We start from the raw sequence: 53,549 nt of genomic DNA, 5'->3' as shown, positions 1-53,549 counted from the left end.
TCGTGCGCTTTAAAAAGCGTGATTTCTTTATCAAACACCAAATGATACTCAACGAAAATAAATCCCCCGCTTTGGCGCGTTTTAAAGTCGTGAAAACTTGAAATGCACGAATTTTTGCCTAAAATCGCCAAAATTTCATCTTGCAAACTCTCATCCACCGCCCTATCAAGCAAAATGAAAAATCCATCTTTTGCGATTTTGTAGCTTTGAGCGCAAATATAAATCCCCAAAATCCCGCCGATAATCGCATCAAACGCATAAATCTGCGTCACAAAAACAAGCATTAGCGAAAAAATCACCGCTAGATTGCTTAATAAATCCACTTTGTAGTGCAAAATTTCAGACTTTAAAATAATGCTTTTGTCACTACGCGCGATAAATTTTAGAAAGCAAATAATGCCAAGCGTGGCAAAAATTGAGATTAGCATAATGAAAATGCTGTGCGTTAGTGCCGAAATCTCGCTTTTTGCGATGAACTTTTGAAGCGATTGATAGATGATATACGCGCCAGAAGCGCAAATCAGCGCACCTTCAAAAAGTGCCGCCACCCCCTCTAACTTGCCAAATCCATAGTTGAAATGCGCTGTGGAGGTTGAACGCGCCTTTTTGTAGGTGAAATAGTTGAAAAGCGAGACAAACATATCAAGTAGCGAATCAATCGCACTTGCCATAATCGCCACGCTACCGCTGAAAATCGCAACGATGAGTTTTAGGCACATTAGGCAAAATGCGCAAAATCCTACGATTAGAAGCGCGTTTTTGTGGATTAGGCGGTTCATTTTAGTGCTTTGTCGCAGAATCTGTGGATTTTTGTGATGGATTCTGTGGATTTTGCGTGAATCGTAGAATCTGCGATTTGTCGCCCCTCCCTTAATGAGAGTCTATTCAAAAATTCCCCCTCCCTTGCGGAGGGGGCTAGGGGGTGGGTAAAGTCGCTATTTGAAAATTTCGCGCTACTATTATTTTGTGAATCTACCCACCCCCTTAATCCCCCTCCGCAAGGGAGGGGGAGAGATTGTGCGAATCCCCGCGCATTTGGGAGGGGGAGAATATTTTTGTCATTCTGAGCGAAGTGCGAAGTGCGAAGCGAAGAATCTCTTTTTTTGAAATTATGAGATTTTTCGCTTCGCTCAAAATGACAATTTAGGGTAGATTCTGCGAATGCAAAATCTAAATAATTATTTTGTGGATTGCCACGATTCTGCTTCGCAGAATCTCGCAATGACGGCAATTTACCCATAAACAATTCTAGTATTTTGCGGTGGAAGTTTTGTATTTGTAAAAATTTTAGGGTGTGAGACTAGACTAGCGGTCTGCGAACGCCCTAAAATTTTTACAAGTGCGAAAGATGCACCCAAAGACGAATTGCCAAAAACGCTATACTCTCGCATTTATCGCCTTTATAATCGTCACAAACACCACCGCTTCAATCATCGCAGACAACACAAACGCATAATAATCGCCCTTTTCTAATGCACCAATATTTAGCCCCAAAGTCGCAGTTGCCACTAAAAAAGTCAGTGGCATCGCACTACCAAGCACAAAAAGCAAAATATGCCGAAAATCCTTCAAATCCCTATAAAACGCCACCAAACTCGCTACAATTCGCACCGCAATCATCGCTATGCAAATATAAATCGCGCGTTTCAACACTTCAAAATCAATCAGCGAAAAGTCCAAAGTCGAGCCAATATACACGAAAAATAATGGGATTAAAAAGCCAAATCCAATGTCATTTAGGCGGTGGTGAAGCGATTTATGCGTCTTAAAAAAGTTTGAGATAATCACACCTGAGACAAACGCTCCAAGCGCAACTTCGATATTTAGCAAATGCACGATTGTAATCATCAAAAAAAACAGCATCATCGCGTAGCGGATATCTTCATTTTTCTCGCAGTGCGCGGGGATTAGGACATTTCGTAAATTTGGCAGCCACCAAAAAATCACATCGCTAATCTTAAAGATAACCCCCACCACAACGCTAAAAATAAACAAAATCAAAATCGAAAAATACAGCTCAAATCCAATCCCAAATGAATGATATCCATTCAAAAGCACAAGCATCGAAATGCTGATGATTTCGCCGATTATACCAATTTTTAGCGCGAGATTGAGCCAAAATTTATCTTTATCGACTTCTTGCATCAAAATCACAATCATTCCAATACTCATCACGGGGAACGCCACAGCATAGATTAGTGGCAAGTCAAACGCAAGGACGATTATCCCGCTACTGGCATAAAGGGCGATAAAATAAAATGTCACTTTTCGTAAAAAGCTCACCCCCAAATTCAAAAAACTTTTTATATCAACTTCAATCCCCGCCAAAAACATCAAAAATAAAAATCCAATGTGTGCGACTTCTTTAAACACCGCGATTTCGCCGATGATACCGACATTTAGCACGAGTGCTCCAAGCAAAATCTCAACCACCACAAGCGATAATTTTGTGATTTTATGAATGAGTGGGGCGATGAAAATTAGCATCGCAACGATGGCAAAAATCCCCAATTCTTGCATTTAAAATCCCTTTAAAATCCCAATGTTTGAAGTGTTTGAAGTGCTTTGATGATTGCCTTTGGGTAGAGTTCGTGCTCTAATGCGTGGATTCGCGCTTCAAAAGATTCAAAGCTCTCGCCATCAATTTTTTGGATAATATCTTGCGCGATGAGTGCGCCACCATCTAATTCATCATTCACAAAATGCACACTCACACCTGCGATTTTCATATCGCTTTGGTAAGATTCAGCGATTGCGTGTGCGCCCTTAAAAAGTGGCAAGATTGAAGGGTGGATATTTATGGCGCGAAATTTGGCGGTAAATTTTGGGGGCAAAATTTTCATAAATCCCGCCAAAATCACCAAGTTGATATTGTGCGATTCAAGCGTTGCGATGATTTTCTCAAAAAAATCGCCTTTGTTTGCTTTGTAGTCGATGACTTCGCATTTTAGCCCTAAATTTTTGCACCGCGTAATGCCAAAGGCGGATTTGTTGCTAGAAATGGCAAGAGAGAAATTTAGTTGTAGCGCGGAGTCTTGCGCACAATTTGGTTTAGATTCCGCGATTGTTTTGTCATTCTGATCGAGTGAAACGAGCGAAGAATCTCTTTTCTTTTGAGATATTTCGCTACGCTCAATATGACAAAGTTCATCAGATTCTGCGTTTTCTTTTGAATCAATTCTAGTATTGGTTGCTTCGCTTCGCTCGCAAATTCTGCGAATTGCGGTAGTGCTTGTGGAGTTTTTGCAAAATTTTGGGGCTGAGACTAGACTAGCGGTCTGCGATGCCCCGAAATTTTGCAAATCTACGCAATGATTACCCAAAGACGAATTGCAAATCAATCCTTGCATTTTTTTGTAAATATTTTCTAAATTGCTCCCATTTCCGCTAAACAAAATTGCCAAATTTATCGTTTTCATTTAAATAGCTCCGCCAAAAAGTTCTGTGTGGCTTTGCTTCATCTTTAAAATAATCTCACACACGCTTTTATAATCATAGGGCGCGTCATCATCGCATTTATCAAACTCCGATTCATAAATATCTAGCGCGGTTTTCATCTTGTCATCTCTCACACCAGCAAGGCTCAAAGCCGCACTTAGCAAAATCACAATCTCATCAAGCAATTCATTATAATCGTTGCCAATCGTCATCATCGTCCTCCACGCTATTGCCAATCCTTGCCTCTAACTGCGCTCTTGCTTCATCGTATAAAAATGTCCCTTTAAATTCCTCGATTTTGCCACCAGCGGCGTTTTTGTGTCCGCCTCCGTTGAAATATTTTTTTGCCACCGCGCTTACATCGCAGTTGCCATTCGCCCGAAAGCTCACGGTTCCGCCACTTCCTATGTCTAAAAAGAAATCAAACTCGCTATTTTGCGTCAAAAATAGATTCGCCAAAATCGAAATATTGCCAATGCCATAAGTCAAAATCCCGCGCTTTTTGTCGCCATTTGCATCATTCAAAAAAATGGTATATTTTTCTTTTTGTGAGTGCAAAATATCGGTTTGTTTTTGTGATAAAATCTGCTCCATTGTCTGCCTCTCCAAATCCCCGCCAAGTGCCTTTTTTTTGTCTAAAAAGATATTGTTATCTAACGCTACATTTGCGTTAGGGCAGGGATTGTTTTGCGAATCTAGCAAATAATTTTTCGCCACTTCCAACATTTTGAACTTAAAATCCCTATCAAAATCATCAAACATATAGCGACTAAATTCCCTGCTTTGCGCAATCATTCCTAATGCAACCTTGCCAAATTCAAAGCCAAATCCATCCTCTTTCCAAGTATCCGCCGAATCAATCATATCAATAAATTTTTGCATACCTTCGCGCTTGTGCGAATCGCGTAAAATCGCGCAAGATTCGGCTGATTTAGTGCAGAGATTTGCGATATTTTCGCTTAAAAAATTTAGCGTAATTTTTGAAGCACAAATGCTTGAATCCAAATGATACCACTCATAAACTTGCGCACATTCTTTGCCTGTAATGTGGTGGTCTAACAATAAAAGTTGCGTTTTTTTGCCTTGTGCGTTTAAAAGTGCGACTTCGCTTTGCAAAAATTTTGCTTCATTTAGCGTGAGATTTAAATCTGTGATTAAGATTAAAAAACTTGTATTTTTCGCGCTTTTGATATTGCCTAACATATCGCGCAATCGCACCTCCACTTCTCTGCCATAATTTGCATTATAAAACACAATATTTTTGAAAAACTCCCTTGCCACAAACTGCGCACCATAGCCGTCTAAATCGATATGTGATAGATGATGAATCTCTGTCATTTTTATTCCTTTCTTTAAGATAGATTTGCAAAAATTTAGTTAAATTTTAGCTCAATATTACCCAAAAACTCAATCTTTGCATTTGTGCTAATTTCGGCGTTGCCTAGCACTTTAAGCGGGACATTATTTTTCTCTGCGAGTTTGGATAATGGGGAGCGGAGATTAGTCTCGCAAAGCAAAATCGGGGTGATTTGCAGCTCTTGTGCCTTATTTACGATACTAATAAAGGCATCGATGACTTTTTGCATCTCTGCGATACTTAAAATAAAATGCCGTCCATATTGATTATCCTGCATTTTTTGAAGCAAATAACTCTCAGATTCTGCGGGTAGATTGAAAAACTTCACAGCACCATCATCGCTTTTAAAGAGATTTGTAATCACGCGAGAAAGCGCGGCGCGGACATAATCGATGATTATTGTGGTGTTATTTTGCACTTTTGGGGCAACATCGATGATTGTCTCTAAAATCGTAATCATATCTTTAATAGGAATCCCATCGTGAAGCAAATCGCGCAATACCTTATGTATCACGCCAAGCGGGATTGTTTGCGTATCGCTGACTAAATTTGGAAAGTCATTTTGCAGTTTATTTATAAGATTTTTCACATCCTCTCTTGTTAAAATCTCTTCTGCATATTGTCTAATCAACTCGCTAATATGCGTGCTAATCACAGTCGCAGAATCTACGGCAATATATCCGCGCGTTAATGCCTCATCCTTGCTATCCACGCCATCCACCCAAAGGGCATCGCCATTACTAACAGGGTCTTTTGTAGGAATGCCATCAAGTCCGCTAATTTCCTCGCCTGTGGGATTTAGCACCAAAAATTTATTTACCTCAACCTGCCCACCGCCGATTTTCACGCCTTTTAGGAAAAATTCATAGGTATTTGATGGTAAATCAGGATAGAGCGATGAAATGGAGATTTTAGGGATGACAAATCCATATTGCGAAGCGAAATTCACGCGAATCGCGCGGATTTTCTCCATTAAAGGACTTTCTGGGCTATTTGCGATTTTGACTAATTCAAGTCCGACATTTAGCAGTAGCACATTTTGCCTCAAACGATTATCTATCATATCTTCGTGCTGTTGATTTATCCACCGCTCTTTTGCCTCCATATCGCTTTTGCTTAAAACTTCATTTTTTGCTTCTAATGGCTTTTGCTTGATTATGGGGGCGGTTTGTGGGGATTTTTTAAGTGGCAATATTGCAAAGATTTTATCGCTACCATAGCTCAAAAGATAGCTCATTAGCAAAAATACAAATCCCACAAATCCTAGCGACAAAGTCGGCAGTCCCGGGATTAGCGCGAAAAATACCAAAATCGTCCCCACGATTGCCAAAATCTTGCTATTGCCTAAAAGCTGATTTACTACTCTTTTGGGGAAACTTTGCTCATCGCTTTTTGTGGCGCGTGTGATTACGATACCTGTGGCAGTTGAGACGATAAGTGCGGGGATTTGGCTTACCAAACCATCGCCGATTGTTAAAATCGTAAAAGTCGCCGCACTCTCTGCCAACCCCATACCACGCATAAAAAAGCCGATTAAAAATCCGCCGATGATATTTACAAAAGTTATGATGATTCCAGCAATCGCATCGCCTTTGACAAATTTACTCGCACCATCCATTGAGCCATAAAAATCCGCTTCTTGCGTGAGTGCTTCTCTGCGTCTTTGCGCTTCGTCTTTTTCGATAAGCCCTGAATTTAAATCCGCGTCAATTGCCATTTGTTTGCCCGGCATTGCTTCTAACATAAATCGCGCTTGGACTTCTGCCACGCGGGTTGCGCCATTTGTGATTACCAAATAATTCACAATCACCAAAATGCTAAAAACAATAATGCCGATGACATAATTCCCGCCGACAACGAAATTTCCAAACGCGCTAATTATCTCACTCACATTTTCCGCGCCCAAATGCCCGTTGCTTAAAATCATTCGCGTAGTGGCGACATTTAGCGCAAGACGAAAGAGCGTAACCATAAGCAGTAGCGTAGGAAACGCCGAAAAATCCGTAGGTTTGGCGATATAAAGCCCGATTAAAATGATAAGCACGGATAGTGCGATAGAAATCGTTAGAAAAAAGTCCAATAATGGCGCAGGTAAAGGCACGATAATGATGGCTAAAATCGCCATTATAAAAAAGACGACAATCAAATCTTTGGAGCGAAAAATACTGCCTACAAGCGATTTTACTGCGAATTGATTTTGCGGTGAATTTTGCGCCAAAGCGTCCCCTTAAATTTGTATTGTGAATCTAAAAACGCGGATTTTAGCGAAATTTTGCTTTTATTTTTAAAAAATTTATGAAGTTAATCCCAAATCGCTATGCGAGCCAATATCAAGCAAAATCAAAATAAGCAAATTATCGATTTTTTGATAAATAAGGCAAAGATTTGGGCGGATATGGCACTCTCTAAATGCGCTGTATGCGCCTTTCAGCTTGTGGTCTTTGTGCTTTGCGTCTAAAATCTCGTCATTTGCGAGTTTTTCTACGATACATTTAACATCTTGCAAGGTTTCATCGTCAAATTTTTTAATGGCTTTTTTGTATTTTTTGCCATAGTGAATCGTGTATTTAGTCGCCATTTAAAATATCTTTGTGCATTTGCTCTACATCCGTGTAGCCCTTTATTTTCCCAGCTTTATAATCTCGCACAATCGCGCTAACCTCATCTTCCCACTCTTTTAATATATCCTTATCGCTTTTTTTGACTTTTACCTTTGCGTCCATCGCTCTAAAAAGTGCTTTAAGCGCGGGTAAAAACTCAGCTTTTACATTTTCGGCAACTATTGTCATTTGTGGATTCCTTATATTTTAAAATGCGTGGATTTTACTATAAATTTATTAAATATTTTGCAAAATCTAAGCAAAATTAAAGGATTTTATAGTAAGATTCGCGCTTTTAATTTTATACCAAATTTTAATTATACCAATCACGGAGGTTTGAAATGGCTTTGGATTCGGCGAAAAAGAGTGAGATTATCTCAAAATTTGCGCGAGGTGGCAATGATACAGGCTCTAGCGAAGTGCAAATCGCACTTTTGACAGAGCGAATCACTAGCCTAACAGAGCATTTACGCGCAAACAAAAAAGACCACGCAAGTCGTTTGGGAATGCTAAAATTAGTCGGGCAAAGGCGCAGTCTGCTAAAATATCTCAAAAATACCGATTATGACAAATACGCACAGGTTATCAAAGAGCTAAATTTAAAAGATAAAATCTAAAAATACGCGTAGATTACGGGCAGATTCTGCGTTTTTGCAGAATCTAGCGCAGAATCTAATTAAGATTTGAAGTGCAGAATCTAGCACAATTTTTGCAAATTCGCAGAATCTGCGCTAGATTCTGCGATAAAGATTTTATAAAATTTAGCGTTCGTTAAATTTTAAAAGGTGGATTTGGCGTAAATTTTGAACTGATTTTTATTGTCAAAATAGCAAAAAATATAGTATAATCCGCATTTTTATTGCAAAGGATTTTGATGAGTGGTTATTATGTGCGATTGCCAAAGCTTACCGATTTAACACACCAACAACGCATTGCTGTAAATGATATAAAACCGATTTTTATTAGCGGACTAGCTGGGAGTGGCAAATCTGTGTGTTTGATATATCGCTATATAAATCGCCTAAAAAGTAGCAATGGCGATTCCCCCCCCCCCCCCATTTGCCTATATCACTTATACAAAAACATTAAAAGAATACACAAAGAGCGTTGTTAGGGGAGAAAATTTAAATACAAATGAGATTCATTGTGCTATAAGTTTTTGTGACAAAAATAAGCAAAATTACAAAGAAATCATCATTGATGAAGCGCAAGATTTAGAAATAGATTGGCTTACAACAATCAAAAATAAAGCAGAATCTTTAAGCGTAGGTGCGGATTTTAAACAACAAATCTACAAAAACAGAACCGAAAAAAAACGAACTTGAAAATTTACTCCAAACAAATAATCAATATGAACTTGAAGTTATTTTTAGAAGCACTTTTAATATTTTAAATTTTATCGTTAAAAATTGGCATCCAACGCTTTATACACCAGAGGAGCTTGAATCTTTAAAGCAAAGAAAGATGGGTAGCAAACCTACGCTTTGCATTGGCGTGGATTTTATCTTTGATATTATCAACGATAATGCAAATTCTACAAGCCATAATATTGCTATTTTATGTTATAGTCGAGCAAATGTTGAAAAATATCATAGGATTTTAAAGCAAAAGGATATAAAGCATTCTTATTACTATGCTTTGCTTGTTGATAATAATGGCAAATATGTTAATCCACAATTAAGCTCACTTCATATCACCACTTTTCATTCGGCAAAGGGTTTGGAATTTGATACTGTGATAATCCCAGACTTTGAAAACTATGAAAAATGCTTTGATAAGAAATATAAAAGCGAAACCTTAACACAACGAAAAGCCCTATATGTCGCTATGACAAGAGCAAAGGAAAATTTATATTTGGTTGCAAATACCAAGATAGATTTTTTAAAAGACAGCAATACTTATAAGATTGAAACTAGGCAAAATCCCATAATAGATATTGATGATGAAATCCCATTTTAAAGGATAGAGTATGCAAAAATTTTACTTTTCGATAAAGTCGGTGAATGTGGCGGATTATCTAAACAAAGCAATCATTGAAAACATTATCTTACGCAAAAAACCATTTTGCTTTGATAGCGACAATGTGTGTATAGGCGTTGCATTGAGCGAATCTGAAAAAGATAGCCTAAAATCACTAGAAAATGACTTTTTCTTATACGAATCTCCCTTGCCTTTATCGCGCACAGGGGCGATTATATTTGAAAACAAAGAGCAATTAGAGCAAACGATAGGCACGATAGAATTGCAAACGGCATTTGTTTTAAGAGATATGTGTGCAGTTAAAACATTAGAGAAATTTCATAATTTAGATATTAAAGCGCGCGAATCTAATATGGATAAATTAAAAGAATTTGATAGATATTTGGGTGCGATGGCATTTTTGCGCTATAAAGCAAATGGCGATGAAAATCTGCCCTGCGTTTTTGAATATTTGGATTATTTTTTGGGTAAATCGCAAATGCCTTTTAGAGAGTTTGAGAAAATCAAACCATTTTTAGAAGGCAAAATGCTAATAGATGATGTGCGACATTATGCAGATGAAAATAATCTTAAATATAAAGCGGACTTATTGGGGATGCCACTTAAACAAGATGATGAGTTGATGGATATTTTGGCACAGATTTCATATTATTGTGGCGATGAAGCAAGTAAAAAATTAAGCGATTTATTGCAAGTTGAGCCATATAGATTGCCTAGTGAAAATAAATTTTATTTCGCGCTTGGGTATTTTGTGGGATATAGCAACTTTGCCAAACAAGAATTAAATAAAAAAATCAAATTTGAATTTAATAAATTTGATTTGAGAATCATTGAAAACATATATAGCTTTGTTTGGACGCAGAATCCAAAAACGCAGAATCTGAATAAAGAAATTATTGATTTTATAAAAGATAGTAGTAGGGTTTTTAGTGAGCATCCTAATAATTTATCTATCTATTTACACGACAAAATAAGCGATTCGCAAAGCAAATACAAAGAACAATTAGAAAAGTTAAGCAATGAAATAAACGCCAAAATAGATTCGAATCACTTGCATTTGCAAGAAAAAAATAAAGAGTTAGATTTGAAAATCGATTCAAATCACTTGCAATTACAGGGCGAAATAAATGATTTGCAAAGCAAAGCAGAGAAATTGCAAATCGAAAATGAAAACCTTAAAAAAGAAATAGATTTAAATCATTTGCATTTGCAAGAGCAAAATAAAGAATTAGATTCGAAAATAGATTCGAAATATTTGCAATTACAAAATGAAAATAAAGCATTAAAAGAAACGCTGAAATTAGAAAACGAAACATTAAAAATTGAATTTACAGAAAAAACAGAAAATCTTAAAAAAGAATTAGATTCGAAGCATTCACAATCACAAAGCGAAATCAATAATTTACAAGAGAAAAATAAAGAGTTAGATTCTAAAATAGATTCAAACAACTTGCAATTATTAGACAAAATAAGCAAACTACAAGTTGAAAATACAAACCTTAAAAAAGAATTAGATTCAAATTACTTGCAATTACAAAATGACATAAAATTAAAATCCATTTTAAAAAGAGCATTTAAAGACTTAATCGAATCTATTAAAAGAGCATTCAAAAACTTAATTAAATACACCAAAAGAGCATTTAAAAATTCAATCGAATCTATCAAAAAAGCAATTAAAAAGCTAAAAAATGACTAAAATTTTAAGCGTCCTAAACGCCACTGCTACGCATAATTTGCAAGAATGCTACGAAGAGTTTGAAATTACAAGCAAAGTAGATTTAATGCAAAATAGAGAATCTTTAAGCAAATCTTTTGAAAATCTGCATAAAAATTTGGATTCTTTATACCGCAACGATGCGCATTTGATAGAACTTTTTGCGCGAATCTATTATGAAGTAAATTGCAAGTTTGAATTTAAGTGCATTTATGATTTTTTAAGACGACAAAATCACACAAACAAATGGTTAGATTTTGCTAAAAATGTCATCGACAATCCAAGCGAGTTTCGGGCGCATTTTGAAAATCTTGCAAATCTTTATGATGGGCAAAATATCAGTGATATAAACGAAGAATTTATCTATCTTTATCTAAAATATTTTGAAAAGTCCAATAATCAATCTTTATTGCAATCGTTGTGGCAAAATTGCGATGAAAAGTCGCATTTGGCGACTTATTTGGTGGAGATTTTGCAGAATCTACCAAATGATTATATCACCGCAAGAAATGCGCTATTACAAGCATTTGATAGCGAATCTAAAATCATCGCGCAAAATATCAAAATCACAATCGAATCTAGCGATTATGCGACTTCTTTAAGGCAGATTCGCCATATAAATTTTGATAAAATTTTAGATTATTGCAAGAAAAATAAAACTAAATGCGATTTGGGGCGTGGCAAAAAAATTTTGCAAAATCCAAATGAGCTAATTTGCTATTTAGGCATTTTTGGACTAATGCACCAAATAAAACTAAATGCAAGTTTTAAAACTCTATGCAATGCTGTGAATCTAAATGATAAAAATATCAATATCATCGATTATGGTTGCGGACAGGCTTTGGGTAGTTGCGTGTTTTTAGATTTTATAAACAATCACAATCTAAATGCCAAAATAAATCACATAATTCTCATAGAGCCTTCAAGTGTGGCGTTATCAAGGGGGATTTTACATTTAAATCTACTTGGCATTAGCGAAAATCAAATAAGGGCGTTTAATAAAGGCTTAGATGATATAAAAATAAGAGATTTAGAACTGATTGGGCAAAATATAACTTTACATATTTTTTCTAATGTGTTGGATTTGACGAATTTTAGGCTAGATAGAGCGTTTTATGATAAGATTTCAAGCGCAAATAAGGGGCAAAATATATTTATTTGCGTAAGTCCGCCTTATAATAATACGCAAGTAAGGTTAGATTTATTCTATCAACATTTCAAAGAAAACTACAATGCAGAGCTAATTTCGCACAATAAAAACGATATATTTGATAACAAATATCATCGCGCTATTAAGCGATATGAATATATATTTCAATGTAATTTATAAGGGAGAAAAATATGAGCGATAAACCTACTGAACCTATAATCATTTCAGCTTCACGCGCAACGGATATTGCAGGATTTTTTGGCGATTGGTTTGTGGATAAATGGCAAAAGGGCGAATGTAAATGGAAAAATCCATTTAAAGGCACTAATAGTGAGCGTGATACAATCTCTCTTAAAAAAGCTCGTGCGGTGGTGTTTTGGAGCAAGTATCCGCAAAACTTTTTCAAACATTTGGATTTTGTCAAAGAAAATATACCCATTTTTTATTTTCAATATACGCTAAATGATTATGATAAAAATATCGAGCAGAATCTGCCAAATCTAAATAAGCGTATAGAATGCTTTAAAAATTTAAGTGAGCAAATCGGCAAAGATAGGATTATTTGGCGTTTTGACCCGCTAATTTTAAGCGATGAAATATCGTTGCAAAATTTGCTTGAAAAGATAGAATTTATCGGCGATGAGCTAAAAAATCACACGGAAAAATTTGTATTTTCTTTTTTGGATATTTATGGTAAAACGGGGCGAAATATGCACAAAGCAGGTATAAAATACATAGAATGGAATGCTGAATCGATGAATGAATTTGCACAAAAATTAAGCGAACTTAAAAGTAAAAAAGGCTGGAATTTTACGATTAGCACTTGCGCTGAAAAGATAGATTTGGCTAAACATAACATTACTCACAATAAATGTATAGACGATGATTTGATTTTAAAGTTACTTAAACAAAAAATAGAAAAGCAAGGCGATTTTGTAAAAGATTGTGATAAAGAGCTTTTAGATTATCTTGGGTGGGAATATGATACGAATCCTAACAATCAAAAAGAGCAGAGTTTTCCTGAATTTCAAAATCAAGACGAAAAATTTAAGAAAATCTCCAAAAAAAATACAAAAGACAAAGGGCAACGCAAAGAATGCGGGTGCATTGCAAGCAAAGACATAGGCGCGTATAACACTTGCCCCTTTGGGTGCGTGTATTGCTATGCAAATGATAATTTAGAGACACCAAAGGCAAATTTTAAAAATCACAATCCACAAAATGCGAGTTTGGAGGCAAACTAAATGGCATTTTTGAGCGAATAAAAAATTCGTTGTTTTGATAGCAAAAGCGCAGACTTTGGGCGTGGAGCATTAGGCGATTTGCCCCAAAGATTTGCGTTCGCGCTTCGCCGTTGATTTTGCCATCCAAAAAATCCCGCGCATTTTTGTCATCCACGCCATAAAGCATCTCGCCTACGATTCTATGCCCGATATGCGCCAAATGAGCGCGAATCTGATGTGTGCGCCCTGTGAGTGGCATAATCTTTAAATGCGTGATATTTCGCGCCGAATCGTAATGCAGAATTTTTATCGCGCTTTGGGCGAATCTGCCGTTTTTGTCAATGCAAGTGCGAATGCCTAAATCCACGCCTTTTTGCCCGTCTTTGAGTGGCAAATTTATGATAAAATCTGCATCTTGTGGGCAATTTGGTCTTGGGTATTCATTTGAATTATTTTCGCATAAAACTGCGCTCGATGGACGAATCAGTCCTATCTTGCTTGTTTCACGCGAAAATAATCCAAAGCAACACCGCAATCTCTTCGATTGTTTATTTTTCGCATTAGATTCTGCGTTAATTTCGTCATTGCGAGATTCGGCGATAGCCGAATCGTGGCAATCTATGTTAGATTCTGCGTTTTTTGTGCGATTCGCAGAATCTAATTCATTATAATTTGCAAATTTTACATTGTTAATATTTTGCGGATTCAACCCACCCCCTAAATCCCCCTCCGCAAGGGAGGGGGAGAATTTAGATTTTTCAACTCGCCCAAAAACCACTGCAAGATAGTTTTTTTCAACTTCGCGCATTTCAAAATGTCGCTTTAAAATCACTTCGCTTTTTTTGTTTTTTGACACTATCACAAGTCCGCTAGTCTCGCTATCAAGGCGATTTATGGGATTTGCATTTGCGCCCAAATGAAAGCGAATACTATCAAGCAAACTTGCGTGAGAAAATCGCCCCTTTGGGTGCGTAAGAAGTCCCGCAGGTTTGTCAAACACCGCAAAATCCGCCGTTTCAAAAATGGGCTTTAACTCTGTCGCCTCCGCCCTAAAATGATTTACAATAATTTCGCTACTCAAAAATCCCGCTTTTTGGCTAAATATCGCACCATTGCATTCAACTCTGCCTTTGTCAATCATCTTTTGCGCTTCTTTGTGCGTGATTTTTAGCGTTTGTTGCAAAAAGATTGTCGCCTTTTTGGGCGAATCAAGCGTGAATTTTTCGCGGATAAAGGGCATTATTTTAATAATAGTCGCATTAAATCTAGCGCGTTTCTGCGGTGTGAGAGCGCGTTTTTGACTTCGCTTGGGAGTTCGGCAAGTGTTTTGTCAAAGCCATTTGGGACAAAAATTGGGTCATAGCCAAAGCCGTTTTGTCCGCGAATCTCGGTTATGACTTTGCCATTTAAAAAGCCGTGAGTGGTAAGTGCGATTGTCTCTTTGCTGTCATTGCTAGATTCTGCGATTTTGATGTGATTCGCAGAATCTGCGAGTTTTTTCGTCATTGCGAGATTTTGCGTAGCAAAATCGTGGCAATCTATGTTAGATTCTGCGATTTTCGTTTGATTCGCAGAATCTAGCGCAGAATCTGCAACATTTTCGCCATTTTTTAAATCAGTTTCGCTAGTTTTTTCTCGCAAAAAGGGCTGCACCCCCCTCCCGCTCCCCCCGACTTCATTTAAATTGTGTTCCCAAAAAGCAGCCGCTTTTTCGCTTTTAGGGGGAGTGCCTCGCTTTTCCGCTTCTAGCAAAAAATCGGCACTCGCACTACTGCTCGTTTGAAACCGATTTTTTGCACCACGAAGCGGGCGAGTTTTGGGTGCTTCGCACGATTGATTTTTAAATATTTCACAACACGCTACGCACGATACAAATTTCGCCCTTGATTCACTTAAATTTCGTGCTTTTAGCTCGTTAATCAATCGCGCAATATTTTCACTATCGCTTGAATCTACCCACCCCCTAACCCCCTCCGCAAGGGAGGGGGAAATCTTGGAATTGCCCTTCGTAAGGGAGGGGGAACAAACTGATTTGCCATCCACAAGGGAGGGGAAAAGTTTGAAATCGCCATCCAAAATGGAGGGGGAAAGTTTGGAATTGCCCTCCGCAAAGGCGTGGAAATCCATAAAATTTTTTGGCAAATTCGCAAATCGTGCCGAAAAAATATTTGGCATTCCGTGTAGCGCATCCACGCAAATCCCGCTATCCTCTGCCATCAAAACCACTTTTTTCTCCCCAAATTCGCGCAAAATCGCAGAATCTAAATGCGCCAAATTTATCATTTTTTTGTGTAGCGCACTTACTTTTAGCACCGCATTTTCCGCGAAACTGCTTCCATTTTCCACCACCTCAAAAGCATCCATAAACTCCGTATAAATCCGCACTTCCGCATCCGCAAAAATCGCTTTAATCTCCCGTGCCTTGTGCAAATTTCCGCTAAAAAATATGATTATCATAAGTTAATCCCAAAAATTCAAAAATTTTTGTAAAATTATGCCCCAAAAATTCATAAAATTTCACATTAAAATTTAAGGTTTGCCAATGTTTAAAATCACCGCTTCGCTCTCAATCATCGCCGCACTGCGCTTTTTTGGACTTTTTGTCGTAATGCCGACTTTGGCACTTTTTGTGCAGGATTTTGGCGTAAATAGCGCGAGTGTCATAGGCATCGCAATTAGCGCGTATGCGGTTAGTCAAATCATCTTTCAAGTGCCATTTGGCATTTTGGGAGATAAGTTTCAAAAGCGCGCGGTGATTACCTTTGGACTTTTGATTTTTGCGGTGGGCTCGATAATCTGCGCCTTTGCTACGAGTATTGAAATGCTGATTTTTGGGCGGATTTTGCAAGGTGCAGGGGCGATTGGAAGCGTGATTAGCGCAAATATCACGGATTTGATTAGCGAAGAGAAGCGTGGCGGGGCGATGGCGTTTATGGGCGTTTGCATTTTTATAAGTTTTATTGTTGCGATGATTTTAGGAAGTGCGCTTGGTGCGCGGTATGGGACGGACAAGCTATTTTTGCTAACGGCGTTTTTATCGCTAATTGCCATTATTCCGCTTTGGGTGCTCGTGCCAAAAAGTCCTAATTTACGCTACTCTACACCAAAAAGCAATCATTTTGCCCTGCTTTGCGATAAAAACTTGGCATTGCTAAATGTTAGTATCGCAGTGCAGAAGTTTTTGATGAGTTTTGCCTTTGTGATTATCCCTGTGATGCTTATTTCGCACTTTGGAATGGATAAAAATGACATTTGGAAAGTGTTTAGTTTAAGCGCGGTGCTGGGACTTTTCGCACTGCCACCAAGTATGATAATCGCAGAAAAAAAGAAGCTGCCAAAGGAAGTTTTGCTTTTTTCAATCGCGCTTTTTGGCGTGGCATTTGCACTGATTGGCATTGGCGATGGTGGAAAGTCGCTTTTTACCTACGCAGTGGGGGTTGTGGCGTTTTTTTGTGCGTTTTGTATCTCTGAGCCGATTTTGCAGAATCTCGCTTCAAAATACCCCAAAATCCAAGATAAAAGCGTCTCGCTAGGCATTTTTACGACTTTTGGATATTTGGGTTCGTTTTTGGGCGGAGTTTTGGGCGGATTTATCATCGATAAATTTAATTTTGTGCTTGTAATTTGGGTGGTAATAATAGCGATTGCGCTGTGGTTTGTGGCGTTTTTGGCACTAAAAAATCCAAAAAATTCGCAGAATCTCTATGTGAAAATCTCATCGCAGATAAAATCAATCGCCGAAATCAACGCAATGCAGGGCGTTTTGGAAAGTTATGTGAATGAAAATGAAAATTTACTCATTGTGAAATTTGATAATACGATAATTAAAAAAGAGGCGTTAGAGGGGGCGATTTTGCGGTAGATTCTGCGAATTAGATTCTGCGCTAAATTCGTCATTGCGAGACTTGCTTGCAAGTCGTGGCAATCTAGATTCTGCGATTTTCACATATTTTTCGCAGAATCTGCGCTCATTTATTTACATTAAAAAAAATATTGTATAATGCCAAATTTTATTTTTAGATTTTTGCAAAAATTCTCAAAAATTTCTCAACACGGGGGCGATGGTGCTAAAAGAAATAGCCAAAACGACAGAATTACATTTGATGAACGAAGTGCAGTTTTTGTGCTTTTTGCTTGAAAACGAGGGCGAATTATACGCGACAAATGTCTTTAAAGTGCGCGAAGTGGTGCATTACACGGACACTCTCACAAAAACAGAGGGCGAGGATAATGATGTGGTGCTTGGATTTATCACAATGCGGGGCGAATCTATACCATTGCTTGATTTGCGTAGGTGGCTGTATTTTGACCCGAAGGATAAATTAAAGGATTTGCACGATTTTGCGGTGGATTCAGAGCAGTATCTCATAATAATTTGCGATTTTAGTGGCTACACCGTGGGCTTGCGGATACATTCGGTAAAGCGAATCATTCAGCGAAGCTGGGATGAAGTCGTCACAGGCAGTGAATACGGCTTCCAAAAGGATGGCAAAGTCGTGGCGACTACGAAATTTGATGATGGCAAAATCGTGCAGATTTTAGATGTGGAGAAAATGTTAGGCGAGATTTTCCCTATGGTGCGCGACCAAGAGAGCCTTGATATGCAGACAATCACGCGCATTGATAGCAATAAAATTGTCCTTTTGGCAGAAGATTCTAGCTCGGTGACAAAGTCTATGCAGCTTTTGCTTGAAAAGCTAGGACTGCGCTATTATTCATTCCCAAATGGCAAAGAATTGCTAAATTATCTCCGCAATGAGCGAAGTTTAGATACCATCGGTGCGATTATCACGGACTTAGAAATGCCTGTGGTAAGTGGCTTTGAGGTGTTAAAGCAAATCAAAGAGAGCGATGAATACAAGCATTTGCCCGTGATTGTGAATACTTCGATGAGTAGCGAGTCAAATATCTCTCTTGCAAAGTCGCTAAAAGCGGACGCATTTTTAACAAAACTAAAACCTGTGGAGTTAGAGTTTGAACTGCGTCAAGCACTTGGCGTCCCACTTTAAATTCAATAAAAAGGCGGATTATGCGGACAAAATTATGTGGCGAAGTTAGCGAAAATGACATTGGCAAAGAAGTGCGCCTTTGTGGGTGGTGCAACTCATATCGCAATCACGGAGGCGTGGTGTTTATTGACTTGCGCGATTTTAGCGGTGTCGTGCAATTAGTTTTTGATTTAAATTGCAAGGATTATGAGAGTGCTGGGGGCATTAGAGATGAATTTGTGCTATCCATTAGTGGCAAAGTCCGCGCACGGGGCGCAGGATTAGAAAATCCAAAGCTAAAAACGGGCAAAGTTGAAGTTGTAGTGGAGCAACTCACAATCGAAAACAAAAGCAAAACGCCACCAATCGAAATAGGCGCAGAATCTACAAGCGAAGAGTTAAAGCTAAAATATCGCTATTTGGATTTGCGCTCTCAAAAAAATTACGACACTTTCGCGCTTCGCTCTAAAATAGCCATAAAAACGCGCACTAGTTTAGAATCTATGGGCTTTTTAGAAGTCGAAACGCCCATTTTGACAAAGGCAACACCAGAGGGCGCAAGGGATTTTTTAGTCCCTAGTAGAATCTACAATGGCGAGTTTTTCGCGCTCCCGCAAAGTCCGCAGCTTTTTAAGCAACTTTTGATGATGAGCGGATTTGATAGATATTTTCAAATCGCAAAATGCTTCCGCGATGAGGATTTGCGCGCAGATAGGCAACCTGAATTTACGCAAATTGACATTGAGATGAGTTTTTGCGATGAAAATGCCGTGATAGAAGTCGCTGAGAAACTTTTGAGCGATATTTTTGGCGCGTGTGGGCATAAGATTAAGACGCCATTTCCACGAATGGATTACAACGAAGCGATGGAGAAATATGGTAGCGATAAGCCAGACTTGCGATTCGCACTCCCGCTTTGCGATGTGGGCGAGTTTTTTAGCGATTCAACTAATGAGATTTTTAAAAATATCGCAGGTGATTTGAAAAAAAATCGATTCAAAGCACTAAAAATCCCAAATGGGAACAATATTTTTACGCGCAAAATGTTAGATGAAATGGAGGATTTTGTCCGCAAATTTGGCGCAAAAGGTTTGGCATATATTCAAGTTAGACAGGGAGATTCGCAAGTGCGAAGTGAAAATGGCGCGCTAGAAATAAAGGGTCCCCTAATGAAATTTGTTGCCGAATCTAAGCGCGAATCTTTTAAAAAAGCATTAGATTTAAAGGACGGCGATTTGGTGTTTTTTGGCGCGGGTGAGGCAAAAATCGTGTTGGATTATATGGGACGATTGCGCCTAAAATGTGCTGAGATTATGAAACTAATCGATAAAGATGAGCTAAATTTCCTTTGGGTGGTGGATTTTCCTATGTTTGAGTTTGATGATGGGCGATATTACGCGCTTCATCACCCTTTCACAATGCCAAAAGGGCTTGAATCTGGCAATCCGTTAGAGATGACAAGTCGCGCCTATGATGTCGTGCTAAATGGCTTTGAGTTGGGTGGTGGGAGCATTAGGATTCACAAAAATGAGATTCAGCAAAAAGTCTTTGAGATTTTAGGCATTAGTGAGAGTGAGGCGAAAAATAAATTTGGCTTTTTGCTTGAAGCATTGCAATATGGTGCGCCACCGCACGGAGGCATTGCGATTGGCTTTGATAGGCTAATAATGCTACTTACCAAACAGCCTAGCATTCGCGATGTCATCGCATTTCCCAAAACGCAAAAGGCGATTTGTCCGCTAACAAGCGCACCTAGTAGCGTCCCTGATGAGCAGTTAAAAGAGTTAGGCATAAGAGTGCGAGAAAAAGCAAAATAAAAAACGGAGGTAAAAAATATGAAAAAATTGTTTCTAATAATCGGTGCGCCGGGCTCTGGCAAAACCACAGATGCGCAAATCATCGCGCAAAATAATGGCGATTTTATAAAGCATTATTCTACGGGCGATTTGTTGCGCGAAGAAGTAGCAAAAGAGACGCCACTTGGCAAAACGATTGACAAATACACTTCAAAGGGCAATTTAGTCCCGCTTGAAATTGTCGTAGATACGATTGTAAATGCGCTGAAAAATTCGCCCAAAGATACGATTCTAATTGATGGCTATCCGCGCTCTGTGGAGCAAATGGAGGCATTAGACAAAGTGCTAAAAGCGCAAAGTGAAATTGCGCTAGTAAGCGTTATCGAAGTTGTGGTTAGCGAATCGGTGGCGTTTGATAGGGTTATCGGTAGGGCGCGTGGGAGCGATGATAATGCGGAGGTTTTCAAAAATCGTATGAAGGTGTATTTAGAGCCACTAGCGCAAATAAAGGCGTTTTATGAAAATCTTGGCATTTTAAAGCAAATCAATGGTGAGCGCACAATCGATGAGATTGTCGCGGAAATGGAAGCGTTTATCAAAAGTAAGGCGTGAGATTTATGGCAAATGAATCCACGCCGTCATTGCGAGATTCGCAACGCGAATCGAAGCAATCCACAAAAAATAAAAAAATGGATTGCCACGATTTGACTTCGTCAAATCTCGCAATGACAAATCAGAGTAGATTCGCAGAATCTACATTTAAATTTCAACAAAAAGGACAAAAAAATGGATTTAAGTAAATTGACTTATGGTGGCAAAGATTTCGTAAATGCGGTGATTGAAATCCCTTATGGTTCAAGCGTGAAATACGAAGTCGATAAGGACACAGGCGCGATTATGGTGGATAGAGTAATGTATAGTGCGGTTTATTATCCCGCAAACTACGGCTTTATCCCGCAGACTTTGGCTGATGATGGCGACCCTATGGATATTTTGGTGCTAAATCAATATCCACTTCAAGCAGGAAGCGTCATCAAATGTCGCATTATCGGCGTTTTGATTATGGAAGATGAAAGCGGAATGGACGAAAAACTTTTGGCACTACCCACCGAAAAAATTGACCCAAGTTACAGCAATATAAAGGATTTTAGCGATTTAAGTGAGCTTTCATTAAATCGAATCAAAAATTTCTTTGAGACTTACAAAATGTTAGAGCCAAACAAATGGGTAAAGCTAAAAAACTTCGAGGGCAAGGCAAAAGCGATTGAGATTTTAGAAAAATCCATCAAAAATTACAAAGTGTAAGATTTTGTGGCGATTCGTGGATTTTGGATTCGTGGCAAATGTGTGGCGATTCGTGGCAGATTCGCAATAGATTTGTGGCGGATTCGTAGCGTTTTGTGGCAAAGATTTGATTAGATTTGCAGGTGATTTATGGATTCAAGCATATCATTTGAACGCGCACTTTTAGCCTCAATCCTTTACAATCCCAATATTTTTGGCGAGATTGAAAGCGAGTTAGATTCAAGCGACTTTTCTTACGAGCAAAATGGCGCGGTTTTTGCCACGATGAGCGAACTTTACAAGGCTGACTTGCCGTTAGATAACAACTACATTTTGACGCGCTGTGGCAAAAAAGGCAAGGATTTAGAAAACTTTAAGGCAAATTTTTTAGAGATTGTCGCAACAAGCGCGATTGTGGATATTAAGGGCTACATAAGCGAAATTCGCAATATCGCCTTAAAGCGCAAATTGCATTCTTTGGCAATTTGCATTCAAGAAAAAAGCAAAGAAAATGCGATGAGCTCCGCTGAAATCATCGACAATATCGAAAAAGAAGTTTTCAAATTAGAATCCAAAAGCCACACGGGCGATTTTAGGGACTCGCATAGCGTTGTCGCCTCTACGCTTGATTATATGCACGAAAATAAGGCGTCAGGCAATCAGATTCAAGGCATTAGCACGGGATTTAAATACTTGGATATGACGACAAATGGCTTTAAAAAAGGCGAACTCATCGTCCTTGCCGCGCGTCCGGGTATGGGCAAAACGGCGTTTGCGCTAAATGCGATTTTGCCGACATTGAAGCGCGATGAAGCAGTGGCGTTTGTGAGCCTTGAAATGGGCGCAGAACAGCTAATGCTACGCATCTTTGCTATCGAATCAAATATCCCTTTGCAAACGCTAATTAGCGCAAATCTAAGCGACAATGAATGGCAATATTTGCAAAGCATTAGCACAAAAATTGCGACAGAGTGGCGATTGCACATCGAAGATGGCGCGAATCTAAACATCTCCGCGCTAAAATCCAAAATCCGCCGTCTTATGCTAAAAGAGCCAAAACTCACCCTTGTGGTGATTGATTATTTGCAGATTATGAGTGGTGTGGGGAGCAAGGATAGGCATTTGGAAATCGCTGAAATCTCGCGTGGGCTTAAAAATCTAGCCCGTGAGTTAGGAATCACAATCATCGCTTTAAGTCAGCTAAATCGTATGCTTGAATCGCGCGATGACAAACGCCCAATGCTTAGCGATTTGCGCGAATCTGGCGCAATAGAGCAGGACGCTGACATCGTGCTATTTCTCTATCGTGGGCAAATTTATGACATTCGCGACCAGCGCAAACGAATGGAGGACGCCAAAAAAAACGGCAAGGAATTTAAAGAGGCACTCATCGTGGAGGGGGAGAGCGAGGAAGTGGAGCTAATCATCGGCAAACACCGCAACGGCGAGTTAAAGACGATTAAGATTATGATGTTTCCCAAATTTACGCGTTTTGTGGATAAGGATTTGCGCGTTGAGGGCGAGCAAATGCCTACAAAGATGATTGATGGGGATGAAAATTTGGATATGCCGTTTTAGATTCTGCGCTAGATTCTGCGATTCGCACGAAATTTCGCAGAATCTCGCAAAAAAATCGCAGAATCTTGCGATGACGGACAAAAATACCCCACTTCGTCATTGCGAGGCGCACGAAGCAAAGCGAGTGCAACGAAGCAATCCAAAAAAATAAAATGGATTGCCACGATTTGCTTCGCAAATCTCGCAACGACAGAAAGTAATGCAGATTCTACGTTTTTCTCAAAATTCAGCAGAATCTAGCGTGAAAAATCACAGAATCTAAAAATTCCCCCTCCCTTGCGGAAGGGGATTAAGGTGGTGGATAAATTTAATACAATTCGCAGAATCTCGCGATGACAAAAATTTTATTAGATTCTGCGTTTTTCACAACTTTCGCAGAATCTCACAAAAAATCGCAGAATCTCGCAATGACAGACAAAAACACTCCACTTCGTCATTGCGAGGCGAATCGCAAGATTCGCCGAAGCAATCCACAAAAAAATTAGTCGCGCAAAGCGCAACCGAATCTCGCCCGCTTCGTGGTGCAAAAAATCGGGAGCAAGGGTGCAGTAGTGCCACCCGCCGATTTTTTGCTAGAAGCGGAAAAGCGAGGCACTCCCCCTAAAAGCGAAAAGCGGCAGCTTTTGGCGAGTAGGGGGAGCGGGGAGGGGGGTGCAGCCCTTTTGCGAGAAAAATCGAGCGAATCTAATCCAAAAAACGGCGAAAATCTCGCAGATTCTGCAAATGAAACGAAAATCGCAGAATCTATTTTAAATTGTCATATGGTTGCTTCACTGCGTTTGCAAATCCTACGGATTGAGCGAAGCGAAATATCTCAAAACATAGATTCTTCGCTTCGCACTTCGTGCTATGCTCAGAATGACAAAATGGATTGCCACGATTTGACTTCGTCAAATCTCGCAAAAAATCAAAAAATTCGCAAATCTCGCGATGACAAAAATCTATTAGATTCTGCGTTTTTCACAAAATTCGCAGAATCTCCCACATTTCGCAGAATCTGCGTAGATTCTGCACTTAAATTCAAAAAAAAAAAAAAAAAAAAACGATATCTTTTAGCATTTTTTAATAAAATATCAAATCAAAATTCCCAAACAAAAAAGGCGTAAAAATGCTAAATAATCTAAATATCAAATCAAAAATTGTGATTTTGGTTGCGTTGCCACTTGTGGCGATGGCGATTTTAATGGCGATTTTGCTTTTGCGAAATTATGACGCGCTAAAAAATGACAGGCAGTTGCAAACGCAAATCGCCATTTCTACCAAGCTCTCCGCCCTTGTGCACGAATTGCAAAAAGAGCGGGGTTTGAGTGCGGGATTTATATCAAGCAAGGGGGCGAGTTTTGGCGGTGAGCTACGCTCCCAAAGACAGCTAACTGACAAGGCATTTGCGGATTTTAGCGCGAGTGTGGATGGCGCAAATTTAAGCGCGCAACACAAAAACTTGCTAAATGATGGATTTAGCGCACTAAAATCGCTAAATGCCACACGAAAAAGCGCAGATTCTACGCTAGATTCTGCGAATGCGCCCTTGCAAAGCATTATTAGCTACTACACAAGCACGATTGCAAGTCTGCTCCACACCATCGTAGAATCCACAAAGTTAGTAAATGAAAGTGCCACCACCTTGCAAATGATAAGTTATATGAATTTTTTTGTATGGCAAAGAAAGTGCGGGATTAGAGCGCGCAACGGGCAATGCGATTTTTGCGGCAAATGCCCCCGCGAATGCGGTGCAATATGAAACTTTCATCAGCCTTTTAACAAAGCAAAAGGTGCATAATGACGTATTTTTGGACTTTGGCGATGAAAAAAGTGTGGATTTATTTAGCGAGGTGCAGAAGTCAAAAAGCACTAAAAAAGTCGATGAACTGCGTAACGCATTGAAGCGAAACTATCTAAAAGGCGATTATGGCGTCCCTGCGAAGCTGTGGTTTGATACCATCACACAAAAAATCGACTTGCTAAAAAATATCGAGGATAATATCGCAAATAACCTCCAAAGCGCACTTTTAAGCAAAACGCAAAATCAGCAAAATTATTTCTATAAAATTTTGGCACTTGCAATCATCGTGCTTGTGGCGACAATCGCGCTTTGCGTGATGATTACCAAAAATATTTTGCAAAATTTAGAGAATGTGAATGCCAAACTACATTTCATCATCACAAACAAAGCGATAAATGAAAAAATCACCATAAATTCGCACGATGAAGTCGGCAAAATGGCAGATTCAGTGAATACATTTTTGCGCTACATAAATGATATTTTTGCAAAGATTTTTGGTGCGATTCGCCAAAATCAAAGCGTAGCGGAGGCGTTAAATAAGATTTCAGAAAATATCAAGGCAAAAATCGCGCAAGTGCAGGGCATTAGCGAACATAATACCGCGCTAGGTGCGACTTCTCGCGCAAATATCGATAAAAGCATAGAGTTATCAAATTTGGCAAAAGATGAATTGCAAAAAGTGCTATCAACCGCAGGGCAGACGCAAAAAACAATCCAAACCATCAGCAAAGAGATTTTATCAAACGCAGAAAACGAAAAAAGCAATGTTGAGAAAATACAAGGACTTGCAAACGAAGCAAAGAGCATAAAAATCGTGCTAACTTCAATCACAGAAATCGCCGAGCAGACGAATCTTTTGGCACTAAATGCGGCGATTGAGGCGGCACGCGCAGGTGAGCACGGGCGTGGATTTGCGGTGGTGGCGGATGAAGTGCGAAAGCTAAGCGAGAAAACAAGCAAATCCGTAAATGAAACAGGCGTGGTGATAAATGCGATTTTGCAGTCCATTAGCGATGTTATCGAAGATATGGAGCAGAGTTTTGAAAAAATGGAGAAGTTATCCGCAGATTCTGCGATTATGCAAGAAAATATCGCAAATCTCTCAAATATCATAAACACCGCAATCGCCCAATTCGCGCAATCCCAAGAGATAGCAAATAAAGTAAATGATAGCATTTCAAATCTCATAAATAACGGCATTGCGATTGATTCAAATATCAATGAGCTAGCGGATATTAGCAAAAAATGTCAAGAGACTTCTAGCGATTTGGAGGCAAAGAGCGATGATTTGAATAAGGCACTAAGCGAGTTTAGGATATAGCCCGATAAGCGAGTTTAGTATATAGCGCGATAATCGCCATCGCCAAAAGAATGGCAAAAATAGCGCAAAACGCAAACAAAGCGCACTCCGCCATCGTGCCAAACTTCAAACTTGGGATTAGATACCATCCATCGCTGTAAAGTTCGATTAAAGATTGTTGCACCGCGCTAAAACTCGCCCCCTGCGGTGGCATAGGATAATCCACGCCACAATCCCCACTTGGCGCAAAAATACTTGGCAGCCACCTATCAAGCGGCACTCCAAAGTCAAACTGCGCCCTAAAAGCGCACCCCGCAGTGCCAAAAATTTCATCGCTGCGAAGCGCGTCATAAATCGCATTTAGTTTTATGCTAAACATCATCCCGCGCACCGCGCCAAAAATCGCCACAATGTAGGCGATGATTTTTAAAAAAAGATTCTGCGGATTTAATAGCGCAAATGCCCCGCCAAGCGCAACCACCAAAAACGCATAGCGAATATACACGCACAGAGCGCAAGGGCGCATAAATAAATAATATTGCAAAAAATGCGCAAATGCCACAAGTCCCACGCAAAGCACAATCAAAATCCCCCAAAAAATGCGAGTATTTTGGAGGCGATAAAGATTGTGGGGAAGATTGTGCGTGGTTTGGGGAAACTCGCGTTTGAGATTCTGCGAATTTTGGAAAATATTTGGATTTTGTGGGTTTGGGGGAATATTGAGATTCTGCGAATTTGGCGGAATGTTTGAATTTCGCAGAATCTTTAAATTTTGCAAATCACAAATTCTCTTTATTTTCTGCAAATTTCGCAGAATCTGCCCTAAAAATCCACCCATCGCAGAATCTCCATAAGTTTAACTCTTGCAAATTTACACTTCGCAGAATCTAAATAAGATTCTGCAAATGTCCGCAAAATCGCAGAATCTACGCATTATTTTTCAAGCAATATGTTGATTTTATCCACCAAATCCTGCGCGGATTTTATGGCACTTGCGAGAATTAAATACTTGCCATTTACCACAAATGCGGGGATTCCCTGCACTCTTGCCGCCTCATATCCCGCCTCCCACGCTTTTAGCAAAACTATCACTTTTTGATTTTGTAGCGCGTTTTTAAAGTCTTTTTCCGCAATCCCACTTGCTTTAAGTCCGATTTGCAAAAACTTCTCCCTATCAAACTGCGTCCTTTTCTCGTGATACTCGACAAAATACGCACTTTTTGCCCTATAAAACGCAGAATCTGCGCTAAAAATCGAAACGCCATCCGCTTCATCTTTTATCATCGCCACCGCCAAAACTTCGCTTGTGACTTTCTCATCATCATTTCGCCATAAATGATACGCCTTAAAAACCGCATCTTTGGGGAGCGCGCGGGCGATTTGCGGTGTGATTTTTTCATATTTGTAGCAAAAAGGACAGGCATAGTTAAAAATCTCAATGACGGACTTCTCCGCGCCTAAAATGGGCGTTTTTAGCGTTTCATAATCCACGCCCTCCCTTAATTCCACGCCAAAGCAAAACACGCTAAATAAAAAAATCGCAAATATCTTTCTCATATTTTCTCCAAAATCCTTATTTCTCGCAGTTTCAACCCCACTAAAACAAACATACATTTTAGCACCAAAATCGCAAATGCCGCGATGATTAAAATGATAAAAAATATCCCAAGCGAGACTAGCAAACTCCCGCGCACCACGAAAAACGCAAAGAAAAATCCAAAGCACAGCGCAATGCCTAAAATCGCGCCAATCAGCATTTCGATGATAATGCCGATGCTTTTTAGATTGTATAAAAATGCTTCGTTTTTAAGTAAAATCGCAGAATCTGCGGTGGATTCTCCCGCAGAATCTAGCGCAAAATCGCCATTAGATTCTGCGTTTTTCGCAGAATCTCGCCGCTTTTTAATGCGATTCTTCATCTAAAATAATCGCACCAGCAAGATAAACATAAGTCAAAATCATAAAAATAAACGCCTGCAAAATCCCCATAAATGTAAGTATCGCAAACGCCGGCAGTGGCGCAACCCACGGCACTAGCATTAGCATCACAAGTAAGAAAATATCATCGCCCTTAATGTTGCCAAAAAGCCTAAAAGAAAGCGAGATTATGCGCGAGAAATGCGAGATAATTTCTACGGGGAACATTAGCGGGGCGAGTGCTTTTAGCGGTCCCATAAAATGCCCAAAATAGTGCGCAAATCCATTTTTGCGAATGCCCTCAAAATGGTAGTAGAAAAACACAATCAGCGCAAGTGTCAGCGTAAAACTCCAGCTTGAACTTGGTGCTTCAAAGCCCGGGATTATGCCAATCATATTTGCCAAAAAGATGATAAGTGCCAAAGTCGCGGTGAGCGGGATATATTTTCGCGCGAGCTTTTCGCCGATGGCGTCCTTTGCGAAAAATATGATACCGCCCAAAAACGCCTCCGCGACATTTTGCAAACCGCTTGGCACGAGCTCCAAACGGCGTGTGGCGAGTTTAGCGATGATGAGTGCGAGTAAAAATGTAAGCACCGTGTAAAATCCGATGATAAAGTCGTGATTAGAGTTTATCGTCCCTGCGAAAGTCCAAAGTCTGCTGTCTAATCCCATTTCCAAGTCCTTTTTGATGATTTTAAAAGGCGCATTTTACATTTATTTTTCTAAAAAATGCAATAGTTTCTAAAAAATCTCCGCTAGATTCTGCGAAAATTACCAAAACGCGCAGAATCTAACGCAGATTCTGCGATTTTGTTAGATTCTGCGATTTTGCCACAAATTCGCAGAATCTACATTTTGCACTTCATTTCTTTGTAATATTGAAACGCCTCTAATAGCATATCGCAATCGCCCTCTTTTGGTCGCCAGCAAAGCAGATTCTGCGTTTTGGAAATATCGATAATATATTGCTTATCCGCAATGGCAAACTGCTCTTTATACATCAGCGCCGCACCGCAAAATTCTAACGCACTCAAAATGCACTTAACGCCTCGCCCCCAGGTTGGCAAAAGAATGCTTTTTGAGTCGCCCTGCTCTATGACAAACTTTAAAAGTTCTTTGATTTTTGGCGGATTTTGCGAACCTAAATTAAAAATATCATTTGGGATGCCCTGCTCTATCGCGCAAATGATTGCCTCTGCGCAGTCTTTCACGCTTACCATTTGGTAGCAATTTTCCCCATTGCCAATAAGCGGAAGGGGCAAATTTAACTCCATTAAGCGAAATAATTTCAGCAAAATGCCATATCGCCCAGCACCTAAAATCATCCTTGGGCGGAATATTGTAGCACAAATCCCCCCCCCCGTAGCATTTTTGCAAATCAAATCTTCTGCTTCCTTTTTGCTTTTACCATAATATCCAATGGGATTGCGTGGATGAGAAGTATCTATCGGCAAATATTGTGGCACTCCATAAACCATATCCGTGCTAAAATAAATGAGATTTTTACACCCGCACTCTTGCATTTTTTGCAAAATATTTTTTGTCCCGCAAACATTTACATCAAAAAAATATTCTTTTAGGCAATGCGGAGAAAATGCCTTTATCGGCGGTTTTGGCGAATATGCCCGCGCTACTAAATGTATCACAACATCATTTTGCAAAAACTCAAAATCTACATTTTTTGCAATATCGCATTTAATAAACTTCGCCATTTTGGCATTTGGCTGGGTAATATCGATATTTATAATTTCGCCTTTTTTTATGCGCGAAATCTCAATCGCCTCTTTTAGCGCATTTATCGCATATTTCCCCACAAATCCACTGCCGCCAATCACAATATATCTTTTCATCGCTACCCCTTCATCGTTAAAAGAACTAATCCCACGCAAATAAGACCAATCCCAGCAATTTTACTTGCATTAAGCACCTCGCCAAAGGCAAAGTGCGCCACAACCGCGCTAAAAACAAATCCTAACGCCAAAAATGGATACGCCACGCTTACTTGCACCTTTGCCAAAACGATTAACCACGCAACAATGCTAATTGCATAAATCCCAAGTCCGCCTAAAATAAATGGATTTAGCGCACATTTCAAAATAAACGCACCGCTTAATTCTAATGCCTCGCTACTCATCCCCTTTTTTAGCAATAATTGCGCGATGGCATTCAAAAGCACGGAAAATAAAATCAGTGGAATAAATGCTAACATTTCTAAACCTCCATTTTTATTTAGATTCTGCGGTGGATTCTGCGTTTTTTGTGCTAGATTCTGCGTTTTTTGCGGTGGATTCTGCGTTTTGCGTTTGATTTTCAATATCTGCGACATTCCAAAATCCTCCCACATCAAGCACATTTTTTAATGGATAAAATTTCTCCCCGCCATTTTTACGCGCCAAAAATGCGTCTTTATCTAATATCTCCATTTCATATCCCCTCTCCAAAAGTTTAATGCCAAAGGACTTTTCCATCCCGGGCAAATAAATATAAATCTTTTCATTTGGGAGATTTGCTAACTGCGATTTTATGTTATTTTTATACCAAAAATTTAGCGGAAAATTTGCCGTGGATAAAAAAGTCAAAATTAGGCAAAAAATAGCACCCACCCGCAGAATCTGCGAAAATTTATTTAGCATAAAAAAATAACTAAAAATAATTATAATAAAAGGCAAAATCCACATTTGCGGGACATATCTCGCCCACCAGCATTCTGGATTTATTATCACCGACCCCAAAATCACGCAAAATAAAAACATAAAATCCCTATGTGAAAACTTCCTAAAATTTAGCGCAATCATCGCAAGGCACAGCAAAATAATCCCACTAAAATAATATCCAAATCCGCCAATTCGCGTATCCGTATCGCCAAGTCGCTCATCGCTATGCCGTAAAAATGGAATTTTTAGCGAACTTTCGCCATTTTGCCCGAGATTCTGCGATTTACCAAAAAGCGATTTTGCGAGTTTGGCAAAGCGATTATTTTCTGCAAAATCCTTTGGTTGTTGCGAGGCGATAATATCAATCTTATCTTTCCCCATCAAAGGATATCCAAAATGCCCATTTTGCGCTTGATTTGTAAGCAGTGGATTTACATTGCAAATAATAATTAGCACACACGCAATCGCCCCACAGCAAAATATCGCCTTTGCCGCCTTAAAATCCTTGCGATAGATTTGATATAGCAAATACGAAATGCCGATAAATCCAGCATAAGCGATGCCTGTGAGTTTAATACTAGCAGTGGCAAGAAGTGCCAAAATAAATATTGCTTTTGGCAGTATTTTCGCAGAATCTATGGCAGATTCTGCGAATTTTGCGCTAGATTCTGCGAATTTTGCAGAATCCAAATCAATCATCGCAAAAATCACAAAAATTATCGCCACTCCCAAACATCCATCAATATAATAAGTCCCAATTTGCGCCATCACCACAGGCGAAAACACCGCCAAAAATACAAGCAAAACAATAATTGTAAAATTTATATTTTTAAATCTCCCAAGCACCGCCACGCCGTAAAAAAATGCCCCAAATACAAAAATATAATTGATTGCCTTTCCGCTCTCAATCGCTCCAAATGCCTTGTAAATGCAAGATTGCGTGATTTCTGCAAACTTCAAATAATGCGTAACCCAAAGTTCGTGACTTAAAAACTGCCTTAAATCCGCGACTTCATCCATTTTCTCATAGATTGGATTCCATCCATTTGCAAGATAATAAATCCCAATTTGATGATATGCCCTACCATCCCAACTATAATCATAAAAATACAACGCCATAAAAATCGCAAAGATAAAAACGCCAAAAAACGCCACAGCACTTAAAGTTTTGCATTCATTATTTTTTAGCAAAAATAGCAAACTACCGCACAGCGCGATATAAAAATAAAGTGCATTTATTTGGATTTTTAGCACAAATCCTACACTTGCGATGATAAATAGCATTAGCACAAAGCAAAATAGCGCAATTCCCACGCGATAACTAATCATTTGAAACTTTAAAGTATCCCTTAAACGCGAGATTTTAAATAGCACAAATGCCCCAATGCAAAATAAAATAATTTTACTCATTTTGCACCTCCATTCGCAGAATCTACGGGAGATTCTGCGATTAAACTATGCGCAAAATCTATATTTTGATAAATCACTAAATTTTCATCATCAAAGACTTTTTTATACGGCAATTTCGCAGAATCTAACTCTTTTAGCACCTCAATGCTTAATGCCAAATTTTTATCATTATGCAAATTGTCACCAAAAAACGCAGAATCTTTAAAAAGCACAATAAAATCCTTTGGCGCAAATGCGAAAGTATGCGGTTTTTTCGCCCACTCTTCATAAACAAATCCCTGCTTATCCAATCGCCCATAGACATTAAAAATATTTTTTGGTTTTAGTCCTAACTCCAAATACGCAAAGGCAGTGTTGTTTGTAAGCACATTATAGATTTTGCCTTGTGGGGCGACTTTTTTTAGTGCGAAAATCATCATTTCGCTTCGCTGTTTTATAAAATCCAAATCCTTTTTATCGCTAAAAACGCTACCATAAGCACCATTTGCTATGCCAAAAAATATTTGTAAAATTAAAATTACGCTAAAAAATTTTGTTGAGTGATTTTTCATAATCTGCCCCCCCCCAATTCCTAAAATCACAACCCCAAGCGAAATTGTCGAAATGTAATAACTCGCCCAAATTTTATTCACACAAAATAGCAAATATAAAAGCGAAATGCCAAATCCTGCAATAATGCTAACAATCGCGCAGAATCTAGCATCTTTTTTCACTAAAAATCGCACCAAAAAATACGCACAAATCGCCACCAAAATCACAAACACAAAAATCTCAAAATAATAAAAATCCACAACCTTAAAAATCTTATCACTCAAACTTGGCATTATGTATGACCCGTGATTTGTGGCATTGCTACTCATATTTCCCTCAAACATATTCCACCACGCCCTTGCCCCGCGCGGATGCAAAAGATATGGATTTGTGATAATCCAAAGTGCAAAAATCGCCACACTCGCCACAAAAAGACGCTTGAAAGCAACAAAAATATTTTGCTTTTTAAACTCCAAAACACAAGGCAGGCAAATATAGCAATAAATTAGCGGGAGAAACATCACCGCTTGAAACTTTGCAATACCCACGCCAAGTCCCAAAGCAACAATGGCAAAATAATAATTTTTTCCAAATTTCGCAGAATCTAACAGCAAAAAATACGCACAAAGCAAAATAAAAAAACTTTGAAAAAAATCTGGTTTGATATTAAATCCACCTAACCAAAATCCACCCATTGAGACAAAAATCAACACCAAAAGAAAAGCATTTTTGGCATTTAAATATAATCGCGCGATACGATAAAGAAGCACCACATTTAAAAGCACAAAAATAGCATTTAAGATTCTAGGGGCATAAATGGCAAGTGCGTAATTATCAAGTGCAAAAAATGGCGCAGTTACAAATAAATTTAGCACATAATAAACAAATCCATAATTATAAAATCCAAAGGCAAAAAATTGCTTTATATTTAATGCTAGCGCACCTTCATACATATTCTCAAATTGCAGAATCTGCGGGAACTCATCGCCCTTTGTCGCTTCTAAAAACTCAATCTCCAAATGCCTAACGCCAAACACTACAAACACACACAAAACCCCAAAGCACAGCGCAATTAGCGCGTAAAAATACATTCTATTTTCTCTCATCTTTTTCCTTTCATATTTTTAAAATCACAATACCGACAAAACTCACAAACCACGCTAAAATCGTGCATTGCAAAAATCTATCTTTTAGCAAAATTTTCGCAGGGTCACCAGAATCCATATTCACAAAAGTGATTTGCATATATCTAAAAATCCCAAGTAGCACAAAAACGCTAGTCAAATAAAGCGAGTGCGTTCCAAATCGCTCATTTACACTCAAATCAATGCTGTAAAAAATATATGCCACCATCACAAGCGAGGCAGAAATACTCATCGCAATATCTAAAAATGTGCGATTGTAGGCGGAATATTTCGCTTGTTTGCATACCATAATCTCATCGCGCCGCTTTGCTAACGCCAAAAATAATGCAAGCAAAAAAGTCGTAATAATAATCCAATGTGAAAGTGAAATATTTGTCGCCACAGAACCCACAAATAAGCGGAGGACAAACCCACTTGCAATAATAAAAATATCCAAAATCGCAATGTGTTTGAGATAAAAACTATAAGCGATATTTAAAATAATATAAAAAATAAAAGGGAGGAAAATGGAGAGATTTTGCGGAGTTGTGATTAGATTCTGCGATAGATTCTGCGAATTTGCATTTAGATTCTGCGAATTATGCGCTAGATTCTGCGAAAGGTGTTCGTCCCCCCCCCCCCAATTTGAAATAGAAGCAATCACCAAAAACGCAAACGCAATTAGCGCAAATGCAAAAACACTAGCATTTAAAATGCTAACTTTCCCACACGCAATGGGACGCAGACATTTTTGTGGGTGAAGTTTATCGGTGTTTTTATCCAAAATATCATTTATCACATAAATCCCACTTGCAAGCAAACAAAACGCCACAAAGCAAAGCAATAAATTCGCAGAATCCGCCAATCTAAACTCGCTAAATCCAAAAAATGCAGGGGCAAAAATAAAGAGATTTTTACTCCATTGATAAGGTCGCATAAGCAAAATATATTTCATCAAATTCTCTAACTTTTTAAAAATAAAGGCAAAATTTTAGCATAAAATATAAATTTCGCAAGAATTTCCCCATAATAATTCGCAGAATCTAGCGCAAAAATTCTCCCGCGAAATTCGCAAAAATCCCCGCAGATTCTGCGAATTTCATACATTTCGCACAAATCTCGCCTTAAAAACTTTTCTTTTTCACATCATCCAAAATCGCACTTGCAATGCCATTCACCCCATCGGTGATTTTGTTTGTTTCATTTGCTACTTTGACATTGCCCTGTGTCACAGCTTCTAGCTCGATGATATTTTCGCTAATCTGCCGCAAACCATCTGTTTGCTCTTGGATATTTTCGCTCATTTCATTTACAGATTGCGCCAAAATATTCACAGTCGCCTCAATCTCGCTCAAACTCTTATTTGTCCGCTCGGCGAGCTTTCGCACTTCATCAGCGACTACGGCAAATCCGCGCCCGTGCACTCCCGCCCTCGCTGCTTCAATCGCCGCATTTAGCGCGAGTAAATTCGTTTGGTCGGCGATGTCTTTTATCATTTTTACGATATTTTTTATGTCTTCTGCTTGTTGCGTGCATTCATTTGTTTTGTCGCTTACGCTATGCATTGAATCGCTTATGTTTTGCACCGCTGTGGCACTTTGCGCAAGTGAAGCTGCTTGCTTTTGCGCGCTGTCATTTAAATGCTCCATTGATTTTTTAAGGATTTTTGATTGATTATCCAACTCTTTTGCGTATTTCGCAGAATCTTTTAGCATCGCCACAATCGAATCACCTAGCGTATTTACGCTATGCTCCAATCCTTGCGGATTTGCGATGCGTGGGGTGAAGTCATTTTTTTGATATGCTTCAAAGATTTGCGCTGCCCTGCTTAAATCCCCGCCCACAAGCGCATAGAGCGTTTTACTCATCTCATTTAGCGAATCTTTTAGCTTTTCGGTTTGCGGATTTAGGCTACTTTTTTCAATGAGCTTGCCAAATCGCCCCTTTTTGGCTTCATCTACCAAATCCACCACTTCTTTCACCACCGCAGAATCTGCATCGATTGTATTTTGCGTTCGCTCGATATTTTGATTTAGCGTGACACCCATATCGCCTAGCTCGTCATCGGCGTTGATTTTTAGCGGTTGTGGTTTTGCCTTTGTTTCGTAGTTTAGATACTTAAAGACATCGTGGAGTTTATCGCCAATCTTTTGGATTCTGCTAATTAGTCGTGCTTTGATATACCAGCTCATAATCGCGGCAATCGCCCCAAGTGCTACAATCGTAGCGATTATGATGATATTTCGCAAGTTTCGCACAGGCTCTAACACCGAGTCTTCGGGCGCATTTAGCACCATCGCCCACCAAGTCCCGCTATCTGGCGTCACTTCAAATGAGTGAATACTCGCAAATCCTTCATTACCGCTTACCGAGCGATAATGCACGATGCCATTTCTATGCTCTCGCACTATTTGGAGCAAGTCGCCTGCGCTTTTGTGGGGATTTACGTCCGTTAATTTTTTATTTTGTATGCCTAAATCACTATGGACAATCAGCGTCCCATCATCAGTTAGCACGAATGGCACGGCGCCTTTTATGTGCCCTTTGGCGAGTTCATCGATGATGAGTTGCCTAAAAGGATTCATCCGAATCACAACGCCAATCACGCCGATGACTTCACCCCCGCGCAAAATGGGGATATTTATGCTAATGCCATACATCGAATGCTTATTTACGACCTTTGAGTCAGGCGGAGAAACGGCGATTTTCTTCGTGGCAAATGCCTTTGCAAGTCCGCGAAAACTCAAAATCACAGAATCTGCCTGAACTATCTTACCGGGCTGTGATAAGTCATTTTGCGGTGCTTCTGCCAAAATCAAAAAGTCTCCATTTGGCAGTCGATGCCTTGAATCGGCGATATTTTCGCCCTTAAATGCGCTGTGATTTTTGAGATAGAGATAAGTCCAAGATGCCAAAGCATTCGAGTTTAGTGCGCCAAGCACGATATTTGCCATCATTGATTGATTTCGCACGGAGTTGATTTGCTCTTCAAGTGGGACTTTGATAGTCTTAATACTCGCCACCGCATCGCCAATGGAGCCGACCATAAGCGTGGCATAAGTATTTGTGATATTCTCAATCAGCGCGTTGCTCTCTTTGAACTGAATGTCGCTACTTCGCGCATAAATAATATACGCCATAATCGCCAAAAACAGCACCACCACGCCATTTATAAATAGCACTATTTTTGTCGCTAACTTCAACTTGTTAAAAAAACTCATAAAAAATCTTTTTTGTGTGATTTAAATGTGAAAGTATATCGCAAAAATAAATGCGATTTAGGAAGAAATTGCGAATTTTATGTGAAATCGGGGAAACTTACACAAAGCGCAGAATCTGCCATTTTCTCGTCATTGCGAGATTCTGCGAATTTATGGCGTTTAGATTCTGCGATTTTTGCGATAGATTCTGCGTTTTGTGGCGATTCGCAGAATCTAAATATTTTTCACACTAGATTCTGCGATTTTGCGTTAGATTCTGCGTTTTTCACATAAAAATGTTTCGTTTTGTTTTAAAATCGCAGAATCTCATTTGTCAATTTAAAAAGTAAAAATCTTAAAAAATTTTCTATCGCTCCGCCCCTAATTCATAGCAAAAATCGCCCAAGATTTGGCGTAATAATCAGCGTAGATTTAAAATAAAAATGCAATAATTCGCCTATAAATTTCAAAAAAGGACTTGCGATGGCAAAAAAATCACAAATCAAAATGCGTCCAAAAATCAAAATGCGTATAGTTGATTGGTGGAGTGATGACACGGAAGCGAATTTCTGCGCAAATCCGTTTGTAAAAATTTTAAGCCAAAAATACGAGATTATTTACTCAAAAAAGCCCGATTTTTTGCTTTGCGCCCCCTTTGGCGAGAAGCATTTTGAATATGATTGCGTGAAAATCTTTTACACGGGCGAAAATGTCCGCATAGATTGGAATCTTATGGATTATGGTATCGCTTATGATTTTATGGACTTTGGGGAGCGATATTTGCGTGTGCCTTTGTTTGTGCTTTATAATCATAATTTGGCGCGTAGAAATCTAAATGCGCGGGAGAAATTTTGCGCGTATATGGTAAGCAATGGCGGGGCGGTGCTGCGTGAGCGATTTTTTGATAAGTTGAGTGCGTATAAATGCGTGGATTCAGGTGGCAAATGGCGCAATAATATCGGTGGCGCGGTAGAAAACAAGCACGAATGGTTGCAAAGCTACAAATTTAACTTATGCTTTGAAAATTCAAGCTGTGCGGGATATTTGACAGAAAAGCTATTTGACGCATATAGTGCGGGGTGTGTGCCTATTTATTGGGGTGATACAAGTTTGCGAAGTGGATTTGCTAATGATATAAATGGGGCAGATATTATCGATGGGGGGGGGCAGATTTATCGAGGGGGGGGGGGCAGATTTATCGAGGGGGGGGGCAGATTTATCGAGGGGGGGGGAAATAGAAGCCTTTATAACCCAAATGATTTAGATTCGATTGACACTCGAATCCCAAATATTTCATCACATTTATTAGAATACAAAATCAATCCAAAAGCCTTTATAAACGCGCATAATTTTGCAAATTTGGACGCGCTAGTGGAGGAAGTGAAACGAATCGACAATGACAATAATGCTTATGAATCTATGCGAAATGAGCCACTATTTTTGGATAATTTTAATCCAAAAGAATTTTATGAAAAGAAAATCTTTGATTTTTTTGATAATATTTTCTTACAACCGCCAAATCTTGCTTTTCGGCGCGGGGAGGGGCAACATTTATCTGTTTATCGCACACGCATTGCAAATATCAGCAAGAATGCGGATTTAGGCAAAGATGCGCTAAATATCGCAAGATTTTATGATAGGATTCATAAATCTACGCGCAAGATTCGGCATAAAATGCGATTTTGGAAAATGCAATTTTGGAAGTAGCTTATTTATTATTTTGCTGATGATAGCGATGAATGGGGTGCTGATAGTCAGTGCGCTCACAAGCACTCAAAAACAAAACAGCAAAAATCGCCACAACAAAGGCTACTTTGCGATAAGATTTATAATTCAAGCACTCTGCCCTATTTTACAAATTCAATCACTGCCATTTCTGCGGCGTCACCGCGTCTTGTGCCGATTTTGTGAATGCTAGTATATCCGCCATTGCGGTTTGCAAAGTTTGGTGCGATTTCGGTGATGACTTTTTTAGTCGCTTTTTTGTCTTGCAATTTAGCAAAAATCTGCCTATGCGCGTTGCTCTTATCATCGCCCTTTGCGGTGGTGATGATTCGCTCGATGTAGCTTTGCAATTCTTTTGCTTTAAAAAGTCCTGTGGTGATTTTCTCGTGCGTGATTAGCGCGATGGATAGATTTTTCAGCAATGCCTTTCTATGCGAGCTTGTGCGCCCGAGCTTTCTATAATCATTTGCGTGTCTCATTTTACATTCCTTTGCTTATTTTTTTTAAAATCGCCTCTCTTGTGGAGTTTGGCAACAATGCGCCGACTTCATAGCCGATTTCTTTTAGCTTATCGACAATCTCATCATAAGAGCGTTTGCCTAAATTTTTGATATCTTTTAGCTCGCTCTCTTTCATCAAAACTAACTCGCCGATATAATTTATCCCCTTTTTATCAAGGCAGTTTGAGCATCTCGCGCTGAAATTTAGCGTGTCGATTTTTTGCAAAAGCACTTTGTCTATGCCAGATTCTGCCTCCGCCTCGCGCGTGACTTTACTTGCAATCTTTAACTCCGACCTAAAAATATTAAGCTGATTATCCATAGTGCTCATCGCATCTTTAAACGCCTCAATCGCGCTCAACCGCCCATCTGTCTCAATATCAAAGATAACTTTTTCAAAAGTCGGGTCATCTTTGACAAGCACATTTTCAATCTCATAAAGGACATTTTTCACAGGCGTGAAATACGCATCTAGCGGGATAAATCCATCTAAAATCGTCCCGCGAATATCCTCACTTGCCACAAATCCTATGCCTTTATTTATGATGAGCGAAAAGCTGATTTTTGCGTCATCGTTGATTGTGGCGAGATAAACATCGCTATTTACGACTTCAACTTCGTCATTTTTTAAATCATTGCCAAGCAAAATCTTTTCGCCTGAAAATGAGTAATGCACCACCACCTGATTTGTGTCGGGATTTTTGATTACAAACTGCAATTTGCGCAAATTTATAATAAAAAGCGACACATCTTCGGTAATCCCGCGAATCGAATCAAACTCGTGCGTAACGCCCTCAATCTTAATGCCGATAATCGCATAGCCCACAGAGCTAGTCATAAGCAATCTGCGAATCGGGTGGGCTATGGTTATGCCATATCCTGTCTCAAATGGATATGCGGAGATTTTAGCGCGATTCTGCGAAATGGGCTCTACATCGATATTTGTAGGCACAAAAGGAAAAGTTTTAATAGTTTTCATAACACCACCTTGAAAAATTTAATTATTTAGAATACAACTCGACAATTAGTCTCTCTTCGATAGGAATCACAACTTCATCTCTTTGCGGTAGGCGCGTGAAAATGCCAAAGCATTTGTTTTCATCGACTTCTACCCAAGGGACGATTCCTGTTTGCTTTGTCAGCTCCAAAGAACGCTTGATTTGTGCGTTGTTTGTGCTTTTTTCTTTGACGCTAACTTTTTGCCCAGCTTTTACCACAAAGGACGGGATATTTACGCGCCTTCCATCGACTAAAATATGCCCGTGCGTAACAAGCTGACGCGCGAATCTGCGCGTAGTGGCAAAGCCCATACGAAATACGACATTATCAAGTCTGCGCTCCAAAAGCGAAATGAGATTTTCCCCTGTGTTGCCCTCGATGCGATTGGCTTCATTGAAAATGAGCCTAAATTGTCGCTCGGATATGCCATACATAATCTTTGCTTTTTGCTTCTCGCGCAACTGCAATCCGTAATCGCTGATTTTCCCGCCACTTTGTCCGTGCTGTCCGGGTCCGTATTTGCGCTTGTTTATGGCGCATTTTCCTGCTAGTCGTCTCTCGCCTTTCATATCAAGATTCACACCGAATCTTCGCTCTAATTTCTCCACAGGTCCTAAATATCGTGCCATTGAATGCTCCTTTTATACGCGTCTTCGTTTGGGTGGTCTGCAACCATTATGTGGCAGTGGCGTAACATCTTTTAGCCAAAGCACTTTTATGCCCTCAACTGCGCCCACGCTTTTTACTGCGGTTTCGCGCCCACTGCCCGGTCCTTGAATCTTAATGCCGACTTCTTTTATGCCAAATTCCTTTGCTTTCATTAGCGCGGATTCGACTGATTGCTGTGCGGCGTAGGGCGTGGATTTTTTGCTACCTTTGAATCCTAGCGCACCAGCCGTGCTCCAGCAAAGCACATTGCCCATCTCATCGCTAATGGTTACAACCGTGTTGTTGAAAGTCGCTGCAATATGGATAATGCCCTTTGCAATGCTTTTTTTAGCGGATTTTCGCTTTGTTGTTTTCGCGTTTGTCGCTTTTGTATTTGCTTTTGCCATTCTTACTCCTTATTTGCTACCTATGGTTTTGCGTTTGCCTTTGCGGGTTCTAGCGTTGTTTTTGGTCGTTTGTCCGCGCACAGGGAGTCCCTTTCTGTGGCGAATCCCACGATAGCTCCCAATCTCCATAAGCGACTTAATATCCATCGTAACTTTTTTGCGCAAATCGCCCTCTACGATGTAGCCCTCTTGAATCTTTTTGGCGATTTTGGAGACTTCATCTTCGCTCAAATCGCTCACGCGCTTATCAAAGGACAATCCCACTGCATTCAAAATATCCCGCGAACTTTTCAAACCAATGCCATAAATATAAGTCAGCGCGTATTCTACGCGTTTTTTCTTTGGCAAATCTACACCAGCAATCCTAGCCATTTTCTATCCTTGTCTTTGTTTATGTTTTGGAGTTACGCAGATTACGCGAATCACTCCATTGCGTTTGATAATTTTGCATTTATCACACATTTTCTTTACCGACGGTCTAACTTTCATTTTTTCTCCTTTAATTTAAATTTCACGAATCAAAAACGCAAATTATATAATTTCATAGTTTAAATTCTACTTATATTTTGCGTCTAATCGTTTTTGAATCTCAATCAACTCTGGCTCTTTTTGAATGTCCTCATTTTTGTAGCGCAAAGTGATTCGCCCTTTGTCAATGCTGTAAGGCGTAAGCTCCAATTTCACTATATCGCCTGTTAGGATTCGTATATAGTGCATTCTAAGCTTCCCTGCAATGTGGCATAAGACAATATAATCATTCTCCAAGCCCACGCGAAAAGTCGCATTTGGCAAAACCTCAATGACTTTGCCATAAAGCTCGATAACATCATCTTTTGCCTTTTTCTTTTTTTCTTTATCATCGCGCCTAACGCCCAAAATAAAACCTCCCTTAAAATTTAGATTCGCAACTCAAATCTCTGTCAAAATCACGGGCTTTGAATCTATCATTGCGATTGTATGCTCGTAATGTGCGCCATTTAGCCCGTCCTCTGCGACAACTGACCATTTATCGTCCAAAATCTTTGGATTGCCATTTTTTTGGCAAACCATAGGCTCAATGCAAAAAACCATACCATTTCGTATCTTTGGACCTTGATTTGCCTCAAATTCTAAAAAATTTGGAATCTCTGGCTCTTCGTGCGGACGAGTGCCAATTCCGTGTCCGCAAAATCCGCGAAGTGGCACGAATCCCCGCGCGATAATGGAGTCTTCAAGCAATTTGCTTAACTCTTTAAATCGCATACCGACTTTTAGGCTATCAATCGCGCTTAAAAGCACGGAGCGGGAGCAATCGATGACTTTTTCATCTGCCTTGCTAATCGCTCCGATGCCACAAGTAATCGCGCCATCGCCAAACCAACCGCCACATTCTACGCCAATATCCACGCCCAAAATATCGCCATTTTTGAGTTTATATGAATCTGGTATGCCGTGAATTATGACTTCATTTACCGATAGGCAAATGGCTTTGGGGAATCCATAAAGCCCCTTAAATGAAGCCTTTGCGCCCTTTGATTGTATGAAGTCATCGGCGATATTATTTAGCTCTTCTAAACTCACGCCCTCTTTGGCATTTTCACGCACAAGATTTAGCGCACCAGCTACGATTTGACTAGGTTTTCTCATCGAATCTATTTCTTTTTTATTTCGTATTGCGATAGCCATTATAACCCTGTCGCGCTCAAAGTTTTGTATTTATTCATATAAATTTGCGCTTCGATTCGCCTCATCGTATCAATCGCCACTTGCACGACAATAAGCACCGCAGTCCCGCCAAAGACAAATGGAATCCCCGCACTTTTTAGCACCATCCAAGGGATTGTCGAAATACACGCCAAATAAATCGCACCCCAAAAGGTGAGATTACTTGCGGTAGTATTTAGAAAATTTGCCGTTCCCTCACCCGGTCGAAGTCCGGGTATGAATCCGCCTTGTCGTTTGAGATTTTCCGAAATGTCTTTGGCGTTAAATACGATTGATGAGTAGAAAAACGCAAAAAACACCACCAAAACAAACATTAGCACATTATATGCGTAACCATTTGGGCTTAAAAAATCCGAAATGGCAAGCATAGTTTTGTTGCTAGATGCTTGCAAAATAGTAGATGGGAAAATCAGCACCGCAGAGGCAAAAATGGGCGGAATCACGCCACTTAAATTGATTTTGATAGGGATATAATTCATAATGCGCTTGTTTTGATTTTGCATAATGATTTTTCGTGCGTAGCTAACGGGGATTCGCCGCTCGGCAAGCTCGATATATACGATAATAAAAATCGTCCCAAGCACCACTGCAAGCATTACAAGCGAAACGATGATATTTATTTCGCCTTTGCTTATCGAATCAAAAGTCTGCCCGATGGCTGATGGAATCCCAACAACAATCCCCGCAAAGATGATTAAACTAATGCCATTGCCAACGCCCCTTTGCGTAATCTGCTCTCCAATCCACATAAGCATCATTGTCCCAGCAAGCATTGAAACGGCAGAGATTAGCACAAACATATTGCTATCAATCAAAATCGCATTGCCATAATTGCCCTCTAACGCTTTTAGCCCGATTGACACGCTTACGGCTTGAACTAGCGTGATTGCGATTGTGGCGTAGCGAATGATTTGCATATATTTTTGCATACCATCGCGCTCTTTTTTGAGTTTGCCTAAATTTGGAAAAGTGGCAGCAAGTAGCTCCATAACGATTGACGCCGTAATGTAGGGCATAATGCCAAGCGAAATAATGCTAAATCGCTCAACCGCTTGTCCGCTAAACATATTAAATAGCCCAAGCGCGTTGTTTTTGTTGCTATCAAAAAATTGTTTTAGCACATCTGCATCAACGCCGGGTATGGTTACATACGCCAAAACCCTATACGCCAACAAAAATGCGAGTGTGATTAAAATTTTATTTATTATGGTTTTATTCATTATTTATCGCTTTTAGATTCTGCGTTTTTTACGCTAGATTTGGTAGATTCTGCGTTTTGCATTCTACTTGTGATGATATTTTCATCTTTGATTTTTAGAGCAAAATCCTTTGCTTTTTTGCCGATAAGTTTGACTTTTTTGACTTGCGCCGAAAAGCCATAGAGTTCTTTAAGCGATTGAATCGTAATTTCGCTTAAAGATTCAATCTTTGCGGATTTATCGACATTTATTACAAGCGGTTTTTCTACGCGACTTTTAAAGCCCACTTTTGGCAATCGCCTTTGGAGTGGTTGCTGTCCGCCCTCAAAGCCGATTTTTTGCTTGTAGCCTGTCCTTGCAGTTTGTCCTTTGCCACCACGCGTAGAGGTTTTGCCCATACCGCTACCTTGTCCGCGCCCTACTCTTTTAATGGATTTTACGCTATTTTTGGCTGGTTTGATTCTCTCTAACATTTCTCTGTCCTTAAAATTTATTTATGCTTTGATTCTGCTTAAAGCATCGATAGTCGCACGGACGACATTATATGGGTTGCTAGAACCTAGCGACTTTGTCAAAATATCGCGAATCCCAGCAAGCTCAATCACAGGACGCGCAGAACCACCCGCAATCACGCCTGTCCCCTCACTTGCAGGGCGAAGCAAAATGCGACTTGCATTGTATTTATGCTCAATGTCGTGGGCGATTGTCGTGCCTTTGATATTTACTTTGATGATATTTTTGAACGCATCATCGATTGCCTTGCGAATCGCATCAGGGACTTCTTTTGACTTGCCTAGCCCAAATCCCACTAGCCCTTTTTCGTTGCCTACGACAACAAGGGCATTAAAGCGAAATCTGCGCCCACCTTTGACGACTTTTGTAACGCGCCCGATATTTACGACTACTTCTTTGAATTCTTCTTTATTTACTTCCATTTTCCAAATCCTTTAAAAAACTATGCCATTTTCGCGCAAACTATCCGCAAAACTCGCCACAACGCCGTGATACAAATATCCGTTTCTATCAAATACGATTTTTTGAATCCCAGCGTCTTTTAGGCTTTTGGCAAAAGATTGCGCTAGTTTTTTCACATCGTCTTTGTTGTTTTTTAAGCCCATTTTTTTGCCATCGACATTTGCTAGTGTGAATCCACGCGAATCATCAATCGCTTGTGCGTAAAAATATTTATTTGAGCGAAAAATGCTAACTCGTGGAGTGTTTGAATCACCTACGATTCGCCCACGAACTCGTGCTTTGCGCTTTTGTGTAAGTCGCTTTTTAAGTTTTAAGTTTGTTTCTAACATTTTTTAACCTCACATTATTTTTTGGCTGTTTTGCCGGCTTTGCGTAAAATCGTCTCTTCGACATATTTCACACCCTTGCCTTTATAAGGCTCTGGCGGACGAAACGCACGAATCTCAGAGGCAATCTGCCCGATTTGTTGCTTATCATTGCCTTTTAGCGTGATGATATTTTTGTCAATATTTACTTCCACGCCTTTTGGAATCTCATAATTTATCGGGTGCGAAAAGCCCAAAGATAGCTCCAAAATATTGCCTTTTACCGCTGCTTTGTAGCCCACGCCGTTAATTTCAAGCTGTTTGCTAAAACCACTTGTAAGCCCGATAACAATATTATTTGCCAAAGCGCGATAAGTCCCCCAAAATGCGTTTAGATTCAGCCCCTCTAAATTCGCGCCATCCTTTGAACCTTTTTGTGAATCTTTTAATCCAAAGCTCAAAACGCCATCTTTTAGCGAAATATTCACGCGATTGTGCGTCTCTAACTCTTTTTGCGCTTTTGCGCCTTTAAAGATGATTTTAGAGCCTTGCACTGCGACTTCCAAGCCCTTTGGGATAGTGATTGACTGCTTACCAATTCTTGACATAACTTCCTCCTACCAAATACTGCAAAGTGCTTCGCCGCCGACATTATTTTTGTAGGCTTCGTCATTTGCAATCACGCCTTTGCTCGTGCTAACTACAATCGTGCCATAGCCGTTTTTAAAGCGTTTTAACTCATCGCGGGACTTGTAGATTCGGCGTCCGGGTTTGCTAATGCGCCTTAACTCGCTAATTAGCGACTTGCCATTTTCATCATAGCCCAAAAGCACGGTAATGTTTTGTTTGCCATTTTTGTCATTCACGCGATAATCTTTGATGAATCCCTTTGCCTTAAAAACTGCCAAAATAGAGACGACAATTTTCGCATAGTATAGATTCGTATGCTCTAATCGCCTCATAGACGCATTTCTAATCCTAGTGATTGAATCTGCGATTATATCATTTACCATTTGAATCTCCTTACCAGCTAGACTTGCGAAGTCCGGGGATTAAGCCCTCGCTTCCCATTTTTCGCAAACAAACTCTGCATAGCTTAAAATATCGATATACAGATTTTGGGCGTCCGCAAATCTGACATCTGCTATAAGCTCGTGCGCTAAATTTCGCCTTGCGTCCGTTTTTTGCTATCATTGATTTTTTTGCCATATTTATCTCCCTTTTGCAAAAGGCATACCGAATGATTCGAGTAGTTTAAATGCCTCTTTGTCGTTATTTGCCGAAGTTACAATCGTAATATTCATTCCGTGCGTTACCATAATGTCATCATACACTACTTCAGGGAAAATGAGTTGCTCTTTAATCCCAAAGTTGTAATTCCCCCTGCCATCAAATCCATTGCGTGGAATCCCACGAAAGTCTTTCACGCGTGGCAAAGAAATGACGATTAGCTTTTCTAAAAAGTTAAACATTTTTTTGCCCCTAAGCGTAACTTTCACACCCATTGGCATTCCCTCGCGCATCTTAAATCCTGCCACAGATTTTTTGGCGTGAGTGATAATCGCCTTTTGCCCAGCAATCAGCGAAATGGTATCAGCGATATTTTGGATAATCTTCGCATCTTTGGCATAATCTCCCGCACCCACGCTTATCACAATCTTTTCGATTTTTGGGACAAGCATAGGATTTTTGAAATCAAACTCTTTCATCAACTTTGACTTAATTTCCGTTGCATAAAGCTCTTTTAATTGATACATTCTACTTCCTTACAGCTTTTTAACATTTGAGATATGAATGGGCTTCTCTTTTGTGATGAATCCACCTTTTGGATTGTCATCGGTTGGCTTAATCGCCTTTTTAACGACATTGCAACCCTCAACTATCACTTGCGATTTTTTTGGCAAAACCTGCAAAACTTTCGCTTCTTTGCCCTTGTCATCGCCTGTGATAATCTTTACCATATCATTTTTTTTGATAGCAAATTTAATCATCTCTTACCTCACTTACAGCACTTCTGGTGCTAATGAAACGATTTTCATAAAGTTTGCATAGCGCACTTCTCTGCCCACAGGACCAAAGATTCGTGTGCCGATTGGCTCTTTTTTAGCGTCCAAAATCACAGCGGCATTATCATCGAATCGCACTGATGAGCCATTGTCTCTATGAATCTCTTTTTTTGTGCGAACAATCACGGCTTTTACGACATCGCCTTTTTTGACTTTGCCATTTGGGATTGCCTTTTTCACACTCGCCACGACAACATCGCCCAAACTCGCATACCGCCTATGACTTCCGCCCAAAACCTTAATACACATCAATTCTTTTGCGCCACTATTATCGGCTACATTCATTCTAGTAAAACTCTGAATCATCACTCAACTCCCGCGCTTATGGTTTTATTTAGTTTGAATGCTTTGTTTTTAGAAATGGGTTTGCATTCGATTGCTTCAATCACATCGCCCACTTTGCACGAATTATTCTCATCGTGGATAATGTATTTTTTGAATCGCTTTACAATTTTGCGATATTTTGGGTGAAGCACCTTGCGCTCAACCAACACGCTAAAACTTTTATCGCCACTTTTCTTTATGACTTTGCCTTGAATTAGCCGTTTAAAAGATTTTTTCTCGCTCATTTTTACTTCCTTATTTTAACTTGCGCTTTTAGCTGAAATCGCGGTATTGATTCGCGCTATCTCTTTGCGAACCACCGAAATTTGCGCAAAATCCGTTAGTTGCATAGTCTTTAACTGCAATCGCAATTCAAAAAGTTTGAGCTTTTTTTCTTTCAAAAGCGACTGCAATTCTTTAATGTCTTTATCTTTTATATCTTTAAATTTCAACACATCAGTAGATTTCATTTTCACTCTCGCTTGTTATGATTTTTGTTTTAAATGGGAGTTTGCTTTGCGCTAGTGCCAAAGCCGCCCTAGCCAAATTTTCCTCAACGCCCACCATTTCATAGATGATTCGACCCGGTTTGATATTCATAACCCATTTTTCAACCGCGCCTTTACCTTTACCCATACGCGTTTCAAGTGGTTTTGCGGTGATTGGCTTGTCGGGGAATACGCGAATCCAAATCTTCCCCGTCCTTTTGATATGCCTAGTCATCGCAATCCTTGCCGCTTCGATTTGGCGCGAATCGATTCGCCCTGCCTCGATAGCCTTTATCGCAATGTCGCCAAATGCGATTTTACTGCCACGCATAGCTTTACCACGATTGCGCCCTTTCATTTGCTTTCTATATTTTGTCTTTTTAGGCATTAACATAGCTTTTTCCTCTCTTTAACTTTATCTCGCTCGTTTTTTGCGGACTTCAACTTCGGAGTCTTTTTTCTCGGCTTGGATTCCCTTTTGCAAAATCTCGCCTTTGAAAATCCAAACCTTAACGCCGATAATCCCAAAAGTCGTCATCGCCTCTGCGAATCCATAGTCGATTTTCGCGCGAAGCGTATGAAGTGGCACTCTGCCCTCCATATACCATTCTGTCCTAGCCATTTCAGCCCCTGCCAAACGCCCAGCGACTTTGACTTTTATGCCTTTTGCGCCTGATTTCATCGCACTTTGCATTACTTTTTTCATAGCGCGCCTAAATGCAACCCTGCGCTCTAATTGCATAGCAACATTTTCGGCGGCTAATTGCGCGTTTGATTGCGGTTTTTTCGTTTCTCTAATATTTATGGCGACATCTTTTTGGGCTAATTTTTTAAGAGACTCTTTTACTTTTTCGATGTCTGCGCCTTTTTTGCCTATGATAAGACCCGGGCGCGCCGCACTTACGGTGATTTTGATTTTCTTTGTGGTGCGCTCGATGATAATCTCGCTAATCCCCGCGTAATAAAGCTCTTTTTTGATAAATTTGCGAATCTTATAATCCTCGCCAATGTTTAGAATCGTAACTTTTTGTGATGGAAACCACCTTGAAGTCCAATTTCTATTGATACCTAATCTAAGCCCGATTGGATTGACTTTTTGTCCCATTTACTTGTCCTCATCTTTTTTATTTGTAGTTGCTTTTGCGGTGCTTTTTGGTTTAGATTCTGCGATTTTCGCAGAATCTTTTGGCGCAGAATCTTTTGCTTTTGAAGCTGTTTTTGAAACTTTCGCAGAATCTTTGGATTTGCTAGATTCTGCGTTTTTATTAGATTTTACGCTTTTTGGCGCAGAATCTGCTTTTTTATTTGTTTTTTTAGATTCTGTGATTTTTGATTTTTTGGTGGATTCTGCGATTTTAGCTTTGGCAATCTCACTTTCAGTTGCCACTTCTACCAAAATGTGCGCTGTGGGTTTGCGAATCATATTTGCCCTACCCCTTGCGCGTGGCGACATTCTGCGAAGCACAGGACCGGCGTCAATTCTGCAAGATTTCACAATCACGCTTTGTGCATCATAATTGCCATTAGCAACAGCGGACGCCAAAACCTTATAAATCACCCGCGCTGCTTTATTTGGGGCAAATTCCAAAGTCGCTAATGCCAACTCCGCATTCATTCCTTGAATCTCCCTTGCGATAAGTCGCGCTTTTATGGGCGATAGTCTAATGTATTTTAATAATGCTTTGCTCATTTTTTCTCCCTACTATTTGCCTATTTTCTTTTGCACAGTGCCTTTATGCCCTTTAAATGTCCTTGTCAGCACAAATTCGCCAAGTTTATAGCCGATATGCGATTCGGTGATATACACAGGCACAAACGCCCTTCCATTATGGACATTGAAAGTTAGCCCTATCATTTCAGGCGTAATCGTGCTTCTGCGCGACCAAGTTTTAATGGGCTTGTTGTCCTTGCTCTCTTTTGCCTTTGCCACTTTTTTTACCAAATAATCATCAACAAATGGACCTTTTTTAATCGACCTTGCCATTATTTTTTCCTTCTTGAAATTATTAGTCTATCGCTAGGTTTTTTACGCCTTGTTTTATAGCCTTTTGCTGGAGTGCCCCAAGGCGAAACAGGGTGTCCGCTAGAACCCGTTTTACCCTCGCCACCGCCGTGTGGGTGGTCAATAGGGTTCATCGCACTACCACGCGTTTGTGGGCGAATCCCCAAATGCCTTGCCCTACCCGCTTTGCCTAGCGAAATATTGATATAATCCTCATTGCCTATGCTACCGATTGTCGCGCGACATTCTTCTAAAATATATCTCATCTCACCACTTGGCATTTTAATGATAGAGTATTTGCCCTCACGCCCCATAAGTTGCGCACTCGCTCCCGCACTTCTAGCGATTTGCCCACCAGCTCCGGGATAAATTTCGATATTGTGGATAATGCTACCTAAGGGAATCGCTTTTAGCTTCATCGAATAGCCGACTTTTACATCTATGCCTTCATTTGCCGCCACAATCTTATCGCCAACTTTTAATCCATTTGGTTGCAAAATATATCGCTTTTCGCCATCTGCATAGCAAATAAGCGCGATTCGGCAGTTTCTAAATGGGTCGTATTCGATTGCTTTGACAATGCCATCGATATTTAGCTTGTTGCGCTTAAAGTCGATGATTCGATATAGCTTTTTTGCCCCGCCCTCTTTGTGGCGTGAAGTGATTCGTCCGTTGTTATTGCGCCCTGCGGTTACTTTTAGCTTTTTAAGCAAAGAGCGCACACTAGCCTTTGCGGTAATATCATTTGAGCTAAGGCTTGTCATAAAACGCCTACTTGGCGTTGTGGGTTTATAGGTTTTAATAGCCATTTCTTTCGTCCTTTAAATTATACTTTTAGCGATTCTACACTTTAAGAGATTCAATCTTGGCGCCCTCTGGCACTTTGACATAGAATTTCTTAAAATCCGCTCTTGTGCCTTTTACGCCACGAAACCGCTTCACTTTGCCACTTTGTCGCAAAGAATTGATTCGCAATGGGTTAAATCCAAAATATTCATTAAAAAGGGCGCGTAGTTGATTTTTGCTGACATTTGTGGCAGTTTGCACTACGATAATGCCACTCTCTTGCTGACTTAGGGACTTTTCGGTATATAAAATTGATTTAATATCTGTTATGTCTGCCATTATTTACCACCTTTTATAAGCTCATCAAATGCGGATTTTTCGATGACTACGCATTTAAAAACCGCGATTAAATAAGCATTGACTTCATCTAAATCCACCAAATAGCAATCTTGCAAATTCCTAAATGCCAAAAAAGTCTCATCACTATTACTTGCCGTTACAAATAGTGCGTTGCGCTCATTTAGGCTTTTGAAAATCTTAAACGCGTCCTTTGTTTTGCCACTTTTCACATCAAGCGAATCTACCACAAAGAGCTTATTTTCAACCGCCTTTTGATAAAGCGCGTAATTTAGCGCAAGTTTTTTTTGCTTTTTGTTGATTTTAATATCATAGTTGCGATTGTTGCTTGGTCCGTGTGAAACACCACCGCCGACAAATACAGGCGAAGTAATACTCCCAGCCCTAGCGCGTCCGCCACCTTTTTGACTCCACGGCTTTTTGCCACCGCCACTAACTTCGCCCCTAGTCTTTGCTTTCGCGCTATTTAGGCGCAAAGACGCCAAATAAGATTTGACATACAAATATAAATTATGCTCTTTGATTTCCGCGTATTCACTAGGAAGCGCAACATAATTTTTTGAACTATCTGTGGATTTTTTAAAATCTTTATCTAAAATTATTGCCTTACTCATCTCTAATCCCTTTTTATGAATCTCATTTGATAATTTGGATTCGCCCAAATGCGCCATCATAACCCGCGCTTGAGCCTTTTAGCACAAGAATCGCATTTTCTTTATCAAAAGACAAAACTTCATTTTGAACGCTCACTAGCTCATCGCCGTAATGTCCAGCCATTTTTTTGCCCTTTTGGACGCGTCCGGGCCACTCTCTATTACCAATCGAACCGGGAGCGCGATGAAAGCGTGAGCCGTGCGCCGCAGGACCGCCTTGAAAATTCCATCGTCTCATTACCCCGCTATATCCGCGCCCTTTGGTTTTAAAGGACACTTTTACACGCTTCGCACTCTCCAATACGCTCAAATCCAAATTGCCGACTTCTTTGTTTGCTACGCTCAAAGTTGCGAATCGATTAAATTCTTTGGTGATATTATATTTCTTTTGTTGCCCTGCTAGTGGCTTATTGAACGCTTTGCCTTTTTTGTATGCCACGATTGCCTTGCCATTTTCTAACAACTCACACACCTTTGAATCTACGATTTTTAGTAGCGTAACGGCTTGGCTTTTCTCGCCTAGCGTCCTACTCATACCGATTTTTTCTACAACAAATTCCATTTTTTAAATCCTTAATTTATAAAGGTTACTTCGACTTCCACTTCTGGTGCTAAATCAAGCCCCATAAGGCTATCAACCGTATCTGGCGTAGCGGACATAATGTCTATGATTCTGCTGTGGATTCGCATTTCAAATTGCTCACGCGAATCTTTGTTGATATGCGGAGAGCGCAAGACGGTGTATTTTCGCTTCCTTGTAGGGAGCGGGATAGGACCGATGATTTCAGAACCTGTGCGTTTCGCAGTCTCTACAATCGAGCCAACCGACCTATCAAGCACTCTGTGGTCGTAAGCTTTTAGTTTTAGTCGCATTTTTTCCATATTTTTAAATCCTTGAAAAGGCAAAAGCCTAATTTCTAAAAAAGGCGAAATTTTAGTAAAAAATTCATTCAAATGTCAATACCAAATCAAGCAAAAACCGCAAATTTATAAAAATTTGTTTCCTTTTTTTTAGGATAATTTTCGCAGAATCTAATATATTTTCACGCTAGATTCTGCGATTTTTTGTGTGATTCGCAGAATCTGTGTTATTTATTCCGTCATTGCGAAAAAATCCGTAGCATTTTCGTGGCAATCTATGTCTGTTTAATTTTTATTTTGGATTGCTTCGTTGTTTTCGCTATCGCTCAAACTGCCTCGCAATGACAATTTTTTTAGATTCTACGATTTGTGTCTTTCAAACAATCGAAGTAATGGCGGTAGTGCTTTGCTTTGTTTTGGCGCGAAATGAGCGAAATAGAACTAATCGTTCATTGAGCGAAATTTTGTGCCAAAACAAAGCAAATGATTACCCAAGACACAAATTGCGAATCTACCACCC

At 39.7% G+C, this 53,549-nt stretch carries 71 protein-coding genes and 2 pseudogenes (1 of these 73 running past the window's edge); 20 read left to right on the top strand and 53 right to left on the bottom strand.

What is annotated here, in order from left to right; translation table 11 throughout:
• The 10 genes from ACWIUD_RS10285 to ACWIUD_RS10240 all read right to left on the bottom strand — a co-directional run.
• A protein-coding gene (locus ACWIUD_RS10285; RefSeq protein ID WP_454148826.1) for a cation diffusion facilitator family transporter crosses the window boundary here: on the bottom strand, positions 1-779 show its 5' portion. The gene continues 97 nt to the left of window position 1, outside the view; 779 of the gene's 876 nt are visible here — the first part of the coding sequence; its start codon is at positions 777-779; its stop codon lies off the left edge, out of view.
• Positions 776-1,240, bottom strand: coding sequence for a hypothetical protein (locus tag ACWIUD_RS10280; RefSeq protein WP_454148825.1), 465 nt, complete (start codon positions 1,238-1,240; stop codon positions 776-778). Before ACWIUD_RS10280 ends, ACWIUD_RS10285 begins: the two co-directional genes overlap by 4 nt.
• Positions 1,233-1,391, bottom strand: a complete 159-nt coding sequence (locus tag ACWIUD_RS10275; protein ID WP_454148824.1) for a hypothetical protein — start codon at positions 1,389-1,391, stop codon at positions 1,233-1,235. Before ACWIUD_RS10275 ends, ACWIUD_RS10280 begins: the two co-directional genes overlap by 8 nt.
• Positions 1,378-2,520 carry a cation:proton antiporter gene (locus tag ACWIUD_RS10270; protein ID WP_454148823.1) on the bottom strand — a complete coding sequence of 381 codons (1,143 nt, stop codon included), beginning with the start codon at positions 2,518-2,520 and terminating at the stop codon, positions 1,378-1,380. Before ACWIUD_RS10270 ends, ACWIUD_RS10275 begins: the two co-directional genes overlap by 14 nt.
• An 11-nt stretch (positions 2,521-2,531) precedes the next feature.
• Positions 2,532-3,419, bottom strand: a complete 888-nt coding sequence (locus ACWIUD_RS10265; RefSeq protein WP_454148822.1) for a formyltransferase family protein — start codon at positions 3,417-3,419, stop codon at positions 2,532-2,534.
• Positions 3,420-3,653 (bottom strand): hypothetical protein, encoded by a 234-nt coding sequence (locus ACWIUD_RS10260; protein WP_454148821.1) that lies wholly within the window; start codon positions 3,651-3,653, stop codon positions 3,420-3,422.
• Positions 3,628-4,776, bottom strand: a complete 1,149-nt coding sequence (locus ACWIUD_RS10255; RefSeq protein WP_454148820.1) for a DHH family phosphoesterase — start codon at positions 4,774-4,776, stop codon at positions 3,628-3,630. Before ACWIUD_RS10255 ends, ACWIUD_RS10260 begins: the two co-directional genes overlap by 26 nt.
• A 35-nt stretch (positions 4,777-4,811) precedes the next feature.
• Positions 4,812-7,013 carry a flagellar biosynthesis protein FlhA gene (gene flhA / locus ACWIUD_RS10250; RefSeq protein WP_454148819.1) on the bottom strand — a complete coding sequence of 734 codons (2,202 nt, stop codon included), beginning with the start codon at positions 7,011-7,013 and terminating at the stop codon, positions 4,812-4,814.
• A gap of 75 nt (positions 7,014-7,088) precedes the next feature.
• On the bottom strand, positions 7,089-7,373 hold the full coding sequence (locus ACWIUD_RS10245) for a type II toxin-antitoxin system mRNA interferase toxin, RelE/StbE family (RefSeq protein ID WP_454148818.1): 285 nt from the start codon (positions 7,371-7,373) through the stop codon (positions 7,089-7,091).
• Positions 7,363-7,584 carry a hypothetical protein gene (locus tag ACWIUD_RS10240; protein WP_454148817.1) on the bottom strand — a complete coding sequence of 74 codons (222 nt, stop codon included), beginning with the start codon at positions 7,582-7,584 and terminating at the stop codon, positions 7,363-7,365. Before ACWIUD_RS10240 ends, ACWIUD_RS10245 begins: the two co-directional genes overlap by 11 nt.
• Before the next feature lie 152 nt (positions 7,585-7,736).
• On the opposite strand from ACWIUD_RS10240, the gene rpsO reads away from it, so the two are divergent.
• The 6 genes from rpsO (at position 7,737) to ACWIUD_RS10210 (ending at position 13,483) form a co-directional block, all read left to right on the top strand.
• Positions 7,737-8,012, top strand: a complete 276-nt coding sequence (gene rpsO, locus ACWIUD_RS10235; RefSeq protein ID WP_454148816.1) for a 30S ribosomal protein S15 — start codon at positions 7,737-7,739, stop codon at positions 8,010-8,012.
• A gap of 257 nt (positions 8,013-8,269) precedes the next feature.
• A complete protein-coding gene (locus ACWIUD_RS10230) occupies positions 8,270-8,509 on the top strand; it encodes a hypothetical protein (protein WP_454148815.1) in 240 nt (79 codons plus the stop codon).
• 350 nt (positions 8,510-8,859) lie between these two features.
• Positions 8,860-9,354 (top strand): 3'-5' exonuclease, encoded by a 495-nt coding sequence (locus ACWIUD_RS10225; protein WP_454148814.1) that lies wholly within the window; start codon positions 8,860-8,862, stop codon positions 9,352-9,354.
• A gap of 10 nt (positions 9,355-9,364) precedes the next feature.
• Complete coding sequence (locus ACWIUD_RS10220) at positions 9,365-11,071, top strand: hypothetical protein (protein ID WP_454148813.1); 1,707 nt, start codon at positions 9,365-9,367, stop codon at positions 11,069-11,071.
• Positions 11,064-12,419 (top strand): hypothetical protein, encoded by a 1,356-nt coding sequence (locus ACWIUD_RS10215; RefSeq protein WP_454148812.1) that lies wholly within the window; start codon positions 11,064-11,066, stop codon positions 12,417-12,419. Before ACWIUD_RS10220 ends, ACWIUD_RS10215 begins: the two co-directional genes overlap by 8 nt.
• A gap of 11 nt (positions 12,420-12,430) precedes the next feature.
• A complete protein-coding gene (locus ACWIUD_RS10210) occupies positions 12,431-13,483 on the top strand; it encodes a DUF1848 domain-containing protein (protein ID WP_454148811.1) in 1,053 nt (350 codons plus the stop codon).
• Here the strand turns inward: ACWIUD_RS10210 and ACWIUD_RS10205 are convergent.
• Complete coding sequence (locus ACWIUD_RS10205; protein WP_454148810.1) at positions 13,440-14,702, bottom strand: RluA family pseudouridine synthase; 1,263 nt, start codon at positions 14,700-14,702, stop codon at positions 13,440-13,442. The two genes, ACWIUD_RS10210 and ACWIUD_RS10205, sit on opposite strands and share 44 nt — an antisense overlap.
• Positions 14,702-15,919, bottom strand: a complete 1,218-nt coding sequence (locus ACWIUD_RS10200; protein WP_454148809.1) for a non-canonical purine NTP pyrophosphatase — start codon at positions 15,917-15,919, stop codon at positions 14,702-14,704. Before ACWIUD_RS10200 ends, ACWIUD_RS10205 begins: the two co-directional genes overlap by 1 nt.
• 85 nt (positions 15,920-16,004) lie before the next feature.
• Here ACWIUD_RS10200 and ACWIUD_RS10195 point away from each other — a divergent pair, with 85 nt between their 5' ends.
• The 12 genes from ACWIUD_RS10195 (at position 16,005) to ACWIUD_RS10140 (ending at position 26,212) form a co-directional block, all read left to right on the top strand.
• Positions 16,005-17,324: an MFS transporter gene (locus tag ACWIUD_RS10195; RefSeq protein ID WP_454148808.1), complete on the top strand. Its 1,320-nt coding sequence runs from the start codon at positions 16,005-16,007 to the stop codon at positions 17,322-17,324.
• A gap of 202 nt (positions 17,325-17,526) precedes the next feature.
• Positions 17,527-18,471 (top strand): chemotaxis protein CheW, encoded by a 945-nt coding sequence (locus ACWIUD_RS10190; protein ID WP_454148807.1) that lies wholly within the window; start codon positions 17,527-17,529, stop codon positions 18,469-18,471.
• 20 nt (positions 18,472-18,491) lie between these two features.
• Positions 18,492-20,267: an aspartate--tRNA ligase gene (gene aspS, locus ACWIUD_RS10185; RefSeq protein WP_454148806.1), complete on the top strand. Its 1,776-nt coding sequence runs from the start codon at positions 18,492-18,494 to the stop codon at positions 20,265-20,267.
• Between the two features lie 18 nt (positions 20,268-20,285).
• Complete coding sequence (locus tag ACWIUD_RS10180; RefSeq protein WP_454148805.1) at positions 20,286-20,858, top strand: adenylate kinase; 573 nt, start codon at positions 20,286-20,288, stop codon at positions 20,856-20,858.
• Between the two features lie 5 nt (positions 20,859-20,863).
• Positions 20,864-21,046, top strand: coding sequence for a hypothetical protein (locus tag ACWIUD_RS10175; RefSeq protein WP_454148804.1), 183 nt, complete (start codon positions 20,864-20,866; stop codon positions 21,044-21,046).
• Positions 21,033-21,551, top strand: a complete 519-nt coding sequence (ppa, locus tag ACWIUD_RS10170) for an inorganic diphosphatase (protein ID WP_454148803.1) — start codon at positions 21,033-21,035, stop codon at positions 21,549-21,551. Before ACWIUD_RS10175 ends, ppa begins: the two co-directional genes overlap by 14 nt.
• A 129-nt stretch (positions 21,552-21,680) precedes the next feature.
• On the top strand, positions 21,681-23,108 hold the full coding sequence (gene dnaB, locus ACWIUD_RS10165) for a replicative DNA helicase (RefSeq protein WP_454148802.1): 1,428 nt from the start codon (positions 21,681-21,683) through the stop codon (positions 23,106-23,108).
• Positions 23,083-23,259, top strand: coding sequence for a hypothetical protein (locus ACWIUD_RS10160; protein ID WP_454148801.1), 177 nt, complete (start codon positions 23,083-23,085; stop codon positions 23,257-23,259). Before dnaB ends, ACWIUD_RS10160 begins: the two co-directional genes overlap by 26 nt.
• 181 nt (positions 23,260-23,440) lie before the next feature.
• Positions 23,441-23,593, top strand: a complete 153-nt coding sequence (locus tag ACWIUD_RS10155; protein WP_454148800.1) for a hypothetical protein — start codon at positions 23,441-23,443, stop codon at positions 23,591-23,593.
• A 66-nt stretch (positions 23,594-23,659) separates the two neighbouring features.
• Entirely contained in the window at positions 23,660-24,214 is a 555-nt protein-coding gene (locus ACWIUD_RS10150; protein WP_454148799.1) for a hypothetical protein, read from the top strand.
• Positions 24,215-24,216: 2 nt separating this feature from the next.
• Positions 24,217-24,849, top strand: a complete 633-nt coding sequence (locus tag ACWIUD_RS10145) for a nitrate- and nitrite sensing domain-containing protein (protein WP_454148798.1) — start codon at positions 24,217-24,219, stop codon at positions 24,847-24,849.
• Positions 24,761-26,212 (top strand): methyl-accepting chemotaxis protein, encoded by a 1,452-nt coding sequence (locus ACWIUD_RS10140; protein WP_454148797.1) that lies wholly within the window; start codon positions 24,761-24,763, stop codon positions 26,210-26,212. Before ACWIUD_RS10145 ends, ACWIUD_RS10140 begins: the two co-directional genes overlap by 89 nt.
• Here the strand turns inward: ACWIUD_RS10140 and dsbI are convergent.
• The 11 genes from dsbI to ACWIUD_RS10085 form a co-directional block, all read right to left on the bottom strand.
• A complete protein-coding gene (dsbI, locus tag ACWIUD_RS10135) occupies positions 26,202-27,029 on the bottom strand; it encodes a protein-disulfide oxidoreductase DsbI (protein WP_454148796.1) in 828 nt (275 codons plus the stop codon). The two genes, ACWIUD_RS10140 and dsbI, sit on opposite strands and share 11 nt — an antisense overlap.
• A 95-nt stretch (positions 27,030-27,124) precedes the next feature.
• The gene (locus ACWIUD_RS10130; RefSeq protein WP_454148795.1) at positions 27,125-27,748 is read right to left on the bottom strand and encodes a thiol:disulfide interchange protein DsbA/DsbL; all 624 of its coding nucleotides are present in this window, start codon (positions 27,746-27,748) and stop codon (positions 27,125-27,127) included.
• Complete coding sequence (locus tag ACWIUD_RS10125) at positions 27,745-28,110, bottom strand: hypothetical protein (protein WP_454148794.1); 366 nt, start codon at positions 28,108-28,110, stop codon at positions 27,745-27,747. Before ACWIUD_RS10125 ends, ACWIUD_RS10130 begins: the two co-directional genes overlap by 4 nt.
• Positions 28,094-28,783 (bottom strand): F0F1 ATP synthase subunit A, encoded by a 690-nt coding sequence (locus ACWIUD_RS10120; RefSeq protein ID WP_454134706.1) that lies wholly within the window; start codon positions 28,781-28,783, stop codon positions 28,094-28,096. Before ACWIUD_RS10120 ends, ACWIUD_RS10125 begins: the two co-directional genes overlap by 17 nt.
• Before the next feature lie 176 nt (positions 28,784-28,959).
• Positions 28,960-29,961 (bottom strand): NAD-dependent epimerase/dehydratase family protein, encoded by a 1,002-nt coding sequence (locus ACWIUD_RS10115; RefSeq protein ID WP_454148793.1) that lies wholly within the window; start codon positions 29,959-29,961, stop codon positions 28,960-28,962.
• A 2-nt stretch (positions 29,962-29,963) separates the two neighbouring features.
• Entirely contained in the window at positions 29,964-30,437 is a 474-nt protein-coding gene (locus ACWIUD_RS10110) for a DMT family transporter (protein ID WP_454148792.1), read from the bottom strand.
• Complete coding sequence (locus ACWIUD_RS10105) at positions 30,337-32,175, bottom strand: hypothetical protein (RefSeq protein WP_454148791.1); 1,839 nt, start codon at positions 32,173-32,175, stop codon at positions 30,337-30,339. Before ACWIUD_RS10105 ends, ACWIUD_RS10110 begins: the two co-directional genes overlap by 101 nt.
• Entirely contained in the window at positions 32,172-33,812 is a 1,641-nt protein-coding gene (locus tag ACWIUD_RS10100) for an ArnT family glycosyltransferase (protein ID WP_454148790.1), read from the bottom strand. The genes ACWIUD_RS10105 and ACWIUD_RS10100 overlap by 4 nt, the downstream gene beginning before the upstream one ends.
• 10 nt (positions 33,813-33,822) lie before the next feature.
• Positions 33,823-34,785 carry a UbiA prenyltransferase family protein gene (locus ACWIUD_RS10095; protein ID WP_454148789.1) on the bottom strand — a complete coding sequence of 321 codons (963 nt, stop codon included), beginning with the start codon at positions 34,783-34,785 and terminating at the stop codon, positions 33,823-33,825.
• A gap of 8 nt (positions 34,786-34,793) precedes the next feature.
• Complete coding sequence (locus ACWIUD_RS10090; protein WP_454148788.1) at positions 34,794-34,946, bottom strand: hypothetical protein; 153 nt, start codon at positions 34,944-34,946, stop codon at positions 34,794-34,796.
• Positions 34,947-34,954: 8 nt separating this feature from the next.
• Complete coding sequence (locus ACWIUD_RS10085; protein WP_454148787.1) at positions 34,955-37,051, bottom strand: methyl-accepting chemotaxis protein; 2,097 nt, start codon at positions 37,049-37,051, stop codon at positions 34,955-34,957.
• Between the two features lie 81 nt (positions 37,052-37,132).
• Here ACWIUD_RS10085 and ACWIUD_RS10080 point away from each other — a divergent pair, with 81 nt between their 5' ends.
• Positions 37,133-37,324, top strand: coding sequence for a hypothetical protein (locus ACWIUD_RS10080; RefSeq protein ID WP_454148786.1), 192 nt, complete (start codon positions 37,133-37,135; stop codon positions 37,322-37,324).
• A 189-nt stretch (positions 37,325-37,513) separates the two neighbouring features.
• Positions 37,514-38,737, top strand: a complete 1,224-nt coding sequence (locus tag ACWIUD_RS10075; RefSeq protein ID WP_454148785.1) for a glycosyltransferase family 10 domain-containing protein — start codon at positions 37,514-37,516, stop codon at positions 38,735-38,737.
• Between the two features lies 1 nt (position 38,738).
• Here ACWIUD_RS10075 and ACWIUD_RS10070 read toward each other — a convergent pair whose 3' ends face one another.
• The 30 genes and pseudogenes from ACWIUD_RS10070 to rpsJ all read right to left on the bottom strand — a co-directional run bounded on the left by ACWIUD_RS10070 (position 38,739) and on the right by rpsJ (position 53,050).
• Complete coding sequence (locus ACWIUD_RS10070; protein WP_454148784.1) at positions 38,739-38,867, bottom strand: hypothetical protein; 129 nt, start codon at positions 38,865-38,867, stop codon at positions 38,739-38,741.
• A 10-nt stretch (positions 38,868-38,877) separates the two neighbouring features.
• On the bottom strand, positions 38,878-39,234 hold the full coding sequence (gene rplQ, locus ACWIUD_RS10065) for a 50S ribosomal protein L17 (protein WP_454148783.1): 357 nt from the start codon (positions 39,232-39,234) through the stop codon (positions 38,878-38,880).
• A 1-nt stretch (position 39,235) separates the two neighbouring features.
• Positions 39,236-40,234 (bottom strand): DNA-directed RNA polymerase subunit alpha, encoded by a 999-nt coding sequence (locus tag ACWIUD_RS10060; protein ID WP_454134682.1) that lies wholly within the window; start codon positions 40,232-40,234, stop codon positions 39,236-39,238.
• A 22-nt stretch (positions 40,235-40,256) separates the two neighbouring features.
• Complete coding sequence (rpsD, locus tag ACWIUD_RS10055; RefSeq protein WP_454148782.1) at positions 40,257-40,883, bottom strand: 30S ribosomal protein S4; 627 nt, start codon at positions 40,881-40,883, stop codon at positions 40,257-40,259.
• A gap of 12 nt (positions 40,884-40,895) precedes the next feature.
• On the bottom strand, positions 40,896-41,309 hold the full coding sequence (rpsK, locus tag ACWIUD_RS10050) for a 30S ribosomal protein S11 (RefSeq protein WP_454134678.1): 414 nt from the start codon (positions 41,307-41,309) through the stop codon (positions 40,896-40,898).
• Positions 41,310-41,318: 9 nt separating this feature from the next.
• Complete coding sequence (gene rpsM, locus ACWIUD_RS10045) at positions 41,319-41,681, bottom strand: 30S ribosomal protein S13 (protein ID WP_454134676.1); 363 nt, start codon at positions 41,679-41,681, stop codon at positions 41,319-41,321.
• 3 nt (positions 41,682-41,684) lie between these two features.
• Positions 41,685-41,798, bottom strand: coding sequence for a 50S ribosomal protein L36 (rpmJ, locus tag ACWIUD_RS10040; RefSeq protein WP_454134674.1), 114 nt, complete (start codon positions 41,796-41,798; stop codon positions 41,685-41,687).
• A gap of 135 nt (positions 41,799-41,933) precedes the next feature.
• Positions 41,934-42,185, bottom strand: a pseudogene (gene infA / locus ACWIUD_RS10035) (translation initiation factor IF-1); the annotation flags it as partial.
• A 33-nt stretch (positions 42,186-42,218) separates the two neighbouring features.
• Positions 42,219-42,974: a type I methionyl aminopeptidase gene (map, locus tag ACWIUD_RS10030; protein WP_454148781.1), complete on the bottom strand. Its 756-nt coding sequence runs from the start codon at positions 42,972-42,974 to the stop codon at positions 42,219-42,221.
• Positions 42,974-44,233 carry a preprotein translocase subunit SecY gene (gene secY / locus ACWIUD_RS10025; protein ID WP_454148780.1) on the bottom strand — a complete coding sequence of 420 codons (1,260 nt, stop codon included), beginning with the start codon at positions 44,231-44,233 and terminating at the stop codon, positions 42,974-42,976. The genes map and secY overlap by 1 nt, the downstream gene beginning before the upstream one ends.
• A complete protein-coding gene (gene rplO / locus ACWIUD_RS10020; RefSeq protein ID WP_454148779.1) occupies positions 44,233-44,685 on the bottom strand; it encodes a 50S ribosomal protein L15 in 453 nt (150 codons plus the stop codon). The genes secY and rplO overlap by 1 nt, the downstream gene beginning before the upstream one ends.
• Before the next feature lie 21 nt (positions 44,686-44,706).
• Positions 44,707-45,147 (bottom strand): 30S ribosomal protein S5, encoded by a 441-nt coding sequence (rpsE, locus tag ACWIUD_RS10015; RefSeq protein ID WP_454148778.1) that lies wholly within the window; start codon positions 45,145-45,147, stop codon positions 44,707-44,709.
• 12 nt (positions 45,148-45,159) lie between these two features.
• Complete coding sequence (rplR, locus tag ACWIUD_RS10010) at positions 45,160-45,516, bottom strand: 50S ribosomal protein L18 (RefSeq protein WP_454148777.1); 357 nt, start codon at positions 45,514-45,516, stop codon at positions 45,160-45,162.
• 14 nt (positions 45,517-45,530) lie between these two features.
• The gene (gene rplF / locus ACWIUD_RS10005) at positions 45,531-46,100 is read right to left on the bottom strand and encodes a 50S ribosomal protein L6 (RefSeq protein WP_454134666.1); all 570 of its coding nucleotides are present in this window, start codon (positions 46,098-46,100) and stop codon (positions 45,531-45,533) included.
• 9 nt (positions 46,101-46,109) lie between these two features.
• Positions 46,110-46,505, bottom strand: a complete 396-nt coding sequence (rpsH, locus tag ACWIUD_RS10000; RefSeq protein ID WP_454134664.1) for a 30S ribosomal protein S8 — start codon at positions 46,503-46,505, stop codon at positions 46,110-46,112.
• Positions 46,506-46,515: 10 nt separating this feature from the next.
• The gene (locus ACWIUD_RS09995; RefSeq protein WP_454134663.1) at positions 46,516-46,701 is read right to left on the bottom strand and encodes a type Z 30S ribosomal protein S14; all 186 of its coding nucleotides are present in this window, start codon (positions 46,699-46,701) and stop codon (positions 46,516-46,518) included.
• A 2-nt stretch (positions 46,702-46,703) separates the two neighbouring features.
• Complete coding sequence (rplE, locus tag ACWIUD_RS09990; RefSeq protein WP_454134662.1) at positions 46,704-47,249, bottom strand: 50S ribosomal protein L5; 546 nt, start codon at positions 47,247-47,249, stop codon at positions 46,704-46,706.
• Positions 47,250-47,258: 9 nt separating this feature from the next.
• The gene (rplX, locus tag ACWIUD_RS09985; protein ID WP_454134660.1) at positions 47,259-47,483 is read right to left on the bottom strand and encodes a 50S ribosomal protein L24; all 225 of its coding nucleotides are present in this window, start codon (positions 47,481-47,483) and stop codon (positions 47,259-47,261) included.
• 12 nt (positions 47,484-47,495) lie between these two features.
• The gene (gene rplN / locus ACWIUD_RS09980; protein WP_454134658.1) at positions 47,496-47,864 is read right to left on the bottom strand and encodes a 50S ribosomal protein L14; all 369 of its coding nucleotides are present in this window, start codon (positions 47,862-47,864) and stop codon (positions 47,496-47,498) included.
• Positions 47,864-48,127 carry a 30S ribosomal protein S17 gene (rpsQ, locus tag ACWIUD_RS09975; protein ID WP_454134656.1) on the bottom strand — a complete coding sequence of 88 codons (264 nt, stop codon included), beginning with the start codon at positions 48,125-48,127 and terminating at the stop codon, positions 47,864-47,866. The genes rplN and rpsQ overlap by 1 nt, the downstream gene beginning before the upstream one ends.
• 15 nt (positions 48,128-48,142) lie before the next feature.
• The gene (gene rpmC, locus ACWIUD_RS09970; protein WP_454148776.1) at positions 48,143-48,352 is read right to left on the bottom strand and encodes a 50S ribosomal protein L29; all 210 of its coding nucleotides are present in this window, start codon (positions 48,350-48,352) and stop codon (positions 48,143-48,145) included.
• On the bottom strand, positions 48,339-48,764 hold the full coding sequence (gene rplP, locus ACWIUD_RS09965; RefSeq protein WP_454148775.1) for a 50S ribosomal protein L16: 426 nt from the start codon (positions 48,762-48,764) through the stop codon (positions 48,339-48,341). The genes rpmC and rplP overlap by 14 nt, the downstream gene beginning before the upstream one ends.
• Positions 48,765-48,785: 21 nt before the next feature.
• Positions 48,786-49,475 (bottom strand): 30S ribosomal protein S3, encoded by a 690-nt coding sequence (gene rpsC, locus ACWIUD_RS09960; RefSeq protein WP_454148774.1) that lies wholly within the window; start codon positions 49,473-49,475, stop codon positions 48,786-48,788.
• A 249-nt stretch (positions 49,476-49,724) separates the two neighbouring features.
• Positions 49,725-50,060: pseudogene (gene rplV / locus ACWIUD_RS09955) on the bottom strand (50S ribosomal protein L22); the annotation flags it as partial.
• Positions 50,061-50,072: 12 nt separating this feature from the next.
• Positions 50,073-50,354 carry a 30S ribosomal protein S19 gene (rpsS, locus tag ACWIUD_RS09950; protein ID WP_454134651.1) on the bottom strand — a complete coding sequence of 94 codons (282 nt, stop codon included), beginning with the start codon at positions 50,352-50,354 and terminating at the stop codon, positions 50,073-50,075.
• Positions 50,354-51,181, bottom strand: a complete 828-nt coding sequence (rplB, locus tag ACWIUD_RS09945; protein WP_454148773.1) for a 50S ribosomal protein L2 — start codon at positions 51,179-51,181, stop codon at positions 50,354-50,356. The genes rpsS and rplB overlap by 1 nt, the downstream gene beginning before the upstream one ends.
• A gap of 34 nt (positions 51,182-51,215) precedes the next feature.
• Positions 51,216-51,497: a 50S ribosomal protein L23 gene (locus tag ACWIUD_RS09940; RefSeq protein WP_454148772.1), complete on the bottom strand. Its 282-nt coding sequence runs from the start codon at positions 51,495-51,497 to the stop codon at positions 51,216-51,218.
• Positions 51,497-52,129: a 50S ribosomal protein L4 gene (gene rplD / locus ACWIUD_RS09935; RefSeq protein WP_454148835.1), complete on the bottom strand. Its 633-nt coding sequence runs from the start codon at positions 52,127-52,129 to the stop codon at positions 51,497-51,499. The genes ACWIUD_RS09940 and rplD overlap by 1 nt, the downstream gene beginning before the upstream one ends.
• 22 nt (positions 52,130-52,151) lie before the next feature.
• A complete protein-coding gene (gene rplC / locus ACWIUD_RS09930) occupies positions 52,152-52,730 on the bottom strand; it encodes a 50S ribosomal protein L3 (RefSeq protein WP_454148771.1) in 579 nt (192 codons plus the stop codon).
• 11 nt (positions 52,731-52,741) lie between these two features.
• The gene (gene rpsJ, locus ACWIUD_RS09925) at positions 52,742-53,050 is read right to left on the bottom strand and encodes a 30S ribosomal protein S10 (protein WP_454134643.1); all 309 of its coding nucleotides are present in this window, start codon (positions 53,048-53,050) and stop codon (positions 52,742-52,744) included.
• Positions 53,051-53,549: the final 499 nt, after the last annotated feature.

The sequence above is a fragment of the Helicobacter sp. 23-1044 genome, from assembly GCF_053654695.1.
This window is presented reverse-complemented; position numbering and strand designations above follow the sequence as displayed.

What these genes read in the sequence shown, in the direction of transcription:
- rpsS (WP_454134651.1), bottom strand. Translation starts at nt 50,354, where the DNA reads ATGGCAAGGTCGATTAAAAAAGGTCCATTTGTTGATGATTATTTGGTA.
- rpsJ (WP_454134643.1), bottom strand. Translation starts at nt 53,050, where the DNA reads ATGGAAAAAATGCGACTAAAACTAAAAGCTTACGACCACAGAGTGCTT.
- rplP (WP_454148775.1), bottom strand. Translation starts at nt 48,764, where the DNA reads ATGTTAATGCCTAAAAAGACAAAATATAGAAAGCAAATGAAAGGGCGC.
- rpsO (WP_454148816.1), top strand. Translation starts at nt 7,737, where the DNA reads ATGGCTTTGGATTCGGCGAAAAAGAGTGAGATTATCTCAAAATTTGCG.
- ACWIUD_RS10255 (WP_454148820.1), bottom strand. Translation starts at nt 4,776, where the DNA reads ATGACAGAGATTCATCATCTATCACATATCGATTTAGACGGCTATGGT.
- ACWIUD_RS10280 (WP_454148825.1), bottom strand. Translation starts at nt 1,240, where the DNA reads ATGGGTAAATTGCCGTCATTGCGAGATTCTGCGAAGCAGAATCGTGGC.
- ACWIUD_RS10120 (WP_454134706.1), bottom strand. Translation starts at nt 28,783, where the DNA reads ATGGGATTAGACAGCAGACTTTGGACTTTCGCAGGGACGATAAACTCT.
- ACWIUD_RS10225 (WP_454148814.1), top strand. Translation starts at nt 8,860, where the DNA reads ATGGGTAGCAAACCTACGCTTTGCATTGGCGTGGATTTTATCTTTGAT.
- ACWIUD_RS10195 (WP_454148808.1), top strand. Translation starts at nt 16,005, where the DNA reads ATGTTTAAAATCACCGCTTCGCTCTCAATCATCGCCGCACTGCGCTTT.
- rplB (WP_454148773.1), bottom strand. Translation starts at nt 51,181, where the DNA reads ATGGCTATTAAAACCTATAAACCCACAACGCCAAGTAGGCGTTTTATG.
- ACWIUD_RS10175 (WP_454148804.1), top strand. Translation starts at nt 20,864, where the DNA reads ATGGCAAATGAATCCACGCCGTCATTGCGAGATTCGCAACGCGAATCG.
- ACWIUD_RS10060 (WP_454134682.1), bottom strand. Translation starts at nt 40,234, where the DNA reads ATGAAAACTATTAAAACTTTTCCTTTTGTGCCTACAAATATCGATGTA.
- ACWIUD_RS10270 (WP_454148823.1), bottom strand. Translation starts at nt 2,520, where the DNA reads ATGCAAGAATTGGGGATTTTTGCCATCGTTGCGATGCTAATTTTCATC.
- ACWIUD_RS09940 (WP_454148772.1), bottom strand. Translation starts at nt 51,497, where the DNA reads ATGGCAGACATAACAGATATTAAATCAATTTTATATACCGAAAAGTCC.
- ACWIUD_RS10220 (WP_454148813.1), top strand. Translation starts at nt 9,365, where the DNA reads ATGCAAAAATTTTACTTTTCGATAAAGTCGGTGAATGTGGCGGATTAT.
- rplR (WP_454148777.1), bottom strand. Translation starts at nt 45,516, where the DNA reads ATGTTAGAAACAAACTTAAAACTTAAAAAGCGACTTACACAAAAGCGC.
- rplQ (WP_454148783.1), bottom strand. Translation starts at nt 39,234, where the DNA reads ATGAGACACGCAAATGATTATAGAAAGCTCGGGCGCACAAGCTCGCAT.
- map (WP_454148781.1), bottom strand. Translation starts at nt 42,974, where the DNA reads ATGGCTATCGCAATACGAAATAAAAAAGAAATAGATTCGATGAGAAAA.
- ACWIUD_RS10230 (WP_454148815.1), top strand. Translation starts at nt 8,270, where the DNA reads ATGAGTGGTTATTATGTGCGATTGCCAAAGCTTACCGATTTAACACAC.
- ACWIUD_RS10125 (WP_454148794.1), bottom strand. Translation starts at nt 28,110, where the DNA reads ATGAAGAATCGCATTAAAAAGCGGCGAGATTCTGCGAAAAACGCAGAA.
- ACWIUD_RS10145 (WP_454148798.1), top strand. Translation starts at nt 24,217, where the DNA reads ATGCTAAATAATCTAAATATCAAATCAAAAATTGTGATTTTGGTTGCG.
- rplD (WP_454148835.1), bottom strand. Translation starts at nt 52,129, where the DNA reads ATGAGTAAGGCAATAATTTTAGATAAAGATTTTAAAAAATCCACAGAT.
- rpmJ (WP_454134674.1), bottom strand. Translation starts at nt 41,798, where the DNA reads ATGAAAGTTAGACCGTCGGTAAAGAAAATGTGTGATAAATGCAAAATT.
- rpsE (WP_454148778.1), bottom strand. Translation starts at nt 45,147, where the DNA reads ATGGAAGTAAATAAAGAAGAATTCAAAGAAGTAGTCGTAAATATCGGG.
- ACWIUD_RS10085 (WP_454148787.1), bottom strand. Translation starts at nt 37,051, where the DNA reads ATGAGTTTTTTTAACAAGTTGAAGTTAGCGACAAAAATAGTGCTATTT.
- ACWIUD_RS10130 (WP_454148795.1), bottom strand. Translation starts at nt 27,748, where the DNA reads ATGAGAAAGATATTTGCGATTTTTTTATTTAGCGTGTTTTGCTTTGGC.
- ACWIUD_RS10160 (WP_454148801.1), top strand. Translation starts at nt 23,083, where the DNA reads ATGAAAATTTGGATATGCCGTTTTAGATTCTGCGCTAGATTCTGCGAT.
- aspS (WP_454148806.1), top strand. Translation starts at nt 18,492, where the DNA reads ATGCGGACAAAATTATGTGGCGAAGTTAGCGAAAATGACATTGGCAAA.
- ACWIUD_RS10275 (WP_454148824.1), bottom strand. Translation starts at nt 1,391, where the DNA reads ATGCGAGAGTATAGCGTTTTTGGCAATTCGTCTTTGGGTGCATCTTTC.
- ACWIUD_RS10095 (WP_454148789.1), bottom strand. Translation starts at nt 34,785, where the DNA reads ATGAAATATATTTTGCTTATGCGACCTTATCAATGGAGTAAAAATCTC.
- rplX (WP_454134660.1), bottom strand. Translation starts at nt 47,483, where the DNA reads ATGATTAAATTTGCTATCAAAAAAAATGATATGGTAAAGATTATCACA.
- ACWIUD_RS10075 (WP_454148785.1), top strand. Translation starts at nt 37,514, where the DNA reads ATGGCAAAAAAATCACAAATCAAAATGCGTCCAAAAATCAAAATGCGT.
- rpsM (WP_454134676.1), bottom strand. Translation starts at nt 41,681, where the DNA reads ATGGCTAGGATTGCTGGTGTAGATTTGCCAAAGAAAAAACGCGTAGAA.
- ACWIUD_RS10215 (WP_454148812.1), top strand. Translation starts at nt 11,064, where the DNA reads ATGACTAAAATTTTAAGCGTCCTAAACGCCACTGCTACGCATAATTTG.
- rplE (WP_454134662.1), bottom strand. Translation starts at nt 47,249, where the DNA reads ATGTATCAATTAAAAGAGCTTTATGCAACGGAAATTAAGTCAAAGTTG.
- ACWIUD_RS10240 (WP_454148817.1), bottom strand. Translation starts at nt 7,584, where the DNA reads ATGACAATAGTTGCCGAAAATGTAAAAGCTGAGTTTTTACCCGCGCTT.
- ACWIUD_RS10110 (WP_454148792.1), bottom strand. Translation starts at nt 30,437, where the DNA reads ATGTCGCAGATATTGAAAATCAAACGCAAAACGCAGAATCCACCGCAA.
- ACWIUD_RS10260 (WP_454148821.1), bottom strand. Translation starts at nt 3,653, where the DNA reads ATGATGACGATTGGCAACGATTATAATGAATTGCTTGATGAGATTGTG.
- ACWIUD_RS10115 (WP_454148793.1), bottom strand. Translation starts at nt 29,961, where the DNA reads ATGAAAAGATATATTGTGATTGGCGGCAGTGGATTTGTGGGGAAATAT.
- ACWIUD_RS09995 (WP_454134663.1), bottom strand. Translation starts at nt 46,701, where the DNA reads ATGGCAAAAAAATCAATGATAGCAAAAAACGGACGCAAGGCGAAATTT.
- ACWIUD_RS10180 (WP_454148805.1), top strand. Translation starts at nt 20,286, where the DNA reads ATGAAAAAATTGTTTCTAATAATCGGTGCGCCGGGCTCTGGCAAAACC.
- rplF (WP_454134666.1), bottom strand. Translation starts at nt 46,100, where the DNA reads ATGTCAAGAATTGGTAAGCAGTCAATCACTATCCCAAAGGGCTTGGAA.
- ACWIUD_RS10205 (WP_454148810.1), bottom strand. Translation starts at nt 14,702, where the DNA reads ATGCCCTTTATCCGCGAAAAATTCACGCTTGATTCGCCCAAAAAGGCG.
- ppa (WP_454148803.1), top strand. Translation starts at nt 21,033, where the DNA reads ATGGATTTAAGTAAATTGACTTATGGTGGCAAAGATTTCGTAAATGCG.
- dsbI (WP_454148796.1), bottom strand. Translation starts at nt 27,029, where the DNA reads ATGGGTGGATTTTTAGGGCAGATTCTGCGAAATTTGCAGAAAATAAAG.
- ACWIUD_RS10155 (WP_454148800.1), top strand. Translation starts at nt 23,441, where the DNA reads ATGACAAAAATTTTATTAGATTCTGCGTTTTTCACAACTTTCGCAGAA.
- rpsH (WP_454134664.1), bottom strand. Translation starts at nt 46,505, where the DNA reads ATGGTAAATGATATAATCGCAGATTCAATCACTAGGATTAGAAATGCG.
- rpsK (WP_454134678.1), bottom strand. Translation starts at nt 41,309, where the DNA reads ATGGCAAAAGCAAATACAAAAGCGACAAACGCGAAAACAACAAAGCGA.
- rplO (WP_454148779.1), bottom strand. Translation starts at nt 44,685, where the DNA reads ATGTTAGAGAGAATCAAACCAGCCAAAAATAGCGTAAAATCCATTAAA.
- dnaB (WP_454148802.1), top strand. Translation starts at nt 21,681, where the DNA reads ATGGATTCAAGCATATCATTTGAACGCGCACTTTTAGCCTCAATCCTT.
- secY (WP_454148780.1), bottom strand. Translation starts at nt 44,233, where the DNA reads ATGAATAAAACCATAATAAATAAAATTTTAATCACACTCGCATTTTTG.
- ACWIUD_RS10210 (WP_454148811.1), top strand. Translation starts at nt 12,431, where the DNA reads ATGAGCGATAAACCTACTGAACCTATAATCATTTCAGCTTCACGCGCA.
- rplN (WP_454134658.1), bottom strand. Translation starts at nt 47,864, where the DNA reads ATGATTCAGAGTTTTACTAGAATGAATGTAGCCGATAATAGTGGCGCA.
- rpsQ (WP_454134656.1), bottom strand. Translation starts at nt 48,127, where the DNA reads ATGAGCGAGAAAAAATCTTTTAAACGGCTAATTCAAGGCAAAGTCATA.
- rplC (WP_454148771.1), bottom strand. Translation starts at nt 52,730, where the DNA reads ATGGAATTTGTTGTAGAAAAAATCGGTATGAGTAGGACGCTAGGCGAG.
- ACWIUD_RS10100 (WP_454148790.1), bottom strand. Translation starts at nt 33,812, where the DNA reads ATGAGAGAAAATAGAATGTATTTTTACGCGCTAATTGCGCTGTGCTTT.
- ACWIUD_RS10265 (WP_454148822.1), bottom strand. Translation starts at nt 3,419, where the DNA reads ATGAAAACGATAAATTTGGCAATTTTGTTTAGCGGAAATGGGAGCAAT.
- ACWIUD_RS10245 (WP_454148818.1), bottom strand. Translation starts at nt 7,373, where the DNA reads ATGGCGACTAAATACACGATTCACTATGGCAAAAAATACAAAAAAGCC.
- ACWIUD_RS10105 (WP_454148791.1), bottom strand. Translation starts at nt 32,175, where the DNA reads ATGAGTAAAATTATTTTATTTTGCATTGGGGCATTTGTGCTATTTAAA.
- rpsD (WP_454148782.1), bottom strand. Translation starts at nt 40,883, where the DNA reads ATGGCACGATATTTAGGACCTGTGGAGAAATTAGAGCGAAGATTCGGT.
- ACWIUD_RS10200 (WP_454148809.1), bottom strand. Translation starts at nt 15,919, where the DNA reads ATGATAATCATATTTTTTAGCGGAAATTTGCACAAGGCACGGGAGATT.
- rpmC (WP_454148776.1), bottom strand. Translation starts at nt 48,352, where the DNA reads ATGAAATCTACTGATGTGTTGAAATTTAAAGATATAAAAGATAAAGAC.
- rpsC (WP_454148774.1), bottom strand. Translation starts at nt 49,475, where the DNA reads ATGGGACAAAAAGTCAATCCAATCGGGCTTAGATTAGGTATCAATAGA.